Source organism: Ureibacillus yapensis, from assembly GCF_003515775.1.
GTDB lineage: Bacteria > Bacillota > Bacilli > Bacillales_A > Planococcaceae > Ureibacillus > Ureibacillus yapensis.
On record NZ_QWEI01000011.1, the window covers coordinates 1 to 57671 of the forward strand.

The 57671-nt window shown below is 40.2% G+C and carries 54 protein-coding genes, 1 pseudogene and 1 other annotated feature (1 of these 56 running past the window's edge); of the genes and pseudogenes, 11 read left to right on the top strand and 44 right to left on the bottom strand.

The features are described from left to right. Window positions 1-177 precede the first annotated feature (177 nt). From thiI to ezrA, 3 genes are all read right to left on the bottom strand, one after another. The gene (thiI, locus tag D1B33_RS15770; RefSeq protein WP_118877368.1) at window positions 178-1386 is read right to left on the bottom strand and encodes a tRNA uracil 4-sulfurtransferase ThiI; all 1209 of its coding nucleotides are present in this window, start codon (window positions 1384-1386) and stop codon (window positions 178-180) included. After that, window positions 1361-2530, bottom strand: coding sequence for a cysteine desulfurase family protein (locus D1B33_RS15775; protein WP_118877369.1), 1170 nt, complete (start codon window positions 2528-2530; stop codon window positions 1361-1363). The genes thiI and D1B33_RS15775 overlap by 26 nt, the downstream gene beginning before the upstream one ends. A 122-nt stretch (window positions 2531-2652) precedes the next feature. Beyond that, window positions 2653-4362 (bottom strand): septation ring formation regulator EzrA, encoded by a 1710-nt coding sequence (ezrA, locus tag D1B33_RS15780; protein WP_199677433.1) that lies wholly within the window; start codon window positions 4360-4362, stop codon window positions 2653-2655. 303 nt (window positions 4363-4665) lie between these two features. Between ezrA and hisJ the strand changes: the two genes are divergently transcribed. Further along, window positions 4666-5457 carry a histidinol-phosphatase HisJ gene (gene hisJ / locus D1B33_RS15785; protein ID WP_118877371.1) on the top strand — a complete coding sequence of 264 codons (792 nt, stop codon included), beginning with the start codon at window positions 4666-4668 and terminating at the stop codon, window positions 5455-5457. Between the two features lie 16 nt (window positions 5458-5473). Beyond that, window positions 5474-5953 (top strand): GAF domain-containing protein, encoded by a 480-nt coding sequence (locus D1B33_RS15790; protein WP_118877372.1) that lies wholly within the window; start codon window positions 5474-5476, stop codon window positions 5951-5953. A gap of 120 nt (window positions 5954-6073) precedes the next feature. Here D1B33_RS15790 and D1B33_RS15795 read toward each other — a convergent pair whose 3' ends face one another. Beyond that, window positions 6074-7993, bottom strand: coding sequence for a sensor domain-containing diguanylate cyclase (locus tag D1B33_RS15795; RefSeq protein ID WP_233549508.1), 1920 nt, complete (start codon window positions 7991-7993; stop codon window positions 6074-6076). Between the two features lie 417 nt (window positions 7994-8410). Here D1B33_RS15795 and rpsD point away from each other — a divergent pair, with 417 nt between their 5' ends. Then, window positions 8411-9013, top strand: a complete 603-nt coding sequence (gene rpsD, locus D1B33_RS15800; protein ID WP_118877374.1) for a 30S ribosomal protein S4 — start codon at window positions 8411-8413, stop codon at window positions 9011-9013. Between the two features lie 85 nt (window positions 9014-9098). On the opposite strand, the gene gvpU is transcribed toward rpsD, so the two are convergent. The 17 genes from gvpU to garR all read right to left on the bottom strand — a co-directional run bounded on the left by gvpU (window position 9099) and on the right by garR (window position 20790). Further along, window positions 9099-9503: a gas vesicle accessory protein GvpU gene (gene gvpU, locus D1B33_RS15805; RefSeq protein WP_118877375.1), complete on the bottom strand. Its 405-nt coding sequence runs from the start codon at window positions 9501-9503 to the stop codon at window positions 9099-9101. Between the two features lie 2 nt (window positions 9504-9505). Continuing rightward, window positions 9506-10894, bottom strand: a complete 1389-nt coding sequence (locus D1B33_RS15810) for a midas domain-containing protein (RefSeq protein WP_118877376.1) — start codon at window positions 10892-10894, stop codon at window positions 9506-9508. A gap of 33 nt (window positions 10895-10927) precedes the next feature. After that, a complete protein-coding gene (locus D1B33_RS15815) occupies window positions 10928-11251 on the bottom strand; it encodes a gas vesicle protein (protein WP_118877377.1) in 324 nt (107 codons plus the stop codon). Between the two features lie 24 nt (window positions 11252-11275). Continuing rightward, window positions 11276-11560, bottom strand: coding sequence for a gas vesicle protein K (locus tag D1B33_RS15820; RefSeq protein ID WP_118877378.1), 285 nt, complete (start codon window positions 11558-11560; stop codon window positions 11276-11278). Further along, a complete protein-coding gene (locus D1B33_RS15825; protein WP_118877379.1) occupies window positions 11526-11804 on the bottom strand; it encodes a gas vesicle protein in 279 nt (92 codons plus the stop codon). The genes D1B33_RS15820 and D1B33_RS15825 overlap by 35 nt, the downstream gene beginning before the upstream one ends. A 55-nt stretch (window positions 11805-11859) precedes the next feature. Next, window positions 11860-12660, bottom strand: a complete 801-nt coding sequence (locus D1B33_RS15830; RefSeq protein ID WP_118877380.1) for a GvpL/GvpF family gas vesicle protein — start codon at window positions 12658-12660, stop codon at window positions 11860-11862. A gap of 3 nt (window positions 12661-12663) precedes the next feature. Beyond that, the gene (locus tag D1B33_RS15835; RefSeq protein ID WP_118877381.1) at window positions 12664-12921 is read right to left on the bottom strand and encodes a gas vesicle protein GvpG; all 258 of its coding nucleotides are present in this window, start codon (window positions 12919-12921) and stop codon (window positions 12664-12666) included. Next, window positions 12918-13688 carry a GvpL/GvpF family gas vesicle protein gene (locus tag D1B33_RS15840; protein ID WP_118877382.1) on the bottom strand — a complete coding sequence of 257 codons (771 nt, stop codon included), beginning with the start codon at window positions 13686-13688 and terminating at the stop codon, window positions 12918-12920. The genes D1B33_RS15835 and D1B33_RS15840 overlap by 4 nt, the downstream gene beginning before the upstream one ends. Before the next feature lie 15 nt (window positions 13689-13703). Further along, window positions 13704-14621, bottom strand: coding sequence for a gas vesicle protein GvpN (gene gvpN, locus D1B33_RS15845; RefSeq protein ID WP_118877450.1), 918 nt, complete (start codon window positions 14619-14621; stop codon window positions 13704-13706). A 26-nt stretch (window positions 14622-14647) separates the two neighbouring features. Then, window positions 14648-14911, bottom strand: a complete 264-nt coding sequence (gene gvpO / locus D1B33_RS15850) for a gas vesicle protein GvpO (RefSeq protein ID WP_118877383.1) — start codon at window positions 14909-14911, stop codon at window positions 14648-14650. A 59-nt stretch (window positions 14912-14970) separates the two neighbouring features. Next, window positions 14971-15231, bottom strand: a complete 261-nt coding sequence (gene gvpJ / locus D1B33_RS15855; RefSeq protein ID WP_118877384.1) for a gas vesicle protein GvpJ — start codon at window positions 15229-15231, stop codon at window positions 14971-14973. Between the two features lie 30 nt (window positions 15232-15261). Beyond that, window positions 15262-15711 carry a gas vesicle protein GvpQ gene (gvpQ, locus tag D1B33_RS15860; RefSeq protein WP_118877385.1) on the bottom strand — a complete coding sequence of 150 codons (450 nt, stop codon included), beginning with the start codon at window positions 15709-15711 and terminating at the stop codon, window positions 15262-15264. A 13-nt stretch (window positions 15712-15724) separates the two neighbouring features. Next, window positions 15725-16291, bottom strand: coding sequence for a GvpT/GvpP family gas vesicle accessory protein (gene gvpT, locus D1B33_RS15865; protein ID WP_233549509.1), 567 nt, complete (start codon window positions 16289-16291; stop codon window positions 15725-15727). Between the two features lie 34 nt (window positions 16292-16325). After that, entirely contained in the window at window positions 16326-16574 is a 249-nt protein-coding gene (gene gvpA, locus D1B33_RS15870) for a gas vesicle structural protein GvpA (RefSeq protein WP_118877386.1), read from the bottom strand. Between the two features lie 303 nt (window positions 16575-16877). Beyond that, on the bottom strand, window positions 16878-18197 hold the full coding sequence (locus D1B33_RS15875; RefSeq protein ID WP_118877387.1) for a gluconate:H+ symporter: 1320 nt from the start codon (window positions 18195-18197) through the stop codon (window positions 16878-16880). Window positions 18198-18466: 269 nt separating this feature from the next. Beyond that, window positions 18467-19894, bottom strand: a complete 1428-nt coding sequence (locus D1B33_RS15880) for a four-carbon acid sugar kinase family protein (protein WP_118877388.1) — start codon at window positions 19892-19894, stop codon at window positions 18467-18469. A 5-nt stretch (window positions 19895-19899) separates the two neighbouring features. Further along, window positions 19900-20790 carry a 2-hydroxy-3-oxopropionate reductase gene (garR, locus tag D1B33_RS15885; protein ID WP_118877452.1) on the bottom strand — a complete coding sequence of 297 codons (891 nt, stop codon included), beginning with the start codon at window positions 20788-20790 and terminating at the stop codon, window positions 19900-19902. 267 nt (window positions 20791-21057) lie between these two features. Between garR and D1B33_RS15890 the strand changes: the two genes are divergently transcribed. Next, window positions 21058-21672, top strand: coding sequence for a GntR family transcriptional regulator (locus tag D1B33_RS15890; RefSeq protein WP_118877389.1), 615 nt, complete (start codon window positions 21058-21060; stop codon window positions 21670-21672). Between the two features lie 118 nt (window positions 21673-21790). On the opposite strand, the gene tyrS is transcribed toward D1B33_RS15890, so the two are convergent. Beyond that, on the bottom strand, window positions 21791-23059 hold the full coding sequence (tyrS, locus tag D1B33_RS15895) for a tyrosine--tRNA ligase (RefSeq protein WP_118877390.1): 1269 nt from the start codon (window positions 23057-23059) through the stop codon (window positions 21791-21793). A gap of 112 nt (window positions 23060-23171) precedes the next feature. Next, window positions 23172-23384: a binding site (T-box leader), on the bottom strand. Between the two features lie 102 nt (window positions 23385-23486). Between tyrS and D1B33_RS15900 the strand changes: the two genes are divergently transcribed. Beyond that, window positions 23487-26498 (top strand): transglycosylase domain-containing protein, encoded by a 3012-nt coding sequence (locus tag D1B33_RS15900; protein WP_118877391.1) that lies wholly within the window; start codon window positions 23487-23489, stop codon window positions 26496-26498. Window positions 26499-26520: 22 nt separating this feature from the next. Here the strand turns inward: D1B33_RS15900 and D1B33_RS15905 are convergent, their stop codons facing one another. The 5 genes from D1B33_RS15905 to acsA all read right to left on the bottom strand — a co-directional run bounded on the left by D1B33_RS15905 (window position 26521) and on the right by acsA (window position 32743). Then, complete coding sequence (locus D1B33_RS15905) at window positions 26521-27672, bottom strand: acetylornithine transaminase (RefSeq protein ID WP_118877392.1); 1152 nt, start codon at window positions 27670-27672, stop codon at window positions 26521-26523. A gap of 38 nt (window positions 27673-27710) precedes the next feature. Further along, window positions 27711-28505 (bottom strand): acetylglutamate kinase, encoded by a 795-nt coding sequence (gene argB, locus D1B33_RS15910; RefSeq protein ID WP_118877393.1) that lies wholly within the window; start codon window positions 28503-28505, stop codon window positions 27711-27713. Continuing rightward, the gene (argJ, locus tag D1B33_RS15915) at window positions 28468-29691 is read right to left on the bottom strand and encodes a bifunctional glutamate N-acetyltransferase/amino-acid acetyltransferase ArgJ (RefSeq protein WP_118877394.1); all 1224 of its coding nucleotides are present in this window, start codon (window positions 29689-29691) and stop codon (window positions 28468-28470) included. The genes argB and argJ overlap by 38 nt, the downstream gene beginning before the upstream one ends. 15 nt (window positions 29692-29706) lie before the next feature. Next, window positions 29707-30741 (bottom strand): N-acetyl-gamma-glutamyl-phosphate reductase, encoded by a 1035-nt coding sequence (argC, locus tag D1B33_RS15920; RefSeq protein ID WP_199677434.1) that lies wholly within the window; start codon window positions 30739-30741, stop codon window positions 29707-29709. A 274-nt stretch (window positions 30742-31015) separates the two neighbouring features. Continuing rightward, a complete protein-coding gene (gene acsA, locus D1B33_RS15925) occupies window positions 31016-32743 on the bottom strand; it encodes an acetate--CoA ligase (protein WP_118877396.1) in 1728 nt (575 codons plus the stop codon). Window positions 32744-33004: 261 nt separating this feature from the next. On the opposite strand from acsA, the gene D1B33_RS15930 reads away from it, so the two are divergent. From D1B33_RS15930 to D1B33_RS15940, 3 genes are all read left to right on the top strand, one after another. Further along, window positions 33005-33637, top strand: coding sequence for a GNAT family N-acetyltransferase (locus tag D1B33_RS15930; RefSeq protein ID WP_118877397.1), 633 nt, complete (start codon window positions 33005-33007; stop codon window positions 33635-33637). A 325-nt stretch (window positions 33638-33962) separates the two neighbouring features. Beyond that, window positions 33963-34610: an acetoin utilization AcuB family protein gene (locus tag D1B33_RS15935; protein WP_118877398.1), complete on the top strand. Its 648-nt coding sequence runs from the start codon at window positions 33963-33965 to the stop codon at window positions 34608-34610. Beyond that, window positions 34610-35767 (top strand): acetoin utilization protein AcuC, encoded by a 1158-nt coding sequence (locus D1B33_RS15940; protein WP_118877399.1) that lies wholly within the window; start codon window positions 34610-34612, stop codon window positions 35765-35767. Before D1B33_RS15935 ends, D1B33_RS15940 begins: the two co-directional genes overlap by 1 nt. Window positions 35768-35876: 109 nt before the next feature. On the opposite strand, the gene ccpA is transcribed toward D1B33_RS15940, so the two are convergent. Both ccpA and D1B33_RS15950 read right to left on the bottom strand, forming a co-directional pair. Continuing rightward, the gene (gene ccpA, locus D1B33_RS15945) at window positions 35877-36875 is read right to left on the bottom strand and encodes a catabolite control protein A (protein WP_118877400.1); all 999 of its coding nucleotides are present in this window, start codon (window positions 36873-36875) and stop codon (window positions 35877-35879) included. 177 nt (window positions 36876-37052) lie between these two features. Then, window positions 37053-38138 carry a bifunctional 3-deoxy-7-phosphoheptulonate synthase/chorismate mutase gene (locus D1B33_RS15950; RefSeq protein ID WP_118877401.1) on the bottom strand — a complete coding sequence of 362 codons (1086 nt, stop codon included), beginning with the start codon at window positions 38136-38138 and terminating at the stop codon, window positions 37053-37055. Window positions 38139-38389: 251 nt separating this feature from the next. On the opposite strand from D1B33_RS15950, the gene D1B33_RS15955 reads away from it, so the two are divergent. After that, a complete protein-coding gene (locus tag D1B33_RS15955) occupies window positions 38390-40528 on the top strand; it encodes a cell division protein FtsA (RefSeq protein ID WP_118877402.1) in 2139 nt (712 codons plus the stop codon). A 69-nt stretch (window positions 40529-40597) separates the two neighbouring features. On the opposite strand, the gene D1B33_RS15960 is transcribed toward D1B33_RS15955, so the two are convergent. From D1B33_RS15960 to D1B33_RS15995, 8 genes and pseudogenes are all read right to left on the bottom strand, one after another. Beyond that, window positions 40598-41056: a YtxH domain-containing protein gene (locus D1B33_RS15960; protein WP_118877403.1), complete on the bottom strand. Its 459-nt coding sequence runs from the start codon at window positions 41054-41056 to the stop codon at window positions 40598-40600. 24 nt (window positions 41057-41080) lie between these two features. Then, on the bottom strand, window positions 41081-41554 hold the full coding sequence (locus tag D1B33_RS15965; protein ID WP_118877404.1) for a DUF948 domain-containing protein: 474 nt from the start codon (window positions 41552-41554) through the stop codon (window positions 41081-41083). Between the two features lie 93 nt (window positions 41555-41647). Further along, entirely contained in the window at window positions 41648-42964 is a 1317-nt protein-coding gene (murC, locus tag D1B33_RS15970) for a UDP-N-acetylmuramate--L-alanine ligase (protein WP_118877405.1), read from the bottom strand. 213 nt (window positions 42965-43177) lie between these two features. Continuing rightward, window positions 43178-44599: pseudogene (locus tag D1B33_RS18955) on the bottom strand (DNA translocase FtsK); the annotation flags it as partial. Between the two features lie 3240 nt (window positions 44600-47839). Continuing rightward, the gene (gene ytpR, locus D1B33_RS15980) at window positions 47840-48457 is read right to left on the bottom strand and encodes a YtpR family tRNA-binding protein (protein ID WP_118877406.1); all 618 of its coding nucleotides are present in this window, start codon (window positions 48455-48457) and stop codon (window positions 47840-47842) included. Next, window positions 48457-49269: a DUF1444 domain-containing protein gene (locus D1B33_RS15985; RefSeq protein ID WP_118877407.1), complete on the bottom strand. Its 813-nt coding sequence runs from the start codon at window positions 49267-49269 to the stop codon at window positions 48457-48459. The genes ytpR and D1B33_RS15985 overlap by 1 nt, the downstream gene beginning before the upstream one ends. A gap of 137 nt (window positions 49270-49406) precedes the next feature. After that, a complete protein-coding gene (locus tag D1B33_RS15990; protein WP_118877408.1) occupies window positions 49407-49934 on the bottom strand; it encodes a hypothetical protein in 528 nt (175 codons plus the stop codon). A 79-nt stretch (window positions 49935-50013) separates the two neighbouring features. Then, on the bottom strand, window positions 50014-50529 hold the full coding sequence (locus tag D1B33_RS15995) for a DUF84 family protein (protein WP_118877409.1): 516 nt from the start codon (window positions 50527-50529) through the stop codon (window positions 50014-50016). A gap of 150 nt (window positions 50530-50679) precedes the next feature. On the opposite strand from D1B33_RS15995, the gene D1B33_RS16000 reads away from it, so the two are divergent. After that, complete coding sequence (locus tag D1B33_RS16000; protein ID WP_118877410.1) at window positions 50680-50904, top strand: nucleotidyl cyclase domain-containing protein; 225 nt, start codon at window positions 50680-50682, stop codon at window positions 50902-50904. Window positions 50905-50974: 70 nt separating this feature from the next. Here D1B33_RS16000 and D1B33_RS16005 read toward each other — a convergent pair whose 3' ends face one another. Then, a complete protein-coding gene (locus D1B33_RS16005) occupies window positions 50975-52051 on the bottom strand; it encodes a M42 family metallopeptidase (protein WP_118877411.1) in 1077 nt (358 codons plus the stop codon). A 248-nt stretch (window positions 52052-52299) separates the two neighbouring features. Here D1B33_RS16005 and D1B33_RS16010 point away from each other — a divergent pair, with 248 nt between their 5' ends. Then, window positions 52300-52614, top strand: coding sequence for a hypothetical protein (locus D1B33_RS16010; protein ID WP_118877412.1), 315 nt, complete (start codon window positions 52300-52302; stop codon window positions 52612-52614). Between the two features lie 337 nt (window positions 52615-52951). Here the strand turns inward: D1B33_RS16010 and D1B33_RS16015 are convergent, their stop codons facing one another. The 6 genes from D1B33_RS16015 to pepV all read right to left on the bottom strand — a co-directional run. Further along, window positions 52952-53815 carry a YtnP family quorum-quenching lactonase gene (locus D1B33_RS16015; RefSeq protein WP_118877413.1) on the bottom strand — a complete coding sequence of 288 codons (864 nt, stop codon included), beginning with the start codon at window positions 53813-53815 and terminating at the stop codon, window positions 52952-52954. A 48-nt stretch (window positions 53816-53863) separates the two neighbouring features. Further along, window positions 53864-54514: a tRNA (guanosine(46)-N7)-methyltransferase TrmB gene (gene trmB, locus D1B33_RS16020; RefSeq protein ID WP_118877414.1), complete on the bottom strand. Its 651-nt coding sequence runs from the start codon at window positions 54512-54514 to the stop codon at window positions 53864-53866. Window positions 54515-54590: 76 nt separating this feature from the next. Then, window positions 54591-55526: a diacylglycerol/lipid kinase family protein gene (locus D1B33_RS16025; protein ID WP_158583006.1), complete on the bottom strand. Its 936-nt coding sequence runs from the start codon at window positions 55524-55526 to the stop codon at window positions 54591-54593. Window positions 55527-55530: 4 nt separating this feature from the next. Continuing rightward, window positions 55531-56523: a nuclease-related domain-containing protein gene (locus D1B33_RS16030; protein ID WP_118877416.1), complete on the bottom strand. Its 993-nt coding sequence runs from the start codon at window positions 56521-56523 to the stop codon at window positions 55531-55533. 188 nt (window positions 56524-56711) lie between these two features. After that, window positions 56712-57560 carry a D-amino-acid transaminase gene (dat, locus tag D1B33_RS16035; protein ID WP_118877417.1) on the bottom strand — a complete coding sequence of 283 codons (849 nt, stop codon included), beginning with the start codon at window positions 57558-57560 and terminating at the stop codon, window positions 56712-56714. Between the two features lie 20 nt (window positions 57561-57580). Next, window positions 57581-57671, bottom strand: partial view of a dipeptidase PepV gene (gene pepV, locus D1B33_RS16040; RefSeq protein ID WP_118877418.1) — the final stretch only. The gene runs 1304 nt beyond the window's last position; 91 of the gene's 1395 nt are visible here — the last part of the coding sequence; its start codon lies off the right edge, out of view; its stop codon occupies window positions 57581-57583.

Sequence of the window (57671 nt, forward strand, 5' to 3'; positions counted from 1 at the left end):
TTTGATCTAAAGCTTGTTCTGCACCTTGTACGACAAGCTTGTTACGGCCTCCGCTGTTGTTTGACATTTCTCTCACCTCCTTGTGCATATAGATTGTGCGAAAATCTTTTTTTCATACACACACAATTAAAGGTAACTATTTCCTATAAAATTCAAAACAAACAGACTAATGGGCTTCTATAATAATCCCTCAAATTTATCTTTTACTTTATTTGTTTCAGGGAATTTGTAGACTTCCCGGTTTCGGACCGCACGTTCAATCAACTCATCGAATTCCGTAAAGCTTTCATAATAATTGATTTTCTCCACTTTCGGTTTCGTTTTTGGGTTGGCAGGCGTAAAGATTGTACAGCAATCCTCATAAGGCTGTATGGATGTTTCGTACGTGCCGATTTTTTCAGCGATCTGGATAATTTCAAGTTTATCGAACGCAATTAACGGGCGGAAAATGGGTGTATGTGTTACATCATTAATCGCTGTTAAACTTTCCAGCGTTTGACTTGCTACTTGCCCTAAACTTTCCCCTGTCACAATTCCCAGAGCACCAATTTCTTCACGGACTTTATCAGCAATACGCATCATCAATCTGCGAGTCGTCGTCATGCTGGTATTGCTAGGAACACTTTCTTTTATCAAAACCTGGATCTCGGTAAAAGGAATCACATGCAAACGAATATTTGCACCGAATTTCGTTAATTCGTTTGCCAATTCTTTTACCTTTGTTAACGAATTTTCACTTGTATAAGGCGGGCTAAAGAAATGAATCGCCTCCAACCGAACACCGCGCTTCATCAACAAATAGCCTGCAACAGGGCTATCAATCCCTCCTGAAAGCATCAAAAGCGATTTTCCATTTGAACCAACTGGCATACCACCGGCACCTTGCACAATTTGCGCCATCATGTAGATTGCATCTTTGCGAACTTCAATTCGCAGTTCCACGTCAGGGTGTTTTACCTTAACGGAAAGATTCGGATTGTTTCTTAATACATGCCCCCCAATTTCACGCTGCAATTCGTGAGATTCCAGAGGAAATGATTTATCTGAACGGCGAACTTCCACTTTAAAGGTAATATCTTGATTTTTATATTGCTCCATTATAAGTAGAGACAATTTCTTCATCTCTTCCAAGTCTTTCGCACAAACCGCGACAGGGCTGAAAGATTGGATACCGAAAACTTTTGGCAGTTTTTCCATCAGCACTTCGAATTGCTCTTCGTTTTCAATCCGAATATGCATTCGGTCGCGTTCCGAAAGGATGTCCAATGGCGCTATGTTTGAGAATGTATGGCGAATATTTGTGCGAAGACGGCTTATGAAATCTTTTTTATTTCTTCCTTTTGTTGATAACTCACCATATCTAATTAAAATTTCTTTCCAAATCATTTTTTAGTTCTCCTTTTAGTTCCTTCATAACTTCTGTAAATGCTTTTTTAAATTCTACAATGTCCTGATCTGTATTCAATGCCCCGAAGCTTAGTCGAATAACGCCTTTTTTATAATTCGGAACAATATTTAACGCTTCTACTACATGGCTCGTTTTCTTTTGCTTTGAAGAACATGCACTCGATGTGGAAACAAGTATGTCCCTTGCTTGAAGGGCATTAATTAATATTTCCCCTTTTAAATCCTTTACACTAAACGATAAAATGTGGGGTGCACCTGATTTCGTCGAGAGTATATGAATATGTTCACCGAAGTCCGCCAAAAATACCATTAACTCTTCATGCCATTTTCGGTATTTAAGGCGATTTTCATCCATCTTTTCAATCGCAATGCGTGCCGCTTTCGCAAGGGCGACTGCTTGAGGAACTGCCACAGTTCCGCTTCGAAGCCCGAGTTCCTGTCCTCCACCCAGCAAAAGGGGAACGATATTCATCTTTTTGCGAAATGCAATAATCCCTGAACCTTTGAGTCCATGGATTTTATGACCGGATAGTGAAATGAGATCCGGCCCTTCCTCGCCATTAAAGAAAACCGGCAACTTTCCAAAGCTTTGAACGGCATCTACATGAAAAGCAGCGCGGGATTTTTCATGAATAAGCTTTGCTGCCTCTTTAATCGGTTGGATGGCGCCCATTTCATTATTTACATGCATAATGCTGACAAGAACGGTATCTTTACGAAGCTTTTCATCAAGTTCTTTCAATGAAATCACGCCTGCTTCATCAACATCCAGATAGTCTACTTCATAGCCTTCGTGCTGCAATGATTTTACAGCCTCTAAAATAGAAGGATGTTCAATTTTTGTTGTAATTATATGTTTTCCTTTATGTGTATTTGCTTTTGCTACACCAAGGATTGCAAAATTATTGGACTCGGTTCCACCGGCCGTGAACAATACGAAACGATCTTCTGTATGAAGAATCTCCGCCAGCTGGCTTCTTGCACGATCCAATAAAGTATTTGCTTCCACACCCGCTCCATGAATGGAAGATGGGTTGGCATAGAAAGATTCATTCACTTGCACAAATGTATTTAAAACCTCTTTTAACGGTTTAGTTGTAGCACTGTTGTCTAGATATATCATTGTATTTCCCACTTTCTAACTTACATTTAAAAATTGGAATCTCTTTAGTCAGTAAAGAAAGCCACCAACACAAAAGTGCGGTGGCTTATCCCTTTAATTATAACGCAGCTGTCAAGTATGCCTCATTTCTCAACTTTTTCGTATAACTCATCCTGTACAATTTCTTCAATACGTTTAATGGAACCGGGCTCTGCCAACTCAACCGCCGCTGCTGCATCTTCTAACGCTTTTATGTAACGGTATTGATTGAATGCATGTTCTGCATCAAGCAATAGTTCGTTTACCCGTTCATTTGCAGCACGGTATCGGTTGCCGTACTGAATCATTCTCTCGATCAGCATGACATTCTCGATCATTTCCTGCGCGTGTTCACTTACTTCTTGAATACATTTTTCGGCGTTATCCAAGTTTGCATTCACATGGTTCATATTGAGAGGGATTTCCTGCAAACTTTGCATCACGATGAATATTTGCTCTTCCGCTTCTTCCAAGCGAGCATCCATTTCTTCCGGAATGCCGGGTATATTGGCTCTGCTTAACTGCCGGTCCGTTTCGTGCAATAGCCGTTTTAAAGAATCGAGTTTTTTGCGCGCTTTATTTTCGTCTATGCGCAAGTTTTTCAAGCGATTTGAAAACTGCTCTTGTTCATCTTTTATTCGTTCGATTTCTTCGCTGATTTGCATTAGCTCCTCTTGCAGACTTGAATAAGCGGATTTTTCTTCCCTTACACGCATAAGAAGCAATTCAAATCGTTTTTGAATGATTTCAAGTTGTTTAAGCCCCATCTTAGGAACTTCCGCTTCTTTTTCCGATAGATGATAGCTGCTTTGCACAAATACTGTTTCGTGGCTAATATCCCTTGTTGCCTGTACGACCTCATTTAACGTATCCAGGGTAGGATCACAGTTTCTGTCCACAAAGTTTCTTGCCAGCACTTCTTTTTCCAATAGATCATAATAATTTTCCAGGTCATCATTAATTTCCTGGAGTCTCGGCGCAACAGCCGATACATCCAATTCCGCCAATTTGCCTTTCAATAAATCAAGCTCGGCTTCAAGTTCGTCCAAGTATAGGTTCAGCTCCAAATGATTGAGGTAATAAGATTGATCTTCCATTTCACGTTGCCCATTGCGGAGGTCGTGAATCGTTGAAGGAATTTTTGTTTGGATTTCCGAGAGCAGCGTCGGGACTTCCATCAATAAATCATTGATCTCTTGAGCTTCACTATTTAGTGCCAGAACAATTTCCCTTGCCTGCAAGTAGTTCCCTTCCACCGTCAGTGAATCGAATTCTTCAAATTTCGGGATGAATTGCTCGAGCCTTTTTTCCAAAGCCGGTAAAGCCGGTCCGAAAGAATACTGATGGGCAAGCAAAGTTTTTCTTGCGGAACGGTAATTTTCTTTTATTTGTTCAATTTCGATACGGTTCTTTTCTTCACTGCCAATCAACTCATCCAGTTCGCCAATAATCTGGTTTTTGCTTTTTTCGCACTCCGCAATATATTCTTCGATTTCACGTTCTACATTCGAAGCTTTCTTGAATTTAAACCGATCTATGTATTCTTCCGCATCAAAAAGCATAGAATCAATCTTGGTTATGTGAACATCCATGACTTCTGTCCAGATATTACGCCAATGTTCAAACATTTCTTCTGTTTGTCCATTCATATTTAACGCTTTTACTTTAGTAAGCTCCTCAAATATAGGATAATGCTGAATTTGCATTTTTTCTTGTTCAAGTCGCTGTATAACAACATTATGTTTGCGACGGACAAATAGACCGCCGATAAATAATGCTAATAGTACGATGACGACAATGATGATATACTGCATCATAAGCCCCCTATTCCAAAATCACAGTGCCTGCTACCATTTGTAACTATAATATACCATGTTTTTTTTCATTTGTTTAAAAAAATACAGGATTTTGCTAAAGTTAATTGTAATTCACTATATTAGATAACCGAAGTATACGATTGTTAACAAAAATTTGAAATAAATGAAGCATTTCTACCGTCAATAATGAAAGTGAAATAATCATTTAAATTAGCATAAATTGTATTACCCTTTGTATAAGTTTTGTTATCAATCAATAAGTTAATAATTATGTACATTTTCAAATTGGAGGTTATGTTGATGAAACGAGACGGCCATATCCACTCGCCTTTTTGTCCACATGGTACGGAGGATTCATTTGAACAATACATAGAAAAAGCAATCGCTTCAAATTTCGCGGAAATTACCTTTACTGAACATGCTCCGCTGCCAACGAATTTCACAGATCCTACACCGGATCGAGATAGCGGCATGAATCCGGCCCATCTAACAAAGTATCTGGAGACTTTGCAACAATTGAAGCACAAATACCGCGACCGGATTCTCATAAAAACTGGATTGGAAGTTGACTATATTGTTGGGTATGAGACCGAAACACAAGCGCTGCTTGATATAACGGGCCCTTTGCTGGATGATGCAATTTTATCAGTACATTTTCTAAAACATCAAGATACTTATGTATGCATCGACTTTTCACACGAAGTGTACCTTGATTTTGCCGAGAAAGTCGGTGGAGTTGAATCGCTTTACGAGCTGTATTATGATACTGTTTTAAAATCCATCGAGGCAAAGCTGGGAAGATATAAACCTCGAAGAATCGGACATCCCACACTTGTACATAAATTCCAGCTTGCACATGGAGAAAAAATCGATGATGCGCATCGCATCAGTGAGCTATTGACAAAAATGAAAGAAAACGGCTATGAGTTGGATGTCAACAGTGCCGGCTTAAGCAAAAGCCATTGCAAGGAACCCTATCCGCCAATGAATATGATCGAGTTTGCCCGTTCCATTTCACTGCCTATGGTTTTCGGTTCAGATGCGCATAGCGTCAAAGATTTGCACCAGCACTATGAATCTATTTTTAAATAATTTTGGAGGTCTAGTTATGTTTACTAAAATAAATTATGAAGGCAATGTTTCGAAGCAATATGAAACTTTATCAAAACAATTGGATGCATTACTGGAAGGAGAAAACGATTTAATTGCCAATCTAAGCAATGCCTCCGCATTATTGAACCAATTTCTGGACAATATCAACTGGGTTGGTTTTTACCTAATGAAGGATGGCGAACTTGTTCTGGGACCGTTCCAAGGTTTGCCTGCCTGCGTGCGAATTGCGGTTGGACGGGGTGTTTGCGGAACAGCTGTCTCCAAGGGGGAAACGATGCTTGTCGAGGATGTTCATGCATTCCCTGGACATATTGCATGCGACGCAGCATCCAATTCGGAAATCGTCATCCCTTTAATCAAGAATGATGAAGTAATCGGCGTACTGGATATCGATAGTCCCCTAAAAGCACGCTTTACCCTTGATGACCAACATGGCTTGGAATTATTTGTTCACACTTTAATGAACTCTTTATAGAATAGTGCAGCCCGCTAGCCTAGAAAATGGCCGGCAAATTGGCGCTCTTAAAAACAACAAAAATTACTGCCGTATAAACGAAGTGAACCCCACTTTCGAATTATATTGGCAGTAATTTTTTTATGATTGCAGCAGCATCGATTGAGTAAAAAGAGAAACTCTGTTTTTGCCATTCGATTTTGCGTGGTAAAGTGCAGTATCGGCATGTAAAAAGATGGACCGATATTCAACCGCTTGTTCGGCATTCCATATAAGCAGACCTGCCGAAACGGTTACAGTGGGATTCGTCTCCCCGGGAACTGACGCAATAATTTCATTTGCCAATTTGATGGCTTCGTCTGCCAGAATATTGGGAACATACACCGCCAGCTCTTCTCCACCCCAGCGTGCGCAAACTCCACGGGTCCCGATTACATTCTTCAAAAGGCTGCTAATCTGAAGAAGCACCTGATCCCCCACAAGGTGTCCAAATGTATCATTCACTTTTTTGAAATTATCAATATCAATAAGCAAAAACATCCCTGAACTGTCATCGCTCAATGAAGCTTCCACCGTCTTTTCCAAGTATCTGCGTGCATGCAATTTTGTAAGATGGTCATAATCAACCATCTCCTGCAACTGATTTCTCAAAATTGAGTTCGCAATCGCCAAGGACGAATGATGAATCAGCGATTGCATTAATTTGAAACTATCAAAAGAGAAAAAGTAAGACTCGCGATGCAATACAAGACTAAAGCCGTAAATATTTTGCTCAATCAGCATCGGAATGGCCATCATTGAATTATATTTCAATTGTTTTCCTTTGTTGCGGCTCAAATCTGCTATGAACAAGGCCTCTTGATTTTTTTCAAAGTGCTTGGCCACATGCTGAATATATAGCATTCCCTCATCGGTATGGAACAAATCGGTTGAACCGAGTGTCATTTTCAACTCTTCTTGATTCTTTAGAACGAAGCCAATTTCCATAGGCTTAAACGCTTTTTTCAATTGCTTATGTAAAAAAGCAAACATTTCATCACTATCTAATTTCATATTCAAACGATGCGAGGTTTCATTTATAAGTTGAAGATCACCGATTAATCGATAGGATTGGTGATAAAGCTTTGCATTTTCAAGCGCATTTCCTGAAGTATGGGCAAGCATATTAATGAACTCTTCTTGATTTTTTGTGAAAACATACGAAATTGGGGCGCTAACTTGCAATATTCCATAAATCGCCTGTCTTCCTTTAATAGGAGCATGCAATATACAACGATTCAAATCATGCGCCCGTTCAATTGTAACGGTCCCCGATACAAATGCTTCAATAGAGGACGGCCTTTCCGAAAGGTAATCAAACGGCTTTATCTTGACCCTTGTTTGGCGATCTTGGTCATTTGATAATACCAACTCCACATTCAGGTCAGGAAAATTCTCCTGAATGGCAACCAATACATTTTCCAGTATCAAATCAATGTCCATCGAAGAATGAAATAAGCTTGTCATGTTGTATAATTTACGATATTGACTTTCATTTAGGGCAATATCTTTATTTTTCAGCAATTTACCGAAAACTTTCGTTATAATATCTACAAAGTCACTGAAAAGTTCACTTTTAGCGAAACTTTCCCATTTCGTTGTAGCTTTCAGAAGCATAATATTGTATAAACCAAGCTGTTCATTTTTCAGTAATATCAACTGGGTAAAATCATCATATCCAATTTTTTCGCAAAGACTTGATGGCATGGAAACAAAACCTTGATCGGAGAAATGTGCAGTGAAATCATTTAAAGGCAATTCATTTAGTTTAAGTGAAATGGAAGGTTTGATATCAACCGGTTTGGTTGAATCACTTTCGTACAAAAGAAAACAGCATTGCTCAATGTCAAAATATTGTTTTAAACTATCCATTAATAATTGGATATAAAGATCATATTCATTTTTGCCATGCATAGAGTCGATATACAGACTTAGCAGATCTGATTTAATCTTTGTTAAACTCTCAAGATGCTCTCTCATTAACTCACCTTTTCTCATATCAATCACTTTGTAATTGAACATTGCAGTACCAAATCTTTACTTTATTTTAGGTTAAATTGTACACTTTTCGTGACATTTTGACTACCACTTTTTGAATTTGTAGGAATTTTTATTCAATAACTATATTCTCTATAGTACTACTTAATGATAACTTTAACAATTCCTTTAAATCATAAGTCTATTTATTTACATATTGAATTAACAATTATATTTCTTGACGTTCTTATTTAAAAATTATACAATATACCTCGTGTAAAATAAATGCAGCAGTTGTATAAGCTGTGCCTGAATTTTATTCCTCTATGTCTGTTAGATGGTGTATTGTGTAACCCATTCGGCTGCATGGGCGAAGATGCAAGAAAATAAAATTCAGCTAGTGTCGGGTACAACTGGTTTTGTTTTATACAAAAAACCAAATTAAAAGGAGGAGACAACATTATGTCTCGTTATACAGGTCCATCTTGGAAATTGTCACGTCGTCTTGGTATTTCATTAAGCGGCACAGGTAAAGAATTAGAAAAACGCCCTTATGCACCAGGCCAACACGGTCCAAACCAACGCAAAAAATTATCTGAATACGGTTTGCAATTGCAAGAAAAACAAAAACTTCGTCATATGTATGGTATGACTGAGCGCCAATTCAATAACTTATTCACTAAAGCTTCTAAAATGAAAGGTGTTGTAGGTGAAAACTTCATGATCCTTCTTGAAACTCGCCTTGACAACCTAGTTTACCGTTTAGGTTTAGCTCGCACTCGTCGCGGAGCTCGCCAATTAGTTAACCACGGCCACATTTTAGTTGATGGCAAACGCGTTGACATTCCTTCTTACAGCGTACAACCAGGTCAAGTGATTTCTCTTCGCGAAAAATCTCAAAGCCTTGCTGTAGTTCAAGAAGCAATCGAAGTAAATAACTTCGTACCGGATTACTTATCATTTGATGCAGACAAAAAAGAAGGTACTTTTGTACGTCTTCCAGAGCGTTCTGAATTATCTGCTGAAATCCAAGAATCATTAATCGTTGAGTTCTACTCTCGTTAATAATAAGCGCTTCTTAAATAGCACTAATAAAAACCCTAGGATTGCTGAGCTTTCAGCATTCCTAGGGTTTTCAGCTTTATTTTGCTCAAACTTCTTTTTGATTGCCTTCGAAGATTTTCCCCAAGAAGAAACCATCAATCTCAGCCAACTTTCCGCGCCATAGGAATTCTCCTTTTGACGGCGTAGGTTTGCTGTCCCCGCAATAGACTTTCGTTTCCTTCATATGAATAAAGTAAGCTTCCGAGCTATTATTATTTTGAGCGGCTTGTCCCGCCTCTGCCAGCTGCTCACTAAGAAACTGGGCAATTTCATTTCCTTCTTCGAATGTTTCACTTAACGTATTGAAATATTCGTTGGCAGATATCAATGTTCCCGTAATAACGGAACCTTTCACGTTTAACGTAATATCTAAAGTGAAATCATGTTGATTTGCTGCTTGAACAAAAAATTCAAGGATATTATCCTTTGTTCCGCCAGAACTACCGCTCATTTTTACATCTCCTTTCTTAATCCATCCAGGATCAGATAGGTTTCATCATCGGAGAGAACATTAAAGGGTTGTTCCTTGATTGATCCTTGCAAGTTCATTTCTTTTTGCTCGGAATCGCCATTTCCATTATTTTTGGATTGTTTGTTATTCGGCTCCTCCTTCGCGCTCTTTTTTTCAGAATCGTCGCCTTCCTCTTCCTTCTGTTGGTCTCGGTTTTTCGATTGTTCTTTACCAGCCTTTTCTTCTTTCACATTATCCTGGCTTCGATTCTCTTGATTCTGCTGTTCCTTACCTTCTTTATCTTTATTTTTGCTCTCACGATTTTGCTGTGCTTTTTCTTTATCTTTATTTTGCTCTCCAGTTTCTTTCTGATCAGCTTCTTTATTTTCCGAAGTTTTCGATTCGTTCACTGATTTGCTGTCATCTTGACCAGAATCCGACTCCCGGTTTGAACCATTTTTGCCTTCAAGCATCTTTGTCAGCAGCTCTTCGATTTTCCCTAAACGATTTTCAAGATTTTGTGTCTCTTTTTTTAATGATTCATGACTTTCACTCATCGCCATTTCATTTAAGCCAGATTGACTCTTGTCATTGCTATTTGCGTTTTCTGTCTCTTTTGATTCACTTTCTTCATTCTGCTTCTGTTTGCTTTGAGCTTGTGATTCAGCATGAGGGCTGCCATTTTTAGCATCTGCATTTGCAGCATTTTTTTCATCCTCTTTTTGTGATTCTGCTTTAGGATGACTTTCTTTTTCTGCGGATTTCGTTTCACCATTCAATTGATTTTGTAAATAAGAATCCGAATCGCTGCTGTCATGTTGGTTTTGCAATTCCGTCTGCTCTTGATTGTCATCGTTTTGGTTTTGTGAACTTCCTTGGCCTTCTACTTTATTGTTTGATTGCGGTTGCCCACTCATTTGAGCTTTTCCATTCGATTGTTCCTTCTCTTGATTCTCTGGTGTTTCACCGTTTTTTGATTGAATTAGATTCGCCAACATTTCTTCCAATCGGTCCAAGCGACTATTAAAATCCTGATTTGTTTTACTATCTTCATTTTGGCTCTCGGTTTGGTTTATACCTGCAGATAGGCTTGTTTCATTTTCCGTTTCGTTCTTATCAGATTGATTCTCTTGACTATCATCATCTGCTTTATTGAATAGTTTAGAAGGCGAATTCAAAATGGAATCAACGGCTTTCTTTGAATTTTCTTTTACTTTTTGTCCTAGACCTGATCCTGTTTCCATCAGTTTTTTGCCATTTTCAGGATCAGATAAATATCCGACGGTAGCTCCGATCAATCCCCCGGTAATGGACCGTTTAAGATTGCTGCTATTTAAATTATTTCCTTTAGTTTCCTCTGTTTGTGTTTGTTCTAATTTTGTTTCTGTCATATGAAAACCTCCAAATTGTAATAAGTATTAAAATCAAGATTCTATTATGTTAGAATCCAATGTTTTTGCAGGCAGCCTCTTTTCAAGGGTTTCAAGTCTTTCCAAGAGTCTTCTATTCTCTTCTTCCAATGCTTTGGTATTCTCCGTTGCCTTCGATGTAAGGTAAGGATCTGTTTCCCACCAGTCCATGCCAATTTCCTTTGCTTTATCAATGGAAGCAACAATCAATCGTATTTTGATGGTTAACAGTTCAACATCCGCAATCCCTACCGAAATATCCCCTGCAATGACTACACCCTTATCCAATATTTTCTCAAGGACATCCACAATCGTGCTGGATTGCATTGAATGTTCCATTTGACAGTCCTCCTCATCTATTTATCAAAGCAAGCTTCCTAAAGGACCAAGGTCTATATTTAAATCTTCATCATCAAGACCGAAAATCTCTTTTAATTCCTCCATCTTTTCCTCTAGATTCATTAATGCCTCACCAAGGTTTTCAATTTGTTCGTCGGTCAGTGTGCCGCCTTCCACACGGCGAAGCGCATGCCTTTCGACTATTTGCCTTAGCAGTTCAATAATGGTTAAAACCAACTGAGCCAACCCATGCTCCGCGTTGTCTGGATCTAGATTAATTTTTCCATTTGTCTGGTTGACCGGTTGCATCGATCAAGGCCTCCTTCTCTAAATCAAATTCTTCCGATGATATGGTTTTACGTCCTTCCATTTTGCTCTGTACAAGGGATTCCACGGAAGCAATGAGTAATCGCAAATCCAGATAAACCAGGTCAACTCCTGCAATAGAAATAACCAGATCCGCCTTTAACGCTACACCCTTATCCAGAATTACATCCAAAATATCGATCAAGCCAATTTCTTTATTTGCCATGGTCTCTCTTGTTGAGTACATCTTCTCACCCTCAGTTCCATCAAATTCCCTTGGCGAATTTCAGCCCTGAATGAAATTAAAAGCTGGTAAAATGGTAAGCGGGCCATGGACCGGTTGCTTCAAATTTCCATCCTTTTTCCTTCATGTCCTTTTCATATCGTCGGACTTCTTCCAAAAAGGATTCAACCTTCGTTTTGGGAATCAGGTATACACTATTCCAGGTCATGTCCTCTTTTCGCCCTGTCACGTCATTGCTCCACGCTTTTTTGACATCTCCTCGAAGGGCTAGCCCTTTCAGCTGTAAATGTATTTTTTCACTCGTTTTGTTTTTTTCAGCTTCCAGCTCGGATTCAATCAATTTGTCTAGCTTTTTCTTTTCAAAAAATTGCTTCCCTTTTGATAACTGGCTGATTTCCTCTTTTTTGGCTTCAATTGTTGGATTGTTTTCGCCTACTTGTTTTTTGAGCAAATGATCATCGCAGTAAATTTTCAGATTCCATTCTTCATTGCCCTTGATCAACCCAAAAGTATCAAGCAATTTGGCTTCATTTTCGATGACAGCATTCTCCAGGCTGTCTTGATTTTTATATAATGTGCAAAATTTCAAGGGAACAATTGTATACAAGTTCGCTAGCTTCAGCACTGTCTCATGATGGTGAAAAGCTTTTTCCTGGAGCCATTCCATATCATTATTAATGCGTTCTTTCAACATTTCTTCCGAATAGTTTTCTGCATCAAGATTACAAACAATAGCAGTAATCTTTCCTACCGGGATCATGTAAATGTCACCATTTCCGTCAAAGTCTTTTAAAGCCGGCAATGACTGTTCGGCTTCCTTTGATGGAATTAATCCATATAAATAAAGCAAATTTCCCATTCACTAGTCTCTCCTCTTTGCCATCTCTTCCCACTGCTCCATTTCCAGCCGTTTTGCAGTTTCATAGCGGATAATCAACTCCTCCTCCTGTTGTTTAAATACCTTTTCCGGAATGTCGCCAAGTTCATACATCATTTGAAGTTGAATCAGCTTCTGCTGGATGGTAGGCAGGTCATAAAACTCTCGATCAGCCTCTTCTTTTACCTTTTCCGCTATTTTAATGACAAGGTTAATCGGGGCGGATGCTAGTTTATGAATCATCCGGCATCTTCTACTTTTAATCGGATATTGACAAAGTTATAGGCTGGCCAAGGACCGCTATAGCTGAAATCAACCTTGTCTTTCCACTTCTCGTAGATTTCATTTACCTTTAAATCAAACTCTTCTTCTTTGTCTCTATCCACAAGAAATGAAGCATTTAAGAGCATTTTTTCTCCTATCGGATCATTCACTTTTGAAGCTTCAGCTAATTCCTTTAATGGGTTCAGCACTTCCTGCTTCATCTCATTTTGCAGGGAAGCGACAATTTTTTGCGCTTCGTTTCCAAGTTGAATCCTCTCATAATAGCTGGCTGCCTCCGATTTTCCCTGAACGGCTTGCGCCATCTTCTCAATCTTGGCATTGCCATGTACTTGGGAATGAAGCCATTCTTTTTTTCCAATTACCTTTAATCCAAGTTCAATTTTGCCTTTAATCTCCGGGAACAATTTTTCAAATTGGGGATAAAGATTCTCAAGCAGCACACCGACATCCGCTTTTGAATGAAAGACATTGCCGAAACTTACGGGAATCACAGTCTGATTTTTTTCCATAATCTTCGAAATGGCTTGTTGGTGCATCATTAAGTTTTCTTTATTGGGGTGGTAAATTTTCAATGGCGCTTCGGCAGCCACAATTCCAGCATCTTTGTATGGAATGGTGAACAGCTGTTTGCTTTCGCCTTCTATTTCAATCTCGCCAAAATCCACATCCTCTTCAATTTGGATTCCGCAAAAAATATAAACGCCCAATTGTTCTTCTTGATTCATCGTCGGACACTCCTTTTATTTCTCGTTAGCATCCAAGTTATGGCATGCATCAATAATCATTTCTTCCGCTTTTTTTATTGGTTCTTCCGTTTCTAAACAACGGCTTAACTGGTGACCTACAATATCAACGCATAAACGCTGAAAACTCGTATTTGTCCCATCAATCGGTATCCCTTCTTGTACCGCCAATTTGGCAATCATTAACGATGCCCGAAGACTTGGCCCGCTATCCTTGCATGCTTTGCGCAATTCGGCTACAAGGGCAGTAATCGCTTCTGCTTCTCTTTTTTCAATATCAAACTTCTTACAAAGTATCGCTGCTTCCCTATGATTTTCTTTATGGTCAATAAAAATCGTTATAAGACGATCAAGCAATGCATCTTGCGTTTGATAGACACCGGCATATTCTTCGGGATTGCTCGTGAAAATCACTGAAAAATCGGGATGCACCCGGACAAATGATTCCGTTAGCTTCGTGCCGTATAATGGCAAAACTCCTTCTTCCAAAATAGAAAGAAAGATATTATTCGTGCTTGGCTGGGAACGTGTAAATTCATCATAAACGAGAGTGTATCCCTTCTTGACCGCTTCCAATAATCTTCCGTCCTGCCATGTTTCCGTTACATTCTCTTCTCTTTTGTAAACGGAACGAATATAGTTATCTACCACTTTTTTGCTTGAATATCCCGTAAAATCACCAATTAGATCTTTATTATTCAACTCATGGTTACCGTGGATTAGCATGATGGGTCTTTTTCTTTTTTTTGCAAGAGCGAGTGCCAGAGAAGTTTTCCCCGTTCCGGACGGTCCCGTAAAATGAACCGGATAACCGGCTTTCAAGTATTGCAGCGAACGGGATAGCAAGTCTTCCGTTATTTCGTCTTGTATAATCCCGCTTCTATTTTTGTTGATTTTCGTCCTTAAGACTGTCACTGTTTTTGCACCTGCTTCCACATCTGCTATTCTTGTTTAATGGAGCTTCTATAACGAATGTCCCTTCTTTTGTAGGAAGTAATTTCTTTGTCCTCATTTAACAAAACATCATAAATTCCAAGCATTTCATCCTTGGCATACTTTTTCATATATTCCTTTTCTTCAATGACTTCCACCGTCAATTTCCAGCCATGATCTCCATTTTTTTCCACAGCTGTTATTTTATGAACAGGTGCAACGAATTCATTGAAGAATTCCGTAACATTTCCGATGATTTCTCTAATTTCCATTTCTGCCTCCTAAGCGTAAAGCAGGCCAGGGCTAGTTTCGCCCCGGCTAGCATCTTCTCCTAGATACTGAAACGAGCACTTCCTTCACTTGCCCCCTCGGCAAGCCTGTTTTCGCTGTACTCATCTTGCAGTAACCCAACGGCCTCGGCATAACGCAGCCATGTATCTACACTCGCAATTACGACTCGAGCTTCAACGGTTAATATTTCGATGCCGACCACCGATACTCTTACAAATGCATCTATGACAATTCCTTTGTCCAATATTCGGTCAATAACCTCTGCCAGACTTGAACTATCCGTACTTTTTTGAAGTGCCATTTTATTCATTCTCCTTTCTTGCATGGTATTTTAGGAAACGATTGTTTTTATATCATTCGAGGATTTGATATCCCTTGCACTTTTAATCTTGGTAGCACTTTTGATATCTTTTGAAGTTTTAATACTGTTGACGCTTTTGATTGTTCGATCTTTGTCCTGATTATTCGCCGAAGAGATTTTATCTTGAAACTGCTTCCCGGCTTCTACCGCTTTGCCCAACTTTTCTTGCGCCGCAAGCAGAACCTCCTGGGTTTTCTCTTTGGCTCCTTGAGCTTTATCTTGGACTTCATCGGCAAAATTGTCTCTTGCATGTTCCATTTTCCCGGTTAGTTGGTTGGCCTTATCTTGTATATGGTCCTTTACCATTTCTTTACCATTTTCAATGACTGTTTCTTTTACTTTTTCTTTGATGGGTTCCGGGGTATGTTCCACAACGTTTTTCACAACTTTGCCTACTGTTTTTTTAAGCTCTTTGTCCATAAAGGCATCCTCCTTATTTGGACTCCACCAGTTCACCTAACATCTTTTCTATTTTTTCAAGCCGTTCATTTAAATGTTTATTTTCTTCCTTGATGTCCTCATATTCGGAAGATTGGCCTTCTGTAGCCGTGTTCGGTGCCGATGCCCCGGATTCTTTTCCCTTTCCAGGAGATAATATTCCGTTTTCCACTTTATTGATGTAGCCCATCGCCAACTGTTTGAAGCTGCTTTGTGCCTGATCGGCCAGCAGTTCCTGTGCCGTTTTCTTAAATTCCTTGCCTGCAGCCTTTACAAATTCAGATTCCCCTAAATTTCTCACTGCTTTCTTGCCGTTTTCGGGAGTGGCCAGCAATCCGATTCCCGCTCCTATCAAGCCGCCCAGCACGGCAAGGTTGAGGGAGTAATTGGCTCCTTGGCCTTTCTCATTTTGTGATTCGTTTTGTTTCTCATTTTGTGTTTCACTTTGGGGTTCAACTTGGGGTTCATTTTGCCCCTCGTTTTGCATTTGTTGTTTTTCTACCTTTTCCTCACTATTGCTTTCTTCTGGGGAAATCTGGTTAGTCGTTTCGTCCTTATTCATGTAAAACACCTCATCCTTTATTTATCATTTTTAGCTAGAAACCCAATTGCGGACTTCCATTCAAACGATTTTCTTCTTGTGCTTCATCAGCCAACAATCCGACAGCCTCCGCATAGCGAAGCCAAGTATCCACACTAGCTATGACGACTCGGGCCTCGACTGTAAGAATTTCAATCCCAACCAAAGAGACTCTAACAAACGCATCAATCACAATTCCCTTGTCGAGAATGCGATCGATTACTTCAGCAAGACTGGAACTATCAGTACTTTTTTGAATGCTCATGTCTTTGTCTCCTCCCAACTTTTTTCTAGATATAATACTAGATGATATTTTTCGGTATAATTTGTAATAGCCTTGTAGACGGGTGATTAAACAAGAAATTATTACCCATTCAACCCATTTATTTCTTCTATTTGCTTTTATGTCATATTTTAAGTATTGAAATTATCAATAAAATAGGGACCCCAGTATCCTAAAACTTATTTATTACAATCGTGTTAAGTTTTTTAAAAATAAAAAAGAACATGAAATTCCATGTTCCCAGCAAAAAAGGCGAACGCAGTTTTCCATACGTTCGCCTTATAACTATATAAACATATCTAAAATTAATACGGCTATTAAACCAATTACAGAAATAATAGACGTTAGAACTGTCCATGTTTTAAATGTTTTCCCCATCGACATATTGAAATATTCCTTCACGATCCAGAAACCGGCATCGTTTACATGAGAGAAGCCAACACTGCCTGCACCCGCAGCCAATGTCATTAACTCTGGACTGGCACCTGTTACTGCAACGATCGGCGCCGCTATTCCTGCTGCCGTCATCCCCGCAACGGTTGCCGAACCTAAGGCAACACGCAAAACCGCTCCGATTACCCACACCAAAATGATGGGGGAAAGAGTCGTACCTTCCATTAATCCTGCAATGTATTGATCGATTCCGCTATCAAGCAATACTTGCTTGAACGCACCGCCGCCCGCAATGATTAATAGAATCAACGCGATTCCTGCTGTTGCTTCGGCAAATGTATTCATGATTTTTTTCATATTCTTGCCACGGTTAAGACCGAATGTGAACATTGCCACAATTACGGAGATTAATAACGCTGTACTAGCTGTACCTATAAAATCCGTGAATGGACGGATAGCAGATTCGGGTGCAAAAATTTCGACGACTGTCTTGATCCCGATTAGGATTACCGGTAAAAGAGCAGTTAGCATACTTGTCGCAAATCCTGGCATTTCATGGTCTTCAAAAGTTTTAGGCGTAAATAATCCTTTTGGAATTTCAACCTCTAAATCTTCTTTTTTGAAGACTTTCGTAAACAATGGACCTGCTACAATAATAGCCGGGATGGCGATCAGTATTCCCCAAAGGATGGTTTCCCCAATATTGGCGCCGAAGATTTCCGCAATCGCTGTCGGGCCGGGATGTGGAGGAACAAATCCATGCATAGTGATTAAAGCCGCAATTACCGGCAGCCCGATATATAGAAGCGGTACACCTGCTGCTGTTGCAATCGTAAAGATTAATGGAATGAGTACAACAACCCCTGTTTCAAAGAATAAAGCAATCCCTACTACACTGGCAGTAACTACTGATGCCAACTGAACACGTTTTGTTCCAAAAGCATTCAACATCGTAGTGGCAATACGCTGCGCCCCACCGGAGTCAGTCATCAGCTTTCCTAATACGGCCCCGAAAATAATGATCATCGTTAAACTGCCAAGGGAATTCCCCAATCCGGTTTGTACGGATGCCATGGCTTCGGTTGGCGTCATTCCTTCCAACACAGCTACGACTAACGATGCAATAATTAAAGAGATGAAGGCGTTTAACTTTAATGCCATCATCAGAATTAGTAAAAGCACTACTCCTATAACAATTGAAATTATCGGCATAACATTCCTCTTTCTTTTCAGAAGAATGCGCTAGTTTACTCAACTCATTCTTCTTTTGAATTATTTATTTGTTCATTAATAAGCATACAAATTTGGCCATTACCGGCTCCATCGATCTTGCATTTCTGCCATAATCGTCGATAAGTGTGCATCCTTTCAGTTTTCATTTTTTAATATTTCATCAAGATGGCGTGTTGCTGCCAATGAATGATAACGGAAACGGAAGCTGTTGCTTTCAAAGTTTTAACTTAACTGGTAAACCCCTCGTCTTACCCTTGCAGCAGTTCAGCCACTTCTTTTAATGTAGTTTTCGTTCCAACATTACCAGGGAAGATAACATAAGGCAATACCGGGAATTTTGAATCGTCTCCTGTATACCAGACAGGAATGCCAGGCTTCACTTGTCCAGCAACTATGGCATGTTTAACGCCAAGGCCATTTGTGCCAATATCGCTTGATGTTATGCCGCCTTTGGCAATAATATAGCTTGGCCGCACTTGCAATCGTTTGACAATATTTGTTACAGCATTTGAAATTCTCACAGAGAGCTTCAATTCTTCTTCTTTTTTATCTTCACCAAGATCCAGTCGTTCACGTCTAGTATAAACGGAAACAGTTTGCCCTTTTGCTATGAGGTCGTTTGTTAATTCAACAATGCGATCTTCCTCCGCCTGAAAGGCTTTTTCATCTAAGACCAAGTGAACATCAAATTCAATAAAATGAATGAAATCGCATTTTTTCAGTTCTTCAAATTGTTCCGTTGTTTTCTTTACATGGGAACCAATCATGATTAATCCGCCATTTTGGGAATCCTTTACAAGCTCTTCACGTGTAAGAAGCGGACGGTCGCTTACTCCGCCAATTACTTTTGTTAATGCAGCGGCACTTCGGAACATAAATTGTTTTCCACCCTGCATCGCACGAACCAACGCAATGACAAACACTTTCACATCGATATAATCAACCGCATTGACGATAATTTTATTAAAATCTTTTACAGCCATTAATTGACCTGAAATCGTTTCAATATTTAAAGCTCGCAAATCTTCAAGCGCAATAGATGTTGCGTCAGCCGCTTTATAACGGCCCTCGGATTTTTCCTCAGCCCATTCCGCCAAATTCGATGAACGATAGCCAAACGTACGGTCCTTTGCAAACTCGGTTTCTCCGGCAGGAACCAATTCTTCGTCGTATTGAACGTAATGAATATTATTGATTGTAAAACGTCCACCCTCCTGGAAGAATGGAAGTATCACTTCTCCATCAAACTGAATGGATGATTGCTTTTCAACCGTTTCTTTCAGCACCTCTGTTTCCAGAGGGTAATGCCCGCGCAGAGTAGAGTCGCCACGGCTAATTAGTATAAAATCTTTATTGAACTTTTTTGCCGTTTCCAGCACAATGGACGCAATTTCCATATGCGCTTTTTCTGTTTCTTGGGCAGTAAAGCCACGGGAATTCGTAAGGATAAAGAACATGGCATTATCTTCGGCAAAGCCGGCTTCAATGCTGCCTTTTGTCCAATCTGTATAAACTGAAATATTATGTACAGTTTGAACACCAGTAGGATCATCATCCAAAACAATAATTTTTTTATTTAACTGGGCAAGTTCTGCTGCCAGCAACTGGTTAACTTTTTCTGCATCAGGCAAAGTTGGAATCTTTTCGAACGTTTCTTTCACATTTAAATTAGTCATTTCACTTACACTCGCTTTACTTCGACATTCGCCAATTTTTCATAATATTGAACAATTCCACCGTGGTCATCCATCACTTTTCCGTCTGCTTTGAGCGCATGGAAAATCTCCAATAAATGGCTTGATAACGGAAGCGGCACATCCATACTGTGGGCTGTATCCATAACATTCGTTAAATCTTTCATATTAATGGCAATCGTTCCGCCTGGTTTAAAGTTGCGGTCCAAAATTAATGGCAACTTCGCATCTAGAACGGCACTTCCCGCCAAACCGCCGCGTATTGCTTGATACATTTTATCGATATCGATTCCTGCTTTAGCAGCTAATACCAGTGCTTCCGACATTGCTGCAATATTCAAGTTTACGATGATTTGGTTTGCCAGTTTTGCTGTTACGCCACTTCCGTTGTCCCCAACTAAAACAATATCTTCTCCCACTGCTTCAAATACATCTTTTACTGAATTGAAGACTTCTTCTTTACCGCCAGCCATAATGGATAATGTACCATCAATTGCTCTTGGTTCTCCTCCGCTTACAGGGGCATCAATCAGATGAACTCCCTTTTTGGCAGCTTCTTTGGCAATTTCAATGGAATCGACAGGAGAAATTGAACTCATATCAATAATAACAAGGCCTTCTTTAGCTGTTTTTAAAATCCCGGATTCTCCAAGAACCGTTGATTTTACATGCGACGCAGCAGGCAGCATTGTGATGATACAATCACATTCTTTTCCCATTTCCATAACTGAACCCGCTTTTGCCCCATCTTCGACCAGTGCATCGACTGCTTCTTGATTAATATCGAAAACCATTACTTCAAAACCAGCTTTTAATAAATTCAAAGACATCGGTTTTCCCATAATTCCTAATCCAACAAATCCAATTTTTTTAATCAATTTCATTCGCCCCTTTGATGATTAAATATCTTATCCATTCAATCTATTGTAAAAAAAAGCGCTTTCATACCGCTAAAAAAAATAGTACACTAATTTTTATAATTTTGTATACTATTTTATAACATTGTACACATTTTTATTTATATGTACACCTTTTCGTACTGTTGTGTACAATATAATTAACACATTATCAAAATGTAAAAAAATGCTTTATAATCTAGAAGAATAGAATACTTTTGCGAATACAACATTAGGAGTCGAACTAACTTGAAGAAAAAAGAAGTACATAACTATACGTACGCATACGAACAAATCAGAGATCAAATTTTATCCGGCAAAATCGATCCTAATACGAAGCTTACGGAAGAAAAATTGGCGGAGCATCTCGGCATTAGCCGCACACCCGTTCGTTCTGCTATTGCCAAATTGGAACAAGAAGGCCTCATAAAAAATAAGCGCATTTTTATACCCACGCAAACAGATATCCGTCATATATTTCAAGTTCGAATGTTGTTGGAAGGGTTTGCAGCTAGATATTGTGCGGATTATATTAGTGAGGATGGTATCGCACGCTTGAAAGAATGTGTGAAAATAGGACACACAGGAACCACAGAGGATATTATGGAGGCAAACTTCCTTTTTCACCAAATAATTGTAGAAGAAACTAAAAACCTAGAAATTGTTCATATTATCGATCGGATGCAATCGATTATTTATTTGCTTCGAAAAACGGTTGTACTGCAAAAAAGACCTCATTTAATTGAAGAGCATGCTGCCATCCTTGAAGCCATTGTCTCACACGACGGCAATTTGGCCGAAAAGTTAATGATTGAACATCTGCAAAAAGATGTAGAATTCAGCATTCATCGTCTTCGTATGTAAAAATAATAAACTATTATATCCATGATGCCTATCGCTTTTTTCACTGCAGAAAAGGAGTGTTCTCGTAATGAGAGCACTCCTTTTGGGTTTCGGGGGGATGTTCATACGTCCCCACTGCTTAAATGAATTTTAACATGTGATATTTTTTCTTTCCTCGACGGATGATTGCGAAAGCATCTTCCAGCCGGTCTTTGGCATCAATTGTATACTCCAGATCTGTCACCTTTTCCCCATTTACAGAAATCGCGCCGTTCGTTACATCTTCCCGTGCTTGGCGTTTTGAAGATGAGATGTTTGCTTCTACAAGAAGTTCAACAATATTTTTGTCTTCTTTTGGCAATTCAATAGAAGGAACACCGGCAAATGCCACTTTCATTTCTTCCACTGATAAAGCTTTTAAATCTCCCGAGAATAAAGCAGCCGTAATTTTTTCTGCCTGCTCAAGCCCTTCTTCCCCATGAATAAGCTTTGTCATTTCAGATGCCAATGTTTTTTGGGCTTTACGCAAATGCGGTTCTTCCTCTACCGCTGTTTCCAAAGCCTCAATTTCCTCACGGGACAGGAAAGTGAAGATTTTCAAATATTTCACAACATCCGCATCTGCCGCATTTACCCAGAACTGATAAAACTCGTAAGGAGAGGTTTTTTCAGGGTCAAGCCATACTGCTCCACCTGCTGTTTTGCCGAATTTCGTGCCATCCGCTTTCGTAACTAATGGAATTGTAATACCGAAAGCATTTGTCTCTTCTTCATGCGTTTTGCGGATAACTTCCAGACCTGTTGTAATATTGCCCCATTGATCGGAGCCTCCAACCTGGATTTTCACATTATGATGATCGTATAAGTAGTTGAAATCAAGGCCTTGAAGTATTGTATAGGTAAATTCAGTAAAGGAAATGCCCGTTTCCAAACGGCTTGCAATTGTATCTTTTGCCAGCAGGTAATTGACATTGACTAATTTCCCGTAGTCTCTCAGGAAGTCGATAACACTTAATTTCCCAACCCAGTCATGGTTATTTACAAGAATCGCTCCATTGCCATCTTTCCCAAAGTCGAAAATTCGTTCCATTTGCGCCTTCAAGCCCGCAACATTATGTGCAATTTGCTCTTCCGTTAATAAGTTGCGCTCCGTTGAACGGCCTGATGGATCTCCAATCATGCCTGTTGCTCCGCCAACCAACAACACCGGGCGATGTCCTGCCTGCTGGAATCTTCTCAACGTTAGCAAGGGAACAATATGGCCGATATGCATGGAATCGGCAGTTGGATCAACACCAACATAAAGAGAAACTTTTTCTGAATTTAATAATTGTTCCATTCCTTCCGCGTCCGTTTGTTGGTATAACAAACCGCGCCATTGCAAGTCTTCTATTAATGGATTTGCCATTTTCTTTTCCTCCGTTCACTCAATTTAAAGTTTTTGACCTACAGCCAAAATGTTTTGCATTGAACAGTTTCTTGCTGCAATAAAAAAGTCCCAGCACACAACTTTCATTGCATGCTGGGACGTTAATGTCTGTTTAACGCGGTACCACCCGGCTTGAAGAAGCATTTTTGCAACTACTTCTTCCTCTTTTAAACGTTTCATCGCAACGTGGACGTTCAAGCTCCAAGAACGTAATTCGTGTTTACACTGTGTCTAGCTTTCACCAACCGCTAGCTCTCTAATACAGGGAATGAAAACACTACTGCAAACTTATCAACACTTGAAAAATTATACTGATAATTCTACTCGTTTTAAAATCAAATTGTCAATAACTATATTCCGCGTTTATCGAAATATGCTATAATAGACAAGATTTTAGGGGGTGAATATGCTGAAAGAATGGATCAATCAATTAGTAAATCGCATAAAAGAGTTAAATGAAAAAGTCGATCAATTAGCAACATCGGAAAAAATGAGCAAAGTTCGAATAACGGGCGGGATTTTATGGAATCTAATCCTTCTATCTTTCATCTTTTTGACGGCTGCTTTTATTTTTGTTGGCGGATTAGGTTTAGGATACTTTGCATCACTCGTTAAAGATGACCCTCTCCTTTCAAAGGAAGAAATGAAGGAGCAAATCTATAATTATGAAGAAACGAGTGAAATCTATTTTGCCGGTGACATTTACATAGGTAAACTTCGGACAGACCTAGAAAGAAGAGAAACGTCTCTTGATCAGGTTTCTCCAACTTTAATCAATGCTGTGTTGGCAACTGAAGACGAATACTTCAGAGAGCATAATGGAATTGTGCCGAAAGCTGTTTTACGCGGACTATTGCAGGATGTAACCAACTCCTCCACTCAAACTGGCGGATCCACCTTAACACAGCAATTAATTAAAAACCAAATCCTGACAAATGAAGTTTCCTATGAACGTAAAGCGAGGGAAATCCTGCTGGCTCTACGCTTGGAAAAATTCATGTCGAAGGAAGAAATTATCGAGGCCTACTTGAATATTATTCCATACGGCCGTAATGCCTCGGGGAAAAACATCGCCGGAATCGAAACAGCTGCGCAAGGTATTTTTGGAGTTTCCGCTTCCGAGTTAACACTGCCTCAGGCTGCTTATATTGCCGGTATTCCTCAAGCGCCTTTTGCATATACACCTTTTACTAATACAGGTGAAGTAAAAGATGCAGCGGGTCTAAAACCAGGTATAGACCGAATGAAAGTCGTTCTTAATCGCATGTTGACGGTTGGTTTTATAACGGAAGAGGAATTTGCAGAAGCTGTTAATTATGACATTACGCAGGATTTCCGTGAACCGGAACCTGAAGCGGCCGATAAATACCCTTGGCTGACCTATGAGCTGGAAAATCGAGCAAAACAGATTATTGCCCGTATTTTAGCTGAAAAAGATGGCATCGATCCAGAACGTCTGGACGAAGAAGAAAACTTATTGGAAAAGTACATGATACTTGCCGATCGAGATGTTCGTTCAGGAGGATATCGAATTTATTCTACAATCGATAAAAAAATGTATGATGCAATGCAGGAATCGGCTGATCGCTTCCAGTATTACGGACATACTTTCACAAGAACGGAAAGAGATCCAGAAACCGGCGAAGAAATCGTAATCGAAGAACCTGTTCAAGTTGGCAGTGTTGCCATTGAAAACAGTACCGGGAAAATTCTTGGGTTCGTCGGCGGCCGAGAATTCAACCTAGACCAGCAATTTAATTATGCTACACAAGCTTTCCGATCAAATGGTTCTACCATGAAACCATTATTAGTATATGCACCTGCAATTGAATATGGTGTAATCGGAGCAGGTAGTCCGGTAGTCGATGTCAAATTTACTCGTGCTGACGGCTACAGCCCAACCAACTATTTTGAAAACCAGGAATTGGGCATTATTCCTGCAAGGGAAGCTTTGGCACAGTCACAAAACCTGGCTGCGTTACGTTTGTATGACAGAATCCTGGATCGCAATCCTGCAAAATTTCTGGAAGCAATGGGCTTTAACAGATTAACGGAAGGCGATTATGTACACTTGGCAACTGCCATTGGCGGTTTAACATATGGTACAACAGTGGAAGAAAATACAAATGCTTTTGCCACTTTTGCCAACGGCGGACAGTTTATTGATGCTTATATGATTGACCGTATAGAAGATTTGGATGGCAATCTCCTTTATGAACACAAAGCCGAGCCAGTGCAAGCCTTCTCTCCAGAAACTTCCTACATTATTACAGATATGATGAGGGATGTTTTAACATCAGGTACTGCAACTAGAGCAAGAAGCGCACTTAAGTTCTCATCGGATTTCGCAGGAAAAACGGGTACATCAAATGAATATAAAGATTCTTGGCTGGTTGGCTATAATCCAAACATAACTTTAGGTGTATGGATGGGCTATGAACAACAGAATAAGTCCCTTTCTCAGTTCAACAATCTGTATGGCCAGCCCAATACACGCGTTAACTTATTATGGGCAAACTTGATGAATTCGCTATATGATGCGAACCCTGAATTGGTTACTGCCAAAGCGCAATTTGAGCGTCCTGCCAACGTGGTCAATGCATCTTTCTGTGCACTATCTGGGGATGCACCATCCAACGCATGTTCTCAAGCAGGCTTGGTTCGTTCAGATTTGTTTAACCGCAATGTATTCTTGCCAAGCAAAGTGGATGATAGTTTGATCGCTTCTTCCTCGGCAACCGTCATTATTGGTGGCAAGTCATATCTTGCACTTGATTCAACACCACGTGAGTTTGTAGTTTCCGGTGGTGGAGCAGGCCTTAACCCTGAATTTGCAAAAAGAATGCTCGGCAGACTTGGAGGAGATCCATCCAAACTTTGGCCTTCAGGTACAGGCAGCATCGCTTCGACAGCTACGTTTAAGGCAGATGGCAATCCGCCGCAAGCTGTTGGCGCTACATTGCAAGGAAACACAATCAAATGGTCAAAATCCGCCTCAAATGATGTAGTTGGGTACCGGGTTTATGATGTGACAAACGGCGGCCGTTCCCTGGTCTCCTCAATTAGAGGTGAAAGCAGCCGGTCTGCAAGTATTCCAAACGGCAAATCGTATATTGTAGTTGCCGTGGATATTACCGGATATGAATCGGCTCAATCAAACACAGTTACTTCAACTTCTGCGGAAGCTGCGGATACAAAACAACCTGTTGTGGAGGCGGATTCTTCTTCCAATGAGGACCAAGAAAAGCAAAATGACGGGGATAATAATGATTCTCCGGACGGCTCGGATGGAAATCAAGAAGGTAAAGACAAAGATAAAGATAAAGATAAAGATAAAGATAAGGATTCCGAGGATAAAGGAAAAGATAAAGAAAAGGGAGATGAACAGTCCCCTCCAACCGAATCCGAAGAGAATTAAACAGATGAAAAAAAGCGTAGTCTTAAGAGACTACGCTTTTTTCTTCCGTTAATATAGTTTTCAAAATGGCAACAGCTTCATCTATCTCATCGAAGGTTACGGTTAACGGCGGAAGCAAACGCAGTACTTGCGCTCCTGCTGCAACAAGCAATAATCCTGCCTCTTCTGCTTTTCCAACGATGGAAGCAACCTCTTTATGACAATCAATACCAATCAATAAACCCTTGCCGCGAATCTCAAATTGGTCTTGTGGAAGCACCTCTTCTAGTTTAGAGATTAAGTATTGCGATTTTTCCCTTACTTCTTCCAGGAAACGGTCGTCAAAAACAAGATCAATTACCGTTTGCGCAACAGCTACTCCCAACGGATTTCCTCCGTATGTCGTTCCATGTGAACCTGGGCCAAACGTTTCATATAATTCCGCCGTTGCCAAGATTCCCCCTATAGGGAATCCTCCACCCAATCCTTTAGCCATTGAGACAATATCCGGTTTCAAGGACGTTTGTTCAAAGGCAAAGCGAGTGCCTGTACGGCCAATCCCTGTTTGCACCTCATCTATAATTAATAAAATATTATGCTTTTCGCAAAGTTCGTTAATTGCTTTTGCAAACTCTTCGGTCACTTCGTGGATGCCGCCTTCACCTTGAATAACTTCAAGCATAATTGCAGCTACCGATTCATCGACCGTATTTTTCAGAGCATCCGCATCATTAAATGGAAGATACGTAAACTGGTCGAGCATTGGTCCAAATCCCTTTTGAATCTTTTCTTGGCCAGTTGCGGACATTGCTCCGAAAGTACGCCCATGGAAAGAGTTCTCGAACGTAATAATATGGTGTTTCCCTGTGTGCTTTCTGGCTAGTTTAATAGCCGCTTCATTTGCTTCGGCTCCGCTATTGCAAAACAACGCATGGGACAAATGATTATCTTTTACCAACTTTTCAGCCAATTGCACTTGTCCCGGGCTTTCAAATAGATTGCTGGTATGCCAAATTTTTTCGCTTTGTTCTTTTATCGTTTTTACCAATGCCGGGTGAGTATGCCCTAAACAGCAAACCGCAATCCCGCTTGTAAAATCAAGGTATTGTTTTCCGGTGCTATCTTTTACAATCGTCCCTTTTCCTTCCACAATACTAATTGGTCTTCTGGAATAGTTATTAAATAATGCATTCATTTGACGATCTCCTTATTCATTGGTTTATAAGCTAAGCTCTAAGAACGAACTGCAACATTCTTTTCGGAAGATGGAACAATCATTGTTCCTGTTAAACGATCATCCACAATTTGTACGGAAGGAACACCCGCATCCAGCACCTGTACTGCTCCTTGTACTTTCGGGATCATTCCCCCATAGATATGTCCTTCTTCAATCCATTGATCAATGAGAGCCGGTGTTGCTTTGTCCTGATACTCTCCTTCAATGCGAATTCCAGAAACATCCGTAACCAGCAACAAACTCTCGGCTTCTACGGCTAAAGCCACTTCACTTGCTACAGTATCCCCATTGATGTTTAATGCTTGACCATCAATGGTTGCACCAATACAAGCAATGACCGGCACAATTTGTTGTTTGCATAGACGATTAAGCAGCTGCGTGTTTACAGCTGTCACTTTTCCAACATACCCATACGTCTCTTTTTCCAAAAACTCACTCTGCAATAATAGTCCGTCAAATCCATTCAGCCCGATTGCCATAATGCCCGCCTTATTTAACTCACCAACTAGAGCTGGATTGACTTTTCCGATTAAAGTTGATTGGACAATATTAATCGCATCTTCATTTGTTACCCGAATGCCATTTAAGACGGGAGAGGTTATGCCTTGTTTTTCCAGTTCCCGATTAATGGCAGGACCTCCGCCGTGCGTGATAATGATGTCGAAACCTTCTTGCTGCAGATTTTTAAAATTGGAAAAGAAGGCTTTATTTAAGCCTTCCAATGTACTTCCGCCAAGTTTGATGACGATTTTTTTACGAACGGTAGGAAGCGTTGATTTGGACGTAATCATAAGTTAAATCGCACCCCCATGCTAATCCGCATCCTTCTCCTTGACCTAGGGACACGTATATTTTCACTTCGTTTGCTTTTAAAATAGTAATCAATTCTTCTTCAGAAAACGGAACCGGTTCACCATTTTCAACCATTAGTGCATGACCGATTTTAATGGAGACCTTTTCTGGATCAACAGTTGCACCGCTATAGCCTACTGCTGCAATAATACGGCCCCAGTTTGCATCATTCCCGAATACAGCCGTTTTCACTAAAGGAGAACCAACTACCGTTTTTGCAATTTTACGTGCTTCTTCATCAGAAACGGCACCGGCAACTTCTACTTCAATTAATTTCGTTGCCCCTTCTCCGTCACGGGCAATTGCTTTTGCTAAATCTTCGGCAACAATTTGCAATGTACTATAAAAATTATCCCAGTCCGGGTGTGATGGCGACAGCGGATTATTGCCCGCCAAACCATTTGCCATAATGACAACCGTATCATTCGTTGAAGTATCACCGTCCACAGTAATGGAGTTAAACGTTAAATCTGTAATTTCCGATAATGCCTTCTGCAACTCTGCGGATTCAATATTTGCATCTGTAGTGATAAAACCAAGCATTGTTGCCATATTCGGCTCAATCATCCCAGAACCTTTCGCCGTACCTGAAATGACAACCTCTTTCCCATCAATTAACGTGCTATACGTAGTATTTTTCATTACGGTATCTGTCGTTAAAATGGCTTGGGCAAAATCAATTCCATGCTCCAGCGTATTGCCTAATTGCAATTGTCCAACACCTTTGCGAATTGGTTCCAGATTCATAATTTGGCCAATTACGCCTGTTGAAGCTACCCCAACCAAACTTGGATCAATTCCCAGTTTTTTGGCTGCCAGGGCTTGCATTTCATATGCGTCGGCAATCCCTTGTTTACCTGTGCAGGCATTGGCATTTCCCGAATTGACGATCAAGGCTTGCATTTTCCCTGTATTGTAAACGACTTCTTTTGTTATTTTTAATGGTGCAGCCTGTACGGCATTTGTTGTAAATACGCCCGCTACACTTGCTGGAACTTCACTTACAAGCAACGCTAAATCCTTTTTCTTATGTTTAATGCCGCAATGCATTCCCGCTGCGGAGAACCCTTTCGGCGATACGATATTTTTGCTTGATAATTTTCTAAACTCAAATAATGAATTCACTGTGTTTACTCCCCTTTATATGAATAGTGGCACTACATCAAGACCTAGCGTTTGCGGTAGTGAGAATTGAACGTTCATATTTTGAATTGCCTGCCCTGCTGCCCCTTTAACCAAATTGTCGATCACCCCAACAATGGTGGCCCGGTTAGTGCGCTCATCTACTTTTACGTAAATATCGCAATAGTTTGAACCTTTGACACGGTTTGTGCCGATTGATGAAACATCTTGTACAAGCCGCACAAATGGATGGTTTTTATAGGTTTCTTCTAAACAATCATTCAATTGCTTGTTTGTAACCCCGGGTAAAACCGGTGCATAGGAAGTAGCCAATATTCCACGCGTCATTGGTACCAGATGCGTATTAAAAGTAATCGTTGTTTCAGTATTTGCGAACATCTTAATTGCCTGTTCGATTTCAGGAATATGTTGATGCTCATTTACTTTATAAATTGAAAAGTTTTCATTCATTTCACTGTAATGCGTTGTTTGGGAAGGTTTATTCCCTGCGCCCGAAACACCGCTTTTTGCATCGATAATCAGGTAATTCGGATCGATTAATCGCTCTTTAATTAAAGGAAGTACTGAAAGTAAAACTGCGGTTGGATAACAACCAGGATTGGCAATAAGACCGGCGGATTGAATGTTTTTCTCATTCCACTCCGTCAAGCCATAAACACTCTCCTGGACAATTGAATGTGGTGCAGGCGTTTTTTTATACCATTTTTCATAGGATGCTAAATCTTTAAGACGATAATCGCCCGAAAGATCAATTAACTTTGGCCCTACTCCAACTAATGGAGGCAATAGTTTACTTGTCACCCCGGATGGAGTACTTGTAAAGACTACGTCAAAGCCTGACAGCTTCTCTTCTTCAATTTTATTCAACGGCGCATCGTGGATGGATAACAAATGTCCAAATTTGGAAGAAAAAATTGTTCCTTCCTCAGAAGAAGTAAACAAATCAATTTCCTTTACTTCTGGATGGTTATGCAAAAACCGTATAAGTTCCAATCCGCCATACCCAGTTGCCCCTATTATTCCAACTTTCACTTCATTCACCCCTAAGTTTTGCAGATGCGTATGTTGCTGCTATGAATCTGCCAAGATAAAGATAGTATAATTGTGTATAAATATTTAGTCAACTGTATTTTTATATAACATTTAATTATTCTTAAAGATAGAAAAAGGGATACTTTATTATAGTTATAATGAAGTATCCCTTAAAGTAGTTGAATAAATATTAATATAGTATTAATTATTTGTAAATAATTAACAATTCATTGAATGATTCATGGTTCAGTTTTAATGTGTAAATTTTTAAGATTTAATCTTCCATTGTGGACAAATCGCCTGTTGGTAAATTTAACTCCCAAGCTTTTAAAACGCGACGCATAATTTTGCCGCTTCGTGTTTTTGGCAGTTTATCCTTAAATTCAATTTCACGAGGTGCCGCGTGGGCAGCCAAACCTGTTTTAACAAAGCTTCGAATATTCTCTGCCAACTCATCGCTCGGTTCGATACCTTCTCTCAACGCAATAAACGCTTTGATGATTTCGCCCCGTACAGGGTCCGGTTTTCCAATGACGCCGGCTTCTACAACATCCGGATGCTCAAGAAGCTTGCTTTCCACTTCAAATGGACCCACACGCTCCCCGGAGGTCATGATTACGTCATCAATCCGGCCTTGGAACCAGAAGTAGCCTTCTTCATCCATATATGCTGAATCTCCGGAAACATACCACTCATTTTTCAGGAAATAAGATTGAAAACGTTCTGGATTTCCCCAAATCTCCCGCATCATGGAAGGCCAGCCTTTTCGGATTGCTAAATTCCCCATTGTATATGGAGGCACTTCATTTCCTTCGTCATCGACAATTGTTGCATAAATTCCCGGCACCGGTTTTCCCATCGAGCCAGGTTTAATTTCCATGGAAGGATAGTTGCAAATAATATGTCCCCCGGTTTCCGTCATCCACCACGTATCATGGATGCGGTGACCCAGTTCATCCATGCCCCATCGGACAACTTCCGGATTTAATGGTTCCCCTACAGAAAGAACATGTCGAAGCGAGGATAAGTCGTATTGTTCCAATAGGCTTGAACCAGCTCCCATCAACATCCTGAAAGCTGTCGGGGCGCTATACCAAACCGTAACGCCGTAATGTTCGATTGCTCCATACCAACTTTGGGGACTAAAACGTCCACCTACGATCAAGTTTGTTGTCCCGTTCAACCAAGGGCCAAATACCCCGTAAGCCGTACCTGTTACCCAACCAGGGTCAGCCGTACACCAATAAACATCCTCTTCTTGCAGATCCAGTACCCATTTTGCTGTTTGGTAGTGTTGGATCATAGCATTATGAACGTGAAGCACACCTTTTGGGGCACCCGTGGAACCGGAAGTATAATGAAGCAGCATCCCGTCTTCACGATCAACCCACTCTATATCGAATAAACTTGAAGCTTCTTTCATTTCCCGATTCAAGTCCACAATTTTTTCATTTTCTTCAACACGTTCCCCAACAATGAAGATTTTTTCCAAATGTGGAAGTTTCTCTACCGGCACTCGGTTTAATAGATTTGGCGTTGTTACAATTGCTTTCGCTTTGCTATCAGCCAGGCGATCATAAACCGCTCCCTCCATAAACGCTTCAAATAGCGGTCCTACAATAACCCCCATTTTTATCGCGCCTAATAACGAGAAGTACAGCTCAGGTGAACGCGGCATAAAAATAAACAACCGATCACCCTTTTCCAACGTAGAATGCTGTCTGAACACATTGGCCGCTTTGTTGGAATTCTGTTTCATATCATAAAATGTATAACTTTCTTTTCGAATGCCGTCATCAAAAAACAAAGCTACTTTGTCTTTTCGATCGCTGTCGGCATGTCGATCGATTGCTTCGTAAGCGGCATTCAATTTCCCCGTTGTATGCCAGCTAAAAGCTTGCTCTGTTTCTTTCCAGTCAAAGGAAGAAACAGTTTCCTCGTAATTCTGCAAATGATGTTCCCCTTGAATTACTGCCAATTTGTCCGTAATTTTTATCCCCATAAAAATTACCCCTTTCAAATCAATTTCATCTTACAAAGATTAATAATAATCGTTATCAGAGTATATTACTAGAAAAAACCCAATAGACAATTATTATTTGAAATTAATAGATTTTACATTATTTATTTTACAATAATCCGAACATTTTGAGTTGAATATTTTAAATTTTATGAACATTACTGCATTTTTCACAAAAACCAGCGATTTTGTGCATATTTTATCATATAATGAATTTATCAAACACTTGTGGAGAGAATTAAAATGAATCATATTAAAAATTTTTATTCCATAGATTTTAATACCAGGCATGGAATTGTTCAAATTGAAGGCCCCGTTCTTCCCGAACAATTGGAAAGCTATCATTTCCATGAAGATTTGGTCGCTTTCAGGCCACCCAAACAGCAGCACGAAGCGTTAATCGGCATCGCTCAATTGGAAGAGGGACGAATTACCGTAATACGAAACGGTAATACAGTCGTCGGGTACGTTACATTTCTTTATCCGGATCCGTTGGAAAGATGGGCAGAGGATCGTATTGAAAATATGATTGAGCTGGGCGCCATCGAAGTGATTCCTTCCTATCGGGGCTCCGGAGCAGGAAAAAAATTATTGCAAGTTTCCTTTATGGATGAGGAAATGGAGAAATATTTGGTCATTACGACAGAATACTATTGGCATTGGGATTTAAAAGGGACAGGCTTGAATGTTTGGGACTATCGCAAAATGATGGAACGACTAATGAATGTCGTTGGATTTGAATATTACGCAACCGATGACCCCGAAATTACTTCCCATCCGGCCAATTGCCTTATGGCCCGAATGGGGAAATATGTAAACAACGACACGATCGAACGCTTCGATCGATTGCGCTTTCGAAATCGTTTTATGTATTAAGAAAAGCGGAGAACGCCCGTTTAGCTCCGACAACAACTGGCCGACAAAAACGCCACGTCGTGTGGCTTTGTCGGCACTAGCACATCCATGTGCGTCGGAGGGGCTGACAAAAGGGCGCTATTTGCCCTTATTGGCAACACCGAAGTTGTCGAGGAGCTGGCGTTCGCAGCCAGACATTAAGAAAAGCGGAGAACGCCTGATTAGCCGACAACAACTGGCCGACAAAAACGCCGCGTCGTGTAGCTTTGTCGGCACTAGCACATCCATGTGCGTCGGAGGAGCTGGCGTTCGCACCTAAACCACTTGAAAGGCGGTAAAAAAATTGATGATTATTGAAGAGATTATGCAGACTGATGTCTTCTTTTTAGCCCCCACCAATACGGTAAAAGATGCATTGGAGGTAATGCGGGAGAAAAAAATCAGGCATTTGCCCATTGTGGATGATAATGAGAAAGTTGTGGGAATTATTACGGCCCATGACCTGAAAAATATCCTGCCATCCAGCCTGAATAAAGATATAAACTTAACAACCTATGATACGCCGCTTGAAAAGATTATGGTGAAGGATCCGTTGATTGGCCATCCATTGGATTTTATCGAAGAAATTGCCCTTACTCTGTACGAATCAAAAATTAGCTGTATGCCGATTGTCTCAGGTGGAAAATTGGTTGGCATTGTCACTTCCACGGATTTGCTTTATACATACATTGAGTTAACCGGCGCCAATAAGCCTTCATCCAAAATTGACATCCGTGTGTCGGACAAGCCAGGGATTTTATCGGATGTAATGGAGATTTTCAAAAATCACCATGCGAATGTTTTAAGTGTACTTGTTTATCCAAGTGTCCAAAATAACGACACCAAAATTATCAGTGTGCGCGTGCAAATTATGAACCCGCTGCCGATCATTGAAGACTTGAGAAAAGAATCTTTTAATGTATTATGGCCGAATTTGCCTGGGGTGGAGCGATGATGAGAAAGTCCGTTTTTATTTATTCACCGGAACAACTGGAATACAAATTTTCTGATTCACACCCTTTTAATCATAAACGCCTGCTTTTAACGATGGATTTATTACGGCAGATTTCCGCGCTGTCGGACGATGATATTGTGCCGGCAAGAATAGCCACTGATGAGGAAATTGCCCTTGGACACGACCAAAAGTATATTGATACTGTGAAAAAAGCCGGTCATGGCCTTATCACTGCTGAACAATGCGGAAATTATGGAATCGGCACAGAAGACACACCCATATTCAAGAATATGCATGAAGCAAGTGCCTTATTGGTAGGAAGTACGTTGCAAGCAGTCGATTATGTAATGCAGGGCAAAAGCCAGCATGCACTAAATTTGGGTGGCGGACTCCACCACGGTTTTCACGGCCGGGCTTCGGGTTTTTGCATCTATAATGACAGTACCGTAGCCATTCGGTATATGCAGGAAAAATACAATGCGCGTGTTTTGTATATCGATACCGATGCCCATCACGGAGATGGCGTTCAATGGGCATTTTACGATGATCCCAATGTTTGCACATTGTCCATTCATGAAACAGGACGCTACCTTTTCCCGGGTACGGGGAATGTGACAGAGCGCGGAAATGGACAGGGATATGGTACATCGTTCAACTTTCCCATTGATGCTTTTACAGAAGATGAAAGCTATTTAACTATATATGAACAAGCAGTCAGGGAAATATTTGAATTTTTCAAACCGGATGTTGTTCTAACGCAAAACGGTGCTGACGCTCATTACTTTGACCCGCTTACCCACCTTTACGGAACAATGCGAATCTATCAAGAAATTCCAAGGTTGGCTCATAAATTGGCACATGACTATTGCGGCGGCAAGTGGATTGCGGTTGGCGGAGGTGGCTATGATATTTGGCGGGTAGTGCCAAGAGCGTGGTCCTTTATTTGGACAGAAATGAACGATCTGGCTTTGCCATCAGGAAATCTTCCAAAAGAATGGCTTGATCGATGGCAAAAAGAATCGCCTGTTCCACTTATTCCAACATGGGAAGATCCTCATCCTTTGTACGAACCAATCCCCCGGAAACTGGAAATAGAAGAGAAGAACGCACAAATGCTTAAAAAAGCACTTTATTTAATTCGGAATGAAAAGAAATAACCTAAACAGCATAGTAGTATAGAAATTATTGGCGTTTTACCGAAAAGGCATTTTTCTCCCCAAAATAAAACAAAGGCAGCTATAGTTTTTGAATGAGCTGCCTTTTCGTCTATTTTACGGAGTTGCGTTTTTCAATTCGGTGAGGGATGATGACGGAGTGGTCTTCAATGCTTTCTTTATTCATTAATTTTGTCAGCAATCGCATCGCAACAGCGCCGATATCATAAAGCGGCAAAACCACACTTGTCAATTGAGGGCGTACCATACGGGCAAGCTTTGAATTCTCGAAACTGATGATTTCAATGTCTTCCGGGACCTTTTTCCCATTATCTTGTGCCCCATGGATTAACCCGATTGCCAGTTCATCACTTCCCGCAAAAAATGCGGTTGGCGGGTTTTCAATCTTGGCTAAGGCTTCAAATGCCTCCAGAGCACTATCATATGTGCCATCATCCGCAATAATCAATTGTTCATCTACCTCGATATTTGCCTCGTTCAACACCGTTTTATAAGCTTCAAGTTTATAGTGGGAGTTAATCGTGTAAGACAGCGGACCTGAAACAAAGGCAATTCTTTTATGCCCATTATCAATCAGCATTTGGACAGCATCTTTCGTTGCCTGGAAATAATCAATATTTACTGACGCAAAAGTATTGGATTCATCAACTGAACCCGCAAGTACAATCGGAACCGGCGAGTGATCCATTGACTGATGAAGCTTTGGCGTAACAGCATCACTCATCATTACTATTCCGTCCACTTGCTTTCCTAGCATTGTGTCCAGCAGAATCAATTCTTTCTCTTCGTTTTGGTCGGAATTTGCCAGAATAATATTATAGCGATACATCGTTGCGATATCTTCAATTCCCCGAGCTGCTTCTGCGTATATATTATTGGATATATCCGGTATGATTACGCCCACAGTTGTTGTTTTTTTGCTTGCCAACCCACGTGCAACCGCATTTGGACGATATTCTAGACGTTCAATAACTTCCAATACTTTTTTTCTTGTAGCGGGCTTTACATTTTGGTTTCCGTTAACTACGCGTGACACCGTTGCCATTGAAACGTTCGCTTCACGTGCAACATCATAAATCGTTACAGTCAAAGGATACGCCTCCTTTTAAATAATATTATGTTCATCATACTTCAATTTATAATTCTTTTTCAATATAAAGCATACAAACTTCATAAAGATTAACTATTTGTTCGTTTTTAGAAAATAGAAATATGCTAATCACACATAAAAAGAAAGCCCGAAAGCATTTGCTTTGGGCTTCTATTATTATGCTTTTAATTCATATTGTTTCATGAATTTTTGAATTTCATTGAAGAAAGCATCAAATTGCGGGATATCCATTTGCTGTTGTGAATCGGAAAGAGCGACAGATGGATCCGGATGCACTTCCGCCATTACTCCATCAGCACCGATTGCGATGGCAGCTTTTGCACAAGGCAACAGCAAGTCGCGGCGGCCCGTTGAATGTGTTACATCCACAAATACAGGCAGATGCGTTTCTTGTTTTAAAATAGGCACAGCAGAAATATCAAGTGTATTGCGGGTTGCTTTTTCATAAGTACGGATTCCGCGTTCGCAAAGCATGATGTTTTCGTTGCCTTTGGACATAATGTATTCCGCTGCATGGATGAATTCATCGATAGTTGCAGCCAAACCGCGTTTTAATAATACAGGTTTGTTTGTTTCCCCTACTGCTTTCAATAATTCAAAGTTTTGCATGTTGCGTGCACCGACTTGAATCACGTCTACATAATCAAGCGCTTCTTCGATATGTGCAGGCGTAACGATTTCAGTAACCACCGCTAATCCATATTCCTTTGAAATCTGTTTCAGGATTTTTAATCCTTCCAGTCCCAGACCTTGGAAATCGTATGGAGAGGTACGAGGTTTGTATGCCCCGCCTCGAATCAATTTTTGCCCTTTCGCTTGAATAGAAGCGGCTACAGCAGCAACTTGCTCATATGACTCCACTGAACATGGGCCAAATACGAATGATGGGCTTCCTGCACCGATTTTTTCTCCGTTGATTTCAATGACAGTATCTTCAGATTTCTTTTTGCGTGATACAAGCAATTCTTTCTTCTTATCGGCTTCCAGCTGTTTCAATGCCGTCTTGAAGATTTGCTTGAATATATAATCAACCGTCATTTGGTTTAACGGTCCTTTATTATGTTCTTTTAAAAGATTTAGCATGTGACGTTCGCGAAGAGGATCAAATCGGTTAACACCTTGTTTTTCTTTTATTTTACCGATTTCGTCAACGATTTCTGCTCGTTCATTAATTAAACGTAAAATTTCCAAGTTTAGTTCGTCAATCTGACTGCGTAGTGCTTCTAAGTTCTGCTCACTCATTCCCTTTTCCTCTCCTTTAGAACCATCTCTTTTCAGGCCATTGAAAAGTATGATACATTTTAATTTAATAATAATCCTATTATAGTCAACAAATTCTAAATTGTCACGCATTTAATTTAGCGATTCAACTCGCTAAAGTGAAATTATTTAGAAAAAGTTATAAATTGGATCGTGTAAAGTTGTACTATTAATACAAGCATACTACATAACGGAAATAAAGTATATTCGTTTTGAAAGGAAGTGTTTTCCCTTTGACCCCCAAGTTATTTGCTTTGGACATCGGCACTCGTTCGGTTGTCGGAATTATTCTGGAAGAACAAAACAATCATTTCCATGTCATCGATCTTCTTATGAAGGAACATAAAGAACGAGCGATGGTGGATGGCCAAATACATAATGTACTTTACGTGGCGGAATTACTTAAAGAAATTAAATCGGAATTGGAAGAAAAGCATGGTCCATTGCCAAAAGTCAGTGTCGCTGCTGCAGGTCGCGCTTTAAAAACAGAGCAAGCCAGCGTAACCATCAACATAAAAAATCGCCCCATCTTTACAGAGGAAGATATTAACCGACTTGAATTGCAGGCTGTCCAACGCGCCCAAGCAAAACTGCTATCTGCCAAAGAAGAGGGAAAAACAAGCCACTATTATTGTGTTGGCTATTCTGTACTTTATTACAAACTTGATGGAGAAGAAATTGGAAGCCTATATGATCAACAAGGAGACGAAGCAACCGTTGAGGTAATCGCAACTTTCTTGCCCCGCGTCGTTGTCGAATCTTTGCTTGCAGCATTAAAGAGAGCCGATCTTGAAATGGAAGCGTTAACCCTGGAACCAATTGCAGCCATCAATGTGCTGATTCCTCCATCCATGCGCCGTTTAAATGTCGCTTTAGTCGATATCGGGGCAGGTACTTCGGATATTGCGATTACGGATAAGGGGACAATTGTAGCTTACGGCATGGTTCCAACGGCTGGCGATGAAATCACGGAAAGCTTAAGCGATCACTATTTGCTTGATTTTCCCGTAGCAGAAAAAGCAAAAAGAGAACTAACTACCCAAGAACACATTACAATTCAGGATATTCTTGGTTTTGAACAAGCGATCCCAAAAGAAGCAGTCCTTCAAGCAATCTTTCCATCTATTGAAACATTAGCGCTAGCAATCGGCCAGGAAATTTTAAGATTAAATAATCAAGCGCCTCCCAAAGCAGTTATGCTTGTTGGTGGAGGCAGTTTAACACCGGAACTTCCAAGAGAAATAAGCAAAATATTAAATCTGCCTGAGAACCGCGTAGCCATCCGAGGAATCGATGCCATACAAAACTTAACAAAAGAGGATTCTATACTGGCAACACCTGAACTTGTAACGCCGATTGGGATTGCCATTGCAGCTAAAAAGGCGCCAATCCAATATATGTCGGTGACCGTGAATGAGCAAGTTGTACGATTGTTTGAAATGAAAGAAATGACGGTGGCGGATGCCTTTTTGGCAGCTAATATAAGAGCTCAGCAACTCTACGGAAAACCCGGCCAAGGCATTGCCGTCACGGTGAATGGGCAAGACATTTTGATTCCGGGCGAACATGGACTTGCTGCCGCTATCTTGGTGAATGGAGAAAGTGCTTCTACAAAGACCATTATAAAAAATGGAGACGTGATTTCTTTAATCGAGGGCCGAAATGGACAAGATGCCAAAGCAACCATTCAGGACCTCATGGATGATGCCTTGATTAAGAATGTTTTCATTAATGGCAAACATTATTCGATAGAACCGATCGTCAAGATTAACGGCCAACACGGATCGATTGCACAACAATTAAAAGATAAAGATCGAATCGATATTGAAACGATTGACTCCATCGAGACGTTGCTTCACCAAACTCAAAATTACGACCTGCTTCATAATATGAAACCTTTTACGCTTCATATTGACGGAAAACCGGTTTTCTTTCCTGAGTGTTCTTCAAAACTTTCAATTAATGGGAAACCGGGAAAATTGCATTATCCTTTTCAAAATGAGGACAAAATAACAATTGAGGATGCTTTATCGCCTACGGTCCAAGCGATATTCAATAAATTAAATCTATTATTGGAAGAACGGATTGTCATCACTTTCCAAAATGAAACAGTGGAGCTAACTAAAGTTTGCCATGAAGTCATGCGAAACGGCAGCACTCTTGAAGGCAAGGAGACTCTTAACAATGGCGATGTTCTATCGGTCATAGAAAAAGAGACGAATCCTTGGGTTTTCCAGGATGTTTTCCGTTTTTCGAACTGGCAATTGCCAGTGGACTTCAAGGGTCAATTTAAAATTCTCCGCAATGGCCAACCTTCTTTCTTTGACGAAGAAATTTTTGGCGGCGATCAGCTCGAAATTCTATTAACGTAAACAGCCCCAAACACAAAAAACGCAAGGACGTTTAAATAAACATCCTTGCGTTTTTTTAATGGAATTGATTTAAATAGAGGATGGTTTTGATGCTTCAGACATGTCCACGCCTTCGTATGTTTCATTTTCCAAAAGGTCATCGTCTTCATATGAAACGGTTCCATCGTCGTAGATAGTAGGTACCTTGGAAGATTTTGCTTTTACTTTATCCACTAATTGGGTGGACTGTTCTTTTAGCTGGTTGGATAATTGAACTGTTTTATCTTTTGCAGTGGAAGATAAGTGCACACTTTTATCTTTTAAATTTCCTGCCTGGATGGCCACGTCGCTTCTTAAATCTCTGCCTGTTTTAGGGGCAAGCAGCATACCAGCGGCCGCTCCAACAATTCCGCCTACCAATGCACCAATAACAAAATCCTTCATATTCACCGACTCCTCCTCATAAATGGCATCTGTTCCTGTATAAACTTGAGGTAAATGTGGCAATTCATTTTTAACTTCGTTATAATTCGGTTTTTCCCCTAACATAGTACTCATCCCCTTTATTATTTTCTAAAGCTTTGAAGATTTCTTTACGATTTGTGTGGTTTTTACATCTACATCATGTTGGTCAATGGCTTTGCGCTGTTTCCATTTATCTGCTATTTCCATCGCAACATTGCTCCATTGCACCACTTGTGCAATTTTTTCTTCGTTTTTGCTTACTTCGGTTGAAATGGATGATGTAATTTGGTGAATGGAATTGTTTAAACCATTAACGGAGGTTCCGATATTTTTTACGGCATCCACAACTGAGTTTAGTTTTTCGGATTTCACTGTAATATCTGCCGCCAGTGTATTCGTTTTTTCTAAAAGAGAGGTTGTCTCACGTGTGATTCCATCCATTTGCCCTTCAATTCCCGCAACCGTCCCTGCAATACTGTTTAACGTATTTTTCAACCCAAACAACGTCATCCCAACACTGATGCATAACACCAAAAATCCGATTGCTGCCAAAAGTGCTGCGATGTATAAAATGATTTCCATTAAACTAACCTCCTATGTCTCCTGCTACCCTGATATTCGACAAATTCTTTGCTGAATCCTCCCGTTTAGAAAAAACAGCCTAAACTAAGGCGTTTAAGCTGTTTCTTCGTTGTTCTTTAAAACGTTCTCAAATGCACTTTGATACTTATTAACATCTCCAGCACCCATAAACAAGAAAACAGCGTTGTTATATTCTTTCAACTTTTCAATTTTATCGAGTTGAATGATTTGGCTATCCTGAATTAATGCTTGCAGATCTTGAATGGATAAAGCTCCCTGCTTTTCCCTAGCTGATCCGAAGATGTCGCATAAATATACTGCATCTGCTTTTGATAAACTGTCGGCAAATTGTTGTAAAAAAGCAGCTGTGCGGGAAAACGTATGAGGTTGGAAAACAGCAACGACTTGTCGATCGGGGTATTTTTGTCGTGCTGATTGTATTGTTGCATTAATTTCTGTTGGATGATGCGCGTAATCATCTACAAGAACACTATTCCCAATTTTCGTTTCCGTAAAACGTCTTTTTACTCCACCATATGTGTGTAATCTTTCTTGAATCAATGTTGCAGGTATTCCTTCATAGTGACATAGCGAAATCACAGCCAGCGCATTGAGTACAGTATGGTCACCATATAAAGGAATGAAGAATTTATCATAATATTCATTGCGTACATATACTTCGAATGTTGTACCTTCCGTCGACTTTTCAATGTTTCGTGCGGCAAAGTCATTATGTGCACCAAAACCATAATAAACGACTGGTACGTTGGCTTGAATTTTTTGCAGGTGCTCATCATCGCCGCATGCAATAATTGCTTTGCTTACTTGCAGCGCCAACTCCTGGAAAGCTGAATAGACGTCGTCAATTCCGGTAAAATAATCTGGATGGTCAAAGTCGACATTCAGCATGACAGCGTAGTCAGGGTGATATGCCAAAAAGTGGCGGCGGTACTCACAAGCTTCCAATACAAAAAACGAAGCATCTTTTTTCCCTGAGCCTGTTCCATCTCCTATCAAAAAGGATGTAGGCTGATATCCGCCAACAACATGACTCATTAAGCCTGTTGTGGAAGTTTTCCCATGTGCACCTGTAATCGCAATGGACGTATAGGCATCAAGATAATCACCCAGGAATTTATGATATCGAATCACTTCGACGCCAATTTCTTTTGCACGAACAATTTCCGGATGGTCATCCGGAAATGCATTTCCTGCTATAACGGTCATTCCTTCTTTAATATTATCGGCGCTAAAAGGCAAAATCGTTATATTGCGGTCTCTTAGCGGCTTTTCCGTAAAATAATACGTTTCATAATCAGATCCCTGAACTTGCTCCCCTGAATCAAATAAGATTTGAGCCAATGAACTCATTCCTGAACCTTTAATTCCTGTAAAATGATAAAATGTCATATTTAAACCTCCCGGGATACTAGATCCCAATGAATGAACGTTTGTAATTTAAGTTAGTTTGTATCAAATCATAAAAACATACCCCATTATAGCATTATTTTCATAAAAAATATTGCAAAGGCAAGTTTAATTTTTCCTGCTTCATTCACTTATTATTTCATTATTTTTATTTTGCTAAAAAATGAGAGGAATACTCCCCTCATATATTAGCTATTACTCAAACATGTTCGCTAAATCGGAATCCGTTATAAAGACTTCCCTTGGCTTGCTTCCGCGTTGTTCGGAAATAAAGCCGTTGCTTTCCAGCATATCCATCAAGCGGGCTGCTCGATTATAGCCGATATGATACTTTCTTTGGATTGAAGAAGTAGAAGCAGATCCTTGATCAAATACAAAACGGCATACCTCTTCAAACAACTCATCTTGTTCTTCAATCATTTCCGTCTTCTTCAATAACTCGTCTTGCTCGAAGATATAATCAGGTTCTCCTTGTGCTCTCACGTGATCAACAATTTCCTCAATCTCGTCATCCGTCACAAATGTCCCTTGAAGACGAATCGGTGCACTCATCCCATTGCCCAGGTATAGCATATCCCCTCTTCCAAGCAGGCGTTCCGCTCCCTGGTTATCCAAAATTGTGCGCGAATCCACTTGTGAAGAAACTGCAAACGCGATTCTCGTTGGGATATTGGATTTGATCAACCCTGTAATAACATCAACGGATGGCCGTTGTGTTGCAACAATTAGATGGATTCCACAAGCTCTTGCTTTTTGGGCAATACGGCAGATGGCTTCCTCCACATCTGCCGGAGACATCATCATCAAGTCTGCAAGCTCATCGATGACAATCAAGATATAAGGTAATTTGTGTCCGTACTCGCCCTTTGAATCTGCCAATTTATTAAATCGGGGCAAATCGCGGACCCCGGCATGGGCAAATAATTGATAACGTCTTTCCATTTCTTCAACCGCCCATTTCAGAGCCGCGGTCGCTGCCTTTACATCTGTAATAACGGGGCTTACTAGATGCGGAATATGGTTAAACGGGGCTAATTCGACCATTTTAGGGTCAATTAACATGAGTTTCAATTCATTCGGATCTGCTTTATATAAAAGACTGACCAGAATGGAATTAATGCACACGGACTTTCCTGATCCTGTTGCACCTGCAATTAAACCATGCGGCATTTTTCGCAAGTCAATCGTGACAGGCTTACCTGTCAAGTCGAGACCCAATGCAGCCTCCAATGGCGATTCGGATTCTATAAAGGAGTCGCTGCAAGCTACTTCCGATAAGCGAACAGCTCGTGAGATACGATTCGGTATTTCGATGCCGATCGTGCTTTTTCCCGGTATCGGCGCTTGAATGCGAATATCCTTTGCAGCCAGAGCAAGTTTTAGATCATCTGAAAGGTTCCGGATTTTACTCACCTTGGTCCCGTGGCTGACTGTTATCTCGAATTGTGTTACTGCCGGCCCTTGTGTAATGGATTCCACCTGTGCCGTTACTTGGAAATACGATAAAGATTCTACTAAAATATCGCCTTGGGATTCAAGCCATTCCCGATCTTCTTTCTTTTCCTCTGGCGGCGATAAAAATTCCAATGAAGGCTTTGTATAAATTTTTATAGGCTTTTTCTCTACAATCTCATTAATTGAAGGCTCAATTTCTACTTCGTCATTGATTTCTTCCATAGCAGCATATCGTTCATTTTCTGGTTCGATTCTTTCACTCACCTTTGCCTTTTCCGCTGCGGCTTGATGAGTAATCGGTTCTGTTGAAGCAGGTTCAAGGACTGCCGTTGCAGTTGAAACGGAAACTTGCTGTGCTTCCTGCATTTCCCTTGCTTTCGGCAAGATTTCTGCAGAGGATGACTGCCTAGTGATTTCTTTAATACCATCATTATGTTGAAGCAATTGTTTTTGTGCTAGTTTAGCAGCATATTTTTCTTTATCGGATTTTAACATTAACACATTAAACGGCAATGTACTTCCTTTTTTTCGCGGCTCTTCCTGTAACTCTTCCTTCTGGTTATCCAGCAAGGCATCTTGTTCAATTCTTTCATGCTCCATTGCAGCCGCTTCTTCTTCCTGATCGCTTAATGCAACAGCGACTAGTTTTTGGACTTGCAGACTTTCAATGGGAGCTAAATCTTCCTTACTTTCTAAGTGTGCAAAAGCTTCTGTTTTTTCTTCCATTTGTTGTTCATGAAGCGTTTCGATATGCTTTTCTTCAGGCGGAAGTTCAATCGATTGAGTGCTTTCTTCATGCTTTAACTCTTCCTCAATAGAAGCTAAATCCGTTAACTCCCCACGTTCATCCTTTTGTTCCACTAGGGTCGCTTCACTTTCTTCTTGTTCGTTTACTGCAACAGCTGCTGGCTTTTGAACTTGTACACTTTCAATGGGAGCTAAATCTTCCCTATTTTCCATGTTTGAAAAAGCTTCCGTTTCTTCCATTTGTTGATCATGAAATGTTTGGTTATGCTTTTCTTCAGGCGGAAGTTCAATCGATTGAGTGCTTTCTTCTTGCTCCAACTTTTCGTCAACATAAGCTAAATCCGTTAATTCCCCACGTTCATCCTTTTGTTCTACCAGGGCCGCTTCAATTTCTTGTTCGTTTACTGCAGCAGCGTCTGGCTTTTGAACTTGTACACTTTCAATGGGAGCTAAATCTTCCTTAATTTCTATGTTATCAAACTTCTCTTTTTCTTCCTCTTGTAAATCTTGAAGCGCTTCATCTTGCTGCTTTTCAAGCGGAAGTTCAACTGGTTGCGAGATTTNCACTAGGGTCGCTTCACTTTCTTCTTGTTCGTTTACTGCAACAGCTGCTGGCTTTTGAACTTGTACACTTTCAATGGGAGCTAAATCTTCCCTATTTTCCATGTTTGAAAAAGCTTCCGTTTCTTCCATTTGTTGATCATGAAATGTTTGGTTATGCTTTTCTTCAGGCGGAAGTTCAATCGATTGAGTGCTTTCTTCTTGCTCCAACTTTTCGTCAACATAAGCTAAATCCGTTAATTCCCCACGTTCATCCTTTTGTTCTACCAGGGCCGCTTCAATTTCTTGTTCGTTTACTGCAGCAGCGTCTGGCTTTTGAACTTGTACACTTTCAATGGGAGCTAAATCTTCCTTATTTTCCATGTTTGAAAAAGCTTCCGTTTCTTCCATTTGTTGATCATGAAATGTTTGGTTATGCTTTTCTTCAGGCGGAAGTTCAATCGATTGAGTGCTTTCTTCTTGCTCCAACTTTTCGTCAACATAAGCTAAATCCGTTAATTCCCCACGTTCATCCTTTTGTTCTACCAGGGCCGCTTCAATTTCTTGTTCGTTTACTGCAGCAGCGTCTGGCTTTTGAACTTGTACACTTTCAATGGGAGCTAAATCTTCCTTAATTTCTATGTTATCAAACTTCTCTTTTTCTTCCTCTTGTAAATCTTGAAGCGCTTCATCTTGCTGCTTTTCAAGCGGAAGTTCAACTGGTTGCGAGATTTCTTCCATATTGGAAGTCTTTCTGATAGTTGATGCTTCATCTGCAATTGAATTTTCTTGAGATGCTTCTGCAGAAATCGGTAATTCTTCCATACTTTCATAAGGCGTTTGTTCTGGTTCAGTTTGTTTCTGCTCCGTTTCTTCCTCTATTTCAAGAAAACTCGGATTTGACGGTGCAGCAGACTGACTTGTATCACTAATCATAACGTCCGGTCTTTTTTTGGGTTCTACGGTGCTTGCAATTTCTTCTTTTACCCTCAAGACCTCTGTGTACACACTCTCTACTTTTTCTTTCTTTAGTTGGGAAGCTGCTTGTTGATGAATTAAGCTCTCTTCGATCTCTTCGTTGCTGTTCTCATGAAGCCTCTCATTCTGCTTTTTTGATAATAACTGGTCGATATTACTCGGTTTTTTGAATCCGTAAACTGGAGAAGGGACTTGTGTTGGAACGAATTTCCTTTTCGGAGTGAGTAAATCGTCTTCTTCTTTCATCTTTGGAGAAGGGGTATTGATCGAACTTTTTAAGTCTTGTTTTACTGGTTTCTGGGTATTTATCCCATTGGCTCTTCGTAGTTTCGCAGATTCTTGGCGATTGGCAAAGGTAGTTCTGTTTCCCTTGATTCGTTGCCGTTTTTCCAATAGCTCGTGTATCCCGGATACTTCTACATCATAAACTTTCGAAATGGCATTCTGTTGATAAAAATGCCCGGAATCCTTTTTTTTCTGTTCGAAATCTTCGGATACTGACTGTTGCGCTCTATAATCCGAACGCTTCTTAGTTACTCTTGTCAATTCCATCTCTTCGTCGGCGATTAAAGGAAATTTAAAACTTTTTTTATGGGACTCTGAAGTATTTTCCCCTTCAACTTCCCTTTTGGCTGAGAATTCTTCTTCGTATTCGATTTCTTCGTAATATTCATTTTCATCTATTTCATCATGGAAAAGTTTATTAAACTGTTTTTTAAACCAATTCATCGTTAATCACTCTTTTCTATCAACATTGCAATTTTATTATAAAGTAATTATATGTTTATAGGCATCAATATTGAACCATTGATTATCATTTAATAGAGAAATCAATAGCTTGGCAGCTTGGTTTACTATAAAACCTATTCACTTTGGCATATTTCCGGGTTGAGCTGGCAACCTAGTCGTGATTGCCGCGGTTCTTTCGCCTAATATTTCCACTGCTTGAAGTTAAATAGTATAAACTTACCTTACTTAGCAAAATGATACCATAATTACATTTCAATAAGATAACAATGTTAAAACATTTGCATGAAGAAAAGCTATAGAAACGCCTTATTCAAAAGCTTTTGGAAATTATCGGCAATAAAAAAAGCTAACTTGAACGTTGCTTCAAGTTAGCCTTCAATCGATGTACTATAGATTTGACGGGATTTCGAAAGGTGAACCTACTTCGTGGTCGCCATCCAGCACTAAAATCCCTTTTGCCGAAGGGGCGTTTGGAATTGCCAATTCGCGGGCAGAGCAAAGCATACCGCTTGAAGCTACCCCACGCAATTCCGAATCTTTAATAACCAACCCGGATGGCATAACCGCGCCGATTTTTGCAACAACCACTTTCTGACCAGCTTCCACGTTAGGAGCGCCACAAACAATTTGCAATACTTCTTCGCCAACATTTACTTTACAAATGCTTAATTTATCCGCATTTGGATGTTTTTCTTTTTCTTCTACATAACCAACGACAAATTTAGGCGAGAAATCGACATCTAAAGAAATTTCTGCGTTATTTGCTTTTAAAGCTGCTTCTATTTTTTCTACAAGTTCAGGAGTCACTTCTACATTTCCCTGTACATCCAATTCAAGATACTTGCTTGCATTGAAAAGGTTGAAAGCTTTGACTTCACCTGTTGCCTGTTCTTTTAAAATGGCAATATCCCCGCTTTTTTCTACCTCTGTGTTGACAATCGGCTCCATAGCCAGCTGGACCAACAGGACGTCTCCCACAAACTCTTTGTTATAAGCTACTAACATTATTCATCTTGCTCCTTTTTCACTCTATTTTTAGCCAATATAAAGATTGGTTCCAATTCGCCTTTTTCATAAACAAATGATAAGGAAGTAATCGGTACTGCACCCACCGAGAAGAAATGCATCGTCATTTGGGCCAATACGTCATACCCTGTTTCATTGCGTATGTCCCCAATAATCAATACATCTTGGTGCGGAACGGATAACGTCATGTCTCCTTCGACTTTCGCTTCCATTTCTTTCAAGAAAGAATCATTTAAAATACGGCTTGCATCATAACCATCATTCGCATTCACGAAATAAAAGATATTCCCTGCAACTTCATCTTTCTTCACATTAGTTGATAATTTTTTTACCGAAAAACGGGCCGCTTCCCGGATTTGATTTGCCGATACATGAAGTTTCTCCAACATCGATTCATCGATCAATCGATAGGTTGTCCCTAAATCCAGCGCATAATAAATGCGGGTTTCGGCTGTATGATCTGTGGTAATAAAGGCAAACCCTTCATTTGACTGCAATGGGAAGGAAGTCGAGCGAATGACCGGATAAACCAATGATAAATCATGAAACCCTTCATTTTGCTCTTTTTCCATTGCATTGAATGTTTGTTCAATTGTGTACACCACTTCGTCAATTGCTTTGCCCTGAATTGTTTGGTATTTTGCAAGGATTTCCCGCAGGGAGATATCCATCCCCTTATTCAATGTTTTATGATTAAGGCGCAGTGTGTCTTTTTCTTTATCGAAAATAAACTCATACTGATCCATGCCCAATCGCTGCTTAAGCTGCTGCACCAGTTCATTTGATTTCATCTTCTCACATCCTTTGTTAGAACATAGCAGAACTGTCGATGTATGCAAAAATAAACGGCTCACACAAAGTGAACCGTAAAAATAATCTATCTTATTGTAGCAAAAGTATCTATTTTTAGTCGATTACTTTGTTCCGTTTAGTTGTTTTCTTTCACAATGTCTACGGAACGAACAATCGTCATCATGTCTACAAGCTTCTCGTCGATATTTTGATCTTCCGAGATGGTAGACATTTTAACCCCGCCGCTACTTACAATTAGCTCAAATTGTTCCTCATCATATTCCGTCACTGCCGTAAACCCAAAGGCGCCATCAAATTCCACTGTTTGTTCTTTGATGATCTTGCTGGATGGGTTATTTTTCAGCAATTTATAATGCAAGTTACTATCTTCCATTTCATAGTAATTTACGAAAAGAAGATAACTTTCATTTCCCTTTTTTAAAATCAAATTATTTAAATCTTCCGTTTCTTCTACTGCGAAACCGGAAGGAACATATAATTTAATTTTGCCAATTGTTTGATTGGGATGTTGAGGAGTTTCTTCAAAAACAGTTTGAGCACTTGCCACACCCGTATCAATTTGCTCTTCAACAGTCTTTCCACAGCCTGCTAAAGCGAATAGCAATACGCAGCAAGCAGAGGCTTGAAACCATTTACGTTTCATATGTATTCCTCACTTTCTACTCAGCTACTTATTTTAAATGATAAATAGGTAGTATGGCAAGTTACTTAGGACAATACCACTATTTGGTTAAGAAAAGGTACTGGCCAATGAGCAATTTGACAATGTGTTCAAACATTTCGGTGCGATCGATTAAACCTGCCGTAAACACTCCTACAGCGCCGGCATTAGACCGTGTATCGTGCTGTTTTGTATAGTCATCCATGACGGGACCTAACTCTTTCCCTTCCCGCAATTTCTCAGCAATCTCTTCGGGCAATAAAAACTGGGCACCTGCTGCGGTCAGGACTGTTCCATCTTTCAAAGCAATGGCTCCCCAATTACAGCAATACATAGAATCTCCAACTTCCTGAACACCGCCTTCAAGGCCAAAACTCAGATCCGCTCCTGACATCTGCAGCGTATTGACCGCCCGATTAATTGCTCCCTGTCTTGTTTCCTCATGTGAAAAAGGTTGTTCTGATACATTTGATCTAGCGTCAAATTGCTCAAATGATGCATCCTCAAAATAACGATTCACCACATTTTGAATGGCTGCAGTTTTTGCTTTGTTTTTTGTTCCAATTGCTACGATCATTTCATTCATCTCCCGGGACAATTTATATGAAGTTGTGGCGAAATAAGCATATTTTCTTAAAAGCTAATACTTCGCCTTGAATTTTTAGTAAAATCGAAATAGTAAGTAAGAAAGAATATAATTAGCTTACCTAAGAAGAGAGTTGTACATATGATTCAATCAATCCTTTCCAATTTGGCAATAATCCTATTGTTGCATTTAATAATGAGCCAGATTATGGATAGCCGCAATAAAATAAGTACCTTCACTTTCCATGCACTTACCATAATCCAATTAGAAGGTGCCTCCACCTTGCTTCATACCGTGAACAAAGCCGATATCAACCTGTATAAAGCCAAAACGAACGGGCGTAATCGCTTTGTTGGTTCCTATTAAATGACGGAAGTCCCCAGCTATTCTACTTATCTAAAAAAGATGCCAAATGGCATCTTTTTTAAATTTCCGTTTATCCGTTGTCAATTATAGAATCGACTGTACTTCGATCCATCGTTCTTACCAGTTTTACAAGAAGTTCTTTGGCGGCCATATAATCATCAACATGAATAATAGAAGCTGAAGTATGGATATAGCGCGAACAAATGCCAATGACCGTACTTGGAATCCCTTCATTTGCAATGTGCACTTTTCCGGCATCCGTTCCCCCATTCGAAACAAAATATTGATACGGTATGTTGTTCGTCTCTGCTGTATCGAGTATGAAATCACGAAGTCCATGATGCGTGACCATGGTTGGGTCATAAATTCGTAAAAGCGTTCCTTTTCCCAATTGGCCGAATTGAGTTTTATCGCCTGTTGTGTCATTGGCTGCCGAAGCATCCAGTGCAAAGAAAATATCCGGTTTAATCATATTGGCTGAAACCTGGGCTCCTCTTAAACCGACTTCTTCCATTACATTTGCACCCGAATATAAATGATTCACTACCTTCTCATCTTTTAACTCTTTTAGTAATTCTAAGGCCAATCCGCATCCGTATCGATTATCCCAAGCTTTTGCCATGATTTTCTTGGGGTTTGCCATCGGTGTGAACGGACAAATGGGAAGAATGGATTGTCCCGGGCGAATACCCATTTCCATCGCATCCTCTTTACTATCCGCCCCTACATCTATCAGCATATCCTTAATGTCCATAGCGCCCTTTTTATCCGTCCCTTTTAATAGATGCGGAGGGATTGAAGCAATAACGCCTGGTATTTCTTTTTCTTTTGCATAGACTGTCACCCGTTGCGCTTGCAAAACTTGATTCGACCAGCCACCAAGCGGCTGGAATTGAATCATGCCGTTGTCCGTAATATTTTTTACCATAAACGACACTTCATCCATATGACCGGCAACCAATATTTTTGGAGCATTGTCCTCCTCTGCTTTTCTTACACCGAAAATTCCGCCAAGACGATCCTGGATAATTTCATCGGAATATTTCTCCAACTCACTGCGCATAAATTTGCGCACGGCATGTTCATTGCCCGGTGCGCCCGGTAATTCAGTCAATGTTTTAAATAATTCCAACGTTTCAGTATTCATGTAGAACACTCCCTAATTTAAGATACCTTTTCCATTTTATCATAATGAAATTGGAAAAACGCTCCTGGACATCCAGTTTTCAAAAACGGATAAGTTACGAAAAAAGCCTTCATATTTGCTATTTTCTAAGCTTGGTCTATTTCTAGGACAGGTATTCTTATACAGTACAGCAATATTTTGAAAGGGATTGAACAAGACTTCTAAAGTAAATAATGATAAAATAAATCTAGTTTAAAGGAGGATGACAAATGAAATTAAGAGATTTTTTAATAGGCGCAGCAACTGGATTAGCCGCTGCAATCATCATTAAAGAAGCTTCTGAAAAGATTTCGCCCTTTGTACCTGCCAATAGAGTCTTAGACAATGTAAAAGACCAATTCAAGAAAGAGAGCCCAATTGATGGTTCCTGGATTTATATGAAAACGGATGACTATCACAACGGCATTATGACCATCCCGGTCTATCGCGGAGGCATTACACGCATGAATAACGGCGAAATGGAGACGTTTGATTTTGCAGCGGATGCACGATCGGGTGTAGTAGTTGAATTAGTAAAATCATAAAAGAAAAGCGCAAGCACCCTGGTTAGCCCCGACAAGCGCTGGAAGGCCCGAATCGAAAGCATCTTTCCTGCTTTCGACCGAGGGACTGAAGCGACCTCGAGGGGCTGGGTGCTGGAGCTGGACACTGTCCTTCTTTATAGATGAAAAGCTGCTCGATTGTTAAAAATCGAACAGCTTATTTTTATTGGGACAGAGTGGTAAGCATCTTTGGACAGTGTCTAGCTGCGAACGCCAGCCCCTCGAACGTTTCGACTCTTCCGACGAAGGCAAAAAGCGCCTTCTTGTCAGAGTCTCCAACGTTTTTCGGGGCTAAACGGGCGTTCTCCGCTTTTCATTCTTAGAATTGTATACTTGCTTCTTTACCACGCTTTAAAAAGTCTGTTACTTCTTTTCCATCCTCGCTCCACTGAATCATGCGGTAATATGCATCATGGTAGAAAATGAATTTGTATTGGTTTGCCAAAGCCTCATTCATGATTTTTTCTTTGGCAAAAATACTCGTCATCGGATAATCATCATAAGCCAATACCCATAATGGATTCTGATGCGCATGTGTCGGCATAAGATCCGCAATATGGAGAATGGTTTCATCTTGTTGAGTCAGTTTAATAATCGCATGGCCGTCACTGTGGCCGCCCGTATGAATCATCTCGATTCCTGGCGTTATCGTGATTGACTTTTCGAAAGTGACGACTTGGTTCTGTACCGGCTCCCAGTTTTCTTTCCAATACGTATTTTTTGAACGAATATTGGGATTTCGCATTTCATCCCACTCAACTTTGGTTGTATAAATTTTGGCATTCGGGAACGTGGAAACGAGCTGTTCTCCCTCCCAGCGAGTAAGGCCTCCTGCATGGTCAAAATGAAGGTGGGTCATCAAAATGACATCAATATCGCCACTCGTTAAACCTAGTGACTGCAAACTATCCAGAATGGTAGATTCTTCTGTAACCCCATAGTTTCGCAGCTGCTTTTCCGTCAGTTTGTTAAATCCCACGCCACTATCAATTAAATAATTTTTCCCCTCAAATTGAATGAGAATCGGTTCACAAGCACATTCAATTTGATTTTTCTCATTTACCGGATATTTCCGTGACCATAAAGGCTTTGGCACAACCCCAAACATCGCGCCGCCATCCAATGAAGTCACGCCCCCATTCAACCATGTAAATGTCATATTGTGAAATTTGTATTGATCCATCCATTTCTCCCCCTTTTTTATAAAAGCGCAAGCGCCCTGGTTCAATCGTTACTTCCCACTGATAAACTGCGATTCCAATCTGTAGATTGGCTGGCCTTTCGCCGAAAACTTTTCTTCATACTCCGTCATGATATTGTCTTCCGGCATGTTGGCATGTAAATCAAGTGATACATACTTTAATAACATTCCGTACTCCGACATGCTGATTAAGGAATATTCGAATAGTCCACGGTTGTCCGTTTTAAAATGTATTTCGCCATTATCAATCAAAATTGATTCGTAAAGCTTCAAAAACCCTTCATGCGTAAGGCGCCGTTTTGCATGGCGCGTTTTTGGCCAAGGATCCGAGAAGTTTAAGTAAACCCGACTCACATCATTTTTTTGAAAGTACTTTTCCAGATCTGCTCCATTAACTTTCAGCAAACGTAAATTGGGCGGTGTATTGGAATCGATTATTTTTTCAAGAGCACTAACAATCACACTTGTATACAACTCAATCCCAATATAATTAATATCCGGGTTTTGCAATGCCATCCCCGTGATAAACTGACCTTTCCCTGTTCCTACTTCAATATGAAGCGGATGGTCGTTTCCGAATGCTTTCTGCCAATTTCCTTTATATTGTTCTGGATTCTGTATCACGATTTCCGGATGTTGTGATAAAAATTCCTCTGCCCATGGTTTGTTGCGTAATCTCAATGCATAATCCTCATTTCTGGTTGTTTAATTGTTTTTTGTTATTATAGCTTAAAATTCTTTCCCATACATAAAATTGCTATTTTTTGTTTATTAATTTCACGCTTTTTGTTTCCACTGATATTTCTATTTTACTATTCCTTTTTGTGTAGCCCAAAATTTCACCATCTGTATGACAAGGCAAATTTTGATTTATGTATAAGGTAAATCGGTCGTTTTGCAATTGGGAGAACTCTTTTAATTTTGTATGCCTGCCGAAAAAAACGGTAGCAAACATGAGTGCCAGCTTGCTTCTGGACAAATTTGAAACGATGGAAAGTTCAAGTAATCCATCATCCGGCTTTGAATCGGGAGAGATTTTCATGCCGCCCCCAAAATAAGGCTGATTGGAAACCGTAATAAACCAAACATTGTTATATCGTTTTTGTTGCCCATTATGCTCCACCATTACTTCGAAACATTCGAATGTTAATAATTTTTCCAGGACATAGTAGACATAACTTAGCTTGCCTAATCCAATTTTATTGAGTTTTTGTTTTACTTTTGATCCATTTGCAGCATACGCAACAGAAGCATCAAATCCAATACCGCAATTATTCACAAAACGAATCTTTTCGTTTCCCCACTGAATATTGCCGCAGTCAACAAATCGGGCATCTATCTTATGTTTACGGATGAACTCCTCAATTTCCTGCACGGATTGAAAACTCATAAATCCTCTTGAAAAATCATTTCCGGAACCGGCTTTTATTGCCCCTACCAAGACATTTCGGGCAAACCCTATCCCATTGACTACTTCATGAATGGTTCCATCGCCGCCAATGGCAATGATCAATGTTCGTTCATTGGCGTTTTCCGCCTCTTTGGAGATGAGGTTGGCGATTTCCCTTCCATGATTTTTATATTTCGTGAGGTGAGCGTGATAAGGTAAGTTTAACCCATTCTGAATTTTCCTCCATACGTGTGCTCCCTTTCCGTTTCCCGCTCGCTCATTGATTATAAAATGCAATCTCACATTTTTACTCCTGTTCTGTTTCTTCCACATGCCAAATATCCCGATTAAAAGAAGTTGTTTGAACGGCTTGCAAAAGCACCTTGGCCGCACGCATTTGCATATGCTTCATTGGTGACGGAATTTGTCTTAGCTGCTCCATCCACTTTGGAAATTCCCGTTTATCCACAAATTGAACGTTAAATACTGATCCTGGATAATCAAAGTAACCATTTCGTGAAAGAAGCACTTTTCGAATCGGCATTTTCACTTCATGCTCCGCAAATAATTTGGCGATAATCGCTTCCATCCTGTTCATTTGAATGAAAGGGTTCAGCATTTTGCCACTAGACTTCCCGACTTTTTTAACCCAAAACCGATCGCTATTGCCGATAAATACAGCTTGTTCCTCCTGCTCCACAACCGTAATGCATATGCACTCGCGGGGTGTTAACAGAACAATATCCAATTCAACCGGCGCTTTTTTCACTTTAACAATTGGATAGTAAAATAACAAAAAGCTATCCGGCAATTTTTGGAGAAAAGTTCGAAGCAGTGTATCCCTCATAAATCGAGGGTCTACATACGATTTCTCCCGTGTAGTGGAGCTTGCCCATTTTACTTGGAATTGGAAAAATTGATCCAAAAACATTTTCTTCAGCTCTTCCAGTGTATTTGGATTGTATAAAATAGTCGGCTCAAAATGTAGTGTATTTTCCCCTTCATCCATCACTTCTCCAACATTCATTAATTCGTTGGATATCTCAACTTCTTCTATATCTTCTATTTCTTTTGGCGTTTTTTTAAACTTTAATCGTTCAAACAATGAAAACCGCTTTTTCCGATCCTTTTCATCTGGTATTTCTAAATGCTCCCATTTTGGGATCTCTATTCCAGACTCCCATTGTTGCTTCACTCGATCCCATTGAATTTTCTTTAAACGAACAAATTGGGTTGGATATCTGGTCAAATCAATTTGATATCTAGAAATATAATCTTGAAGTTTCACTAATTGAGCCAATCAAAACACTCCTATCTTTCAATCCCATATGTTCAAGACTTTCGTACATCTGTTATATGGCATCATTGGCATACCCCAAATGCTGGGTCAATCGGACATTTCTTGAATCACTACTAATTTTACATGACCATTTGCAAAAAAAATAGTGGATAGGTTACTCCTACCCACTATTCATAAAGGATATTTAGTTAAATAAGGCTTTTCGGAAGCTTCGTTTCAAATTGTTGCTGCAATTTACGGGTCCATTCACCAACTTTGCTGCCGTTGATCGGCTGTTCGTCGACTTGAATCACTGGTGTTATTTCAGAAGTGGTAGAAGAAACAAACAGTTCATCCATCTGTAAAGCTTGCTCTTTCGTAAACGCTTGTTCCTTCACCGGCAGGTTAATTTCGTTAGCACAGGTTAAAATGACGCCGCGCGTAATGCCGCTTAAAATCAAGTTATCGGCAGGATGTGTATAAAGAACGCCATTTTTTATACCAAAAACATTGGTGGAAGACCCTTCCGTAATCGTTTCGCCCCGATGCAAAATCGCTTCATAGCATCCTCTTTCAAATGCTTCTTGTTTTGCCAACACCGCACCCAGTAGATTCAATGATTTAATATCACATCGGAGCCATCGAATGTCTTCCGCGAAAATCGCTTTCACGCCGTTCTGTACATTGAGAGCAGGGCGAGGAGCTTCCTTGATATTGCCGGTTAACACAGGCAGCACATCAACACCTGGAAATTGGTGAATACGTGACGCCGCTCCTCTTGTTAATTGAAAATAAAGATTTCCCGTATTGATTTCATTTGCTTCAACCAGTTCATGCAATAATTGATGCAGTTTATGTTTTGTATATGGCACAGTCAACTTGATCTTTTCGGCACTCACATAAAAACGGTCGATGTGCTCTTCTGCGGTAAACATCTCGCCGTCATATACTTTAATTACTTCATAAACGCCATCTCCAAATTGATAGCCTCTGTCTTCTTTGTTGATTACCACTAAATGATCCTCGACAATTCTATCATTCCATAATGTAAAGCTCATCTCTATCTTCCTTTTTATAATTAATTTTTGCCCGCCAGTTCAACAATGGCATCCGCATAAATGGCAGCGGCTTTCACTAAATGATCGACGATGACAAATTCGTCTGCTTGA

Coding starts and splice junctions, on each gene's coding strand:
- thiI (WP_118877368.1), bottom strand. CDS start 1,386: ATGATTTGGAAAGAAATTTTAATTAGATATGGTGAGTTATCAACAAAA.
- D1B33_RS15775 (WP_118877369.1), bottom strand. CDS start 2,530: ATGATATATCTAGACAACAGTGCTACAACTAAACCGTTAAAAGAGGTT.
- ezrA (WP_199677433.1), bottom strand. CDS start 4,362: ATGCAGTATATCATCATTGTCGTCATCGTACTATTAGCATTATTTATC.
- hisJ (WP_118877371.1), top strand. CDS start 4,666: ATGAAACGAGACGGCCATATCCACTCGCCTTTTTGTCCACATGGTACG.
- D1B33_RS15790 (WP_118877372.1), top strand. CDS start 5,474: ATGTTTACTAAAATAAATTATGAAGGCAATGTTTCGAAGCAATATGAA.
- D1B33_RS15795 (WP_233549508.1), bottom strand. CDS start 7,993: ATGTTCAATTACAAAGTGATTGATATGAGAAAAGGTGAGTTAATGAGA.
- rpsD (WP_118877374.1), top strand. CDS start 8,411: ATGTCTCGTTATACAGGTCCATCTTGGAAATTGTCACGTCGTCTTGGT.
- gvpU (WP_118877375.1), bottom strand. CDS start 9,503: ATGAGCGGTAGTTCTGGCGGAACAAAGGATAATATCCTTGAATTTTTT.
- D1B33_RS15810 (WP_118877376.1), bottom strand. CDS start 10,894: ATGACAGAAACAAAATTAGAACAAACACAAACAGAGGAAACTAAAGGA.
- D1B33_RS15815 (WP_118877377.1), bottom strand. CDS start 11,251: ATGGAACATTCAATGCAATCCAGCACGATTGTGGATGTCCTTGAGAAA.
- D1B33_RS15820 (WP_118877378.1), bottom strand. CDS start 11,560: ATGCAACCGGTCAACCAGACAAATGGAAAAATTAATCTAGATCCAGAC.
- D1B33_RS15825 (WP_118877379.1), bottom strand. CDS start 11,804: ATGTACTCAACAAGAGAGACCATGGCAAATAAAGAAATTGGCTTGATC.
- D1B33_RS15830 (WP_118877380.1), bottom strand. CDS start 12,660: ATGGGAAATTTGCTTTATTTATATGGATTAATTCCATCAAAGGAAGCC.
- D1B33_RS15835 (WP_118877381.1), bottom strand. CDS start 12,921: ATGATTCATAAACTAGCATCCGCCCCGATTAACCTTGTCATTAAAATA.
- D1B33_RS15840 (WP_118877382.1), bottom strand. CDS start 13,688: ATGAATCAAGAAGAACAATTGGGCGTTTATATTTTTTGCGGAATCCAA.
- gvpO (WP_118877383.1), bottom strand. CDS start 14,911: ATGGAAATTAGAGAAATCATCGGAAATGTTACGGAATTCTTCAATGAA.
- gvpJ (WP_118877384.1), bottom strand. CDS start 15,231: ATGGCACTTCAAAAAAGTACGGATAGTTCAAGTCTGGCAGAGGTTATT.
- gvpQ (WP_118877385.1), bottom strand. CDS start 15,711: ATGGACAAAGAGCTTAAAAAAACAGTAGGCAAAGTTGTGAAAAACGTT.
- gvpT (WP_233549509.1), bottom strand. CDS start 16,291: ATGAATAAGGACGAAACGACTAACCAGATTTCCCCAGAAGAAAGCAAT.
- gvpA (WP_118877386.1), bottom strand. CDS start 16,574: ATGAGCATTCAAAAAAGTACTGATAGTTCCAGTCTTGCTGAAGTAATC.
- D1B33_RS15875 (WP_118877387.1), bottom strand. CDS start 18,197: ATGCCGATAATTTCAATTGTTATAGGAGTAGTGCTTTTACTAATTCTG.
- D1B33_RS15880 (WP_118877388.1), bottom strand. CDS start 19,894: ATGACTAATTTAAATGTGAAAGAAACGTTCGAAAAGATTCCAACTTTG.
- tyrS (WP_118877390.1), bottom strand. CDS start 23,059: ATGGCAAATCCATTAATAGAAGACTTGCAATGGCGCGGTTTGTTATAC.
- D1B33_RS15900 (WP_118877391.1), top strand. CDS start 23,487: ATGCTGAAAGAATGGATCAATCAATTAGTAAATCGCATAAAAGAGTTA.
- D1B33_RS15905 (WP_118877392.1), bottom strand. CDS start 27,672: ATGAATGCATTATTTAATAACTATTCCAGAAGACCAATTAGTATTGTG.
- argB (WP_118877393.1), bottom strand. CDS start 28,505: ATGATTACGTCCAAATCAACGCTTCCTACCGTTCGTAAAAAAATCGTC.
- acsA (WP_118877396.1), bottom strand. CDS start 32,743: ATGGGGATAAAAATTACGGACAAATTGGCAGTAATTCAAGGGGAACAT.
- D1B33_RS15930 (WP_118877397.1), top strand. CDS start 33,005: ATGAATCATATTAAAAATTTTTATTCCATAGATTTTAATACCAGGCAT.
- D1B33_RS15935 (WP_118877398.1), top strand. CDS start 33,963: ATGATTATTGAAGAGATTATGCAGACTGATGTCTTCTTTTTAGCCCCC.
- D1B33_RS15940 (WP_118877399.1), top strand. CDS start 34,610: ATGAGAAAGTCCGTTTTTATTTATTCACCGGAACAACTGGAATACAAA.
- D1B33_RS15950 (WP_118877401.1), bottom strand. CDS start 38,138: ATGAGTGAGCAGAACTTAGAAGCACTACGCAGTCAGATTGACGAACTA.
- D1B33_RS15960 (WP_118877403.1), bottom strand. CDS start 41,056: ATGTTAGGGGAAAAACCGAATTATAACGAAGTTAAAAATGAATTGCCA.
- D1B33_RS15965 (WP_118877404.1), bottom strand. CDS start 41,554: ATGGAAATCATTTTATACATCGCAGCACTTTTGGCAGCAATCGGATTT.
- murC (WP_118877405.1), bottom strand. CDS start 42,964: ATGACATTTTATCATTTTACAGGAATTAAAGGTTCAGGAATGAGTTCA.
- ytpR (WP_118877406.1), bottom strand. CDS start 48,457: ATGTTAGTAGCTTATAACAAAGAGTTTGTGGGAGACGTCCTGTTGGTC.
- D1B33_RS15985 (WP_118877407.1), bottom strand. CDS start 49,269: ATGAAATCAAATGAACTGGTGCAGCAGCTTAAGCAGCGATTGGGCATG.
- D1B33_RS15990 (WP_118877408.1), bottom strand. CDS start 49,934: ATGAAACGTAAATGGTTTCAAGCCTCTGCTTGCTGCGTATTGCTATTC.
- D1B33_RS15995 (WP_118877409.1), bottom strand. CDS start 50,529: ATGATCGTAGCAATTGGAACAAAAAACAAAGCAAAAACTGCAGCCATT.
- D1B33_RS16000 (WP_118877410.1), top strand. CDS start 50,680: ATGATTCAATCAATCCTTTCCAATTTGGCAATAATCCTATTGTTGCAT.
- D1B33_RS16005 (WP_118877411.1), bottom strand. CDS start 52,051: ATGAATACTGAAACGTTGGAATTATTTAAAACATTGACTGAATTACCG.
- D1B33_RS16010 (WP_118877412.1), top strand. CDS start 52,300: ATGAAATTAAGAGATTTTTTAATAGGCGCAGCAACTGGATTAGCCGCT.
- D1B33_RS16015 (WP_118877413.1), bottom strand. CDS start 53,815: ATGGATCAATACAAATTTCACAATATGACATTTACATGGTTGAATGGG.
- dat (WP_118877417.1), bottom strand. CDS start 57,560: ATGAGCTTTACATTATGGAATGATAGAATTGTCGAGGATCATTTAGTG.